Consider the following 56,335-nt stretch of genomic DNA (forward strand, 5'->3'; position numbering starts at 1 on the left):
TTGATCTCGCTCGTTCCCACGCTTTGCGTGGGAACGCCGCTATGGACGCTCCGCGTCCACTGTGACGCGGAGCGTCACGGGATGCATTCCCACGCAGAGCGTGGGAACGAGCGAGCCGGGCAGTGGTTCAGACCGCCGCGCGATGCGGATTAACCCGCACCACACCTGCCCGTGCCTCGATCTGCTCTTTCAGCTCATGCCGCATCCCGAGCATGAACGCCAGTTCCGCCACCACAAACAGCGGCCCGACAATCAACCCGCTCAAGTCATCGACGAACGCCGGTTTGCGCCCTTCGTAGTGGTGCCCGACAAACTGGATAACCCAGCCAATCACGAACATCGCCAGACCGCTGCTGAGCCAGACCATGGTGCTCTGCTGCGCCAGGGCATGCCCGGCCCAGACCGACAGCCCCATCAACACGGTCATCAACACCCCGAGTTTCAGCTCCAGGCGCAGGTAAAACCACGCCGAAGCGAGGGCGGCGATCACCGCCGGGGAGATCCACAATCCGCCCACCGACCATTCCGGCCGCGACAACAGCACGGCCACCGCCACCACAATCAGCGGAATCCCGATAAAGTGGCTGGCGATATTGCGCGGGTCACGGTGGTAAGCGGCGTATTGACTCAAATGATCGACGAGGCTTTTCATTGTTGTTCCTCCTGTAGGGTGATCGAATCATGCCCCGGGTTCACGGCTCGCTCTGTCAGGCAGGCGACAATCTTTCGGAGAACGCATGGATAAGGTCTGGCGTGAGCGCCTGCTGACCGGGCAATGGTTCAGTCATCTGCCCTCGTCCTTTCAGGATAGTCTGCTGGCGGCGGCCCGGGAGCGGCGGCTGGCGGCGGGGCAGCGCTTGTTCAAGCGCGGTGATGCGCCGTGCGGGCTGTACGCGGTGCTCGATGGCGCGGTACGCATCGGCGCGGTCAGCGAGCAGGGCAAGGAGGCGTTGCTGAGTCTGGTGGAGGCGCCGCACTGGTTCGGCGAAATCTGCCTGTTCGACGGCCAGCCCCGCACCCACGATGCCTACGCGGTCGGGCCCTGCACGCTGCTGAACATTCCCCAGGCCACGCTGCTGAAACTGCTCGACGAGCAACCTGTTTATTGGCGGCATCTCGCTCTGTTGATGAGCCACAAGCTGCGCCTGACCTTCATCAACCTCGAACAGCTGAGCCTGCTGCCGGCCCCGGCACGTCTGGCTCATCGCTTGCTGATGATCGCCGAGGGCTATGGCGAACTGGACCCGCCGCGCCGCGTGCTGCAACTGCCTCAGGAGCAGTTGGCGTCGATGCTGTCGCTGTCGCGGCAGACCACCAACCAGATCCTCAAGGAGTTGCAGGGGCAGGGGATTATCGGCTTGAGTTATGGCGAGATCGAAATCCTCGACGCTGTGCGACTGCGCGCGCTGGCGACCCTCTGAAGAACACGGGTTTCCCTGTGGGAGCGGGCTTGCCCGCTCCCACATTGGATCGATGTTGTTTTTACGAACCGCGATAAGTGGAGAAGCCATAAGGGCTCAGCAGCAGCGGAATGTGGTAGTGCTGATCCGTCTGCTTCACTTTAAAGATCACCGGAATCTCCGGGAAAAACGTCTCGTGCTTGGTCTTCTCGAAGTACTCACCGGTCTTGAACACCACCCGATACTCACCGGCTTCGAACGGTTTGTTCGCCGGGAACAGTTCGGCGATCCGCCCCTGTTCATTGGTGGTGCCCTGCGCCAGCGGCTGCCAGTCCTGGCCCACGTGGCGTTCCAGCGTCACGTTGATGCCCGGCGACGGCAGGCCGTTTTCCAGATTGAGTACGTGTACGCTCAGCGGGTTGCCGGCGGCGAGTGCCAGACTCGAAAAAGCGCTCAGGCCAAGCGCGGTGAAAGTCATGCGCAGTGGGGTCATGGTGATGCTCCTGGGGTCAAGTACGGTTGATGGACAGGCCGACGATGTCGGCAGCCTTGATTGCGCAGTTTTCGTCCTGCTCGCCGCCGCCGGAACCGGCCACGCCCATGGCGCCGACCAGTTCTTTCCCGGCAAACAGAGGGATGCCACCGCCTAGCAACAGCAACTCATCGAGGGTGTTGAGGTTGGCGGTTTCCGGGTTGCTGCGGGCGCGCTCGGCGAACAACCGGGTCGGGGTTTTCGTCGACAGCGCGGTGTAGGCCTTGCGTTGGCTGGCGACGGTGTTGTGCGGGCCGATACCGTCGCCGCGCAAGGTCACCAACAGGTTGCCGCCACGGTCGAGCACCGACACCGTGCCGGTGCAGGTTTCCAGCGCTGTGTCGGCCAGCAGCCGTGCGGTTTTCAGATCGAGGTCGGCGTGATGGGGCAGCTCAGGCGCGGCGATTGCGGCAGTGCCGAAGCTGATTGCCAGGCTGGCGATCAAGTATTTAGCGGTCATGGGCAGGCTCCTGAAGCGAAGGCCACCACCTTATCCGCCGGTCCCCGTCGAAACCTCGTCAGTCGGATTACAAGTTTGTAATGGGCAACGTCGCCGAAGGGGCCTAGCCTGTGTCTCTGATCAATCGAGGTGTGCCATGCGTTTGCTGGTCGTAGAAGATGAAGCCAAAACCGCGAACTTCATCGCCAAAGGGCTGGGTGAGTCGGGTTTTGCCGTGGACGTGGCGCTGAATGGCCTCGACGGTCGCTACTTTATTGAGCAGCAGGAATATGACCTGATCATCCTCGACGTGATGCTGCCGGGCCTCAACGGCTGGCAACTGCTGCAGCTGATCCGCCAGCGCGGCGCCACGCCGGTGCTGTTCCTGACGGCGAAGGACGCCATCGAAGACCGCGTGCGCGGCCTCGAACTGGGGGCCGATGACTATTTGCTCAAGCCGTTCGCCTTCGCCGAATTGCTCGCGCGGGTGCGCACGTTGTTGCGGCGCGGGCCGATGCGCGAGGCCGAGTCGTACAGCATCGCCGACCTGGAAATCGACGTGCTGCGCCGCCGGGTCAGCCGGGGCGGCCAGCGCATCGCCCTGACCAACAAGGAATTCGCCCTGCTGCATCTGCTCGCCAGCCGTCAGGGTGAAGTGCTGTCGCGCACGCTGATCGCTTCGCAGGTGTGGAACCTGAATTTCGACAGCGATACCAACATGGTCGAAGTCGCGGTGCGTCGGCTGCGTTCGAAAGTCGATGATCCATACATGCCCAAACTGATCCACACCGTGCGCGGGGTCGGCTATCAACTCGAAGCGCCCGACGATGCGCGCTAGATCCATCGCCTGGCGCCTGGCCCTGGCGTTCGCTGCTGTCTGTGCGCTGGTACTCAGCGCGATTGGCGTGTTCCTGTATCGCTCGCTGGCCTCGGAAATCGCCTGGCGCGACGACATGGCGTTACTCGGTCGTCTGGAACAGGTGCGCGCGCTGCTCGCCGACAGCGACAGCCTCGACGCCCTGCAGGCGCGGCCACGGCTGTACCAGAACATGCTGGGCAACCTCGACAGTCTGCTGCTGGTGCAACGCGCGGACGGCTCGAATGTGATCACGATCAACCCTCGCCAGCGCGCACTGCCGCCCGTGCAGGCCATCCCCCGGGATCAGCCGCCGCAACGCCGTGATGTGCTGACCTGGCAGGCGGCGGACGGTGTCGAGCTGGCCCTGCTGTCAGGTCAGGCCCAAGGGCCGAACGGCGAAGCGCTGACCGTGATTGCCGGCAAGGTGCTGAGCGAGCGCGAACAGATGCTCGGCAGCTATCGCCTGCGCTTGTATCTGGCCGTCGGCCTTGGCGCCTTGCTTGCCTTCACCTTGGGTCTGGTGCTGTTGCGCCGAGGCTTGCGCCCTCTGCGCAAGCTGAGTGAAGCGCTGCGCGGCATCGACCTGCGCAGCCTCGACCAACGCGTTCCCACCGCCGGCACGCCGGCGGAATTGCTGGAGCCGGTGCACGCGCTGAATAGCATGCTGGTGCGGCTGGACGACGGCTTCCAGCGCCTCTCACAGTTTTCCGCCGACCTCGCCCACGAAATCCGCACGCCGTTGCACACCTTGCTCGCCAGCAACGGCCAGGCACTGAATTACCCGCGCAGCAGCACCGAGTATCAGGAAGTGCTGGCGTCGAACATGGAAGAGTTCGAACGGCTCAAACGCATGGCCGAAAACCTGATGTTTCTCGCCCGCGCCGAGCAAGCCGAGCGAGCGCTCGATCTGCGCACGCTGGAACTGCACGAAATCGGCGAAGAGTTGTGCGACTACTTCGAAGCCCTGGCGGATGACCGTGAAATCCGCCTGGAAAACACGCTCAGCGGAGAATTGCTGGCGGATCAGCAACTGCTGCAACGCGCCTTGGGCAACCTGTTGGCCAACGCCGTACGTCATGCCGACGCCGGCTCGGTCATCAGCCTGCGCCGGCGCGATGAGCCAGGCATGTGCTGGCTGCAGGTCCACAACCTCGGTCCGGTTATCGCGGATGAACATCTGGGCAAACTGTTCGACCGCTTCTACCGCGTCGACCCGTCCCGCGCGGAGCCGGGAGATTCCGGCGGCCTAGGACTGGCGATCGTGCAGTCGATCATGCAATTGCATGGTGGGCGGGTGCGGGTGAGTAGTGAAGTTGAGGGAACAGTTTTTGAGCTTGGTTTCCCTCTTGAGGTACCGAGGAGGGTGAATTCTCATGATTGATTTGATTCGGAGTTTGGAAATCACCGTCGCCGGTAGCTCCGTAGGGACACTCGTTCGTGGGCAGTCCGGCATGGAGAGCGTGTTCAGATACTGTGAGGGCGTGAACGCTGAGAATGCTGTTTCGCTAACGATGTCAGCTCGGATGGAAAACTACGGCTGGGAGCGAGGTGTTCATCCGATTTTCGAGATGAATTTGCCAGAAGGGGTATTGCGCGATGAATTGATTCGACGCTTCGGCGAAGCAGTTCGTGACTTCGATGCTTTTGCGTTGCTGGCAATAGTGGGTTCAAGTCAGCTAGGACGGCTGGCAGTAGCCTGCGAATCGGTCACAGATCATCAGCCCGAAACGTTATTGTCCGATCTTTTGATACATGACGGCGTTCATGGCTTGTTTGACAATCTGTTGCACAAACATGGCCAGTATTCCGGTGTTTCAGGCGTGCAGCCTAAGGTGTTGGTACGCGATGGTGTGACAGCCGCTCTTTACCCGATTCACCGAGGCTCCACACATCTGGTCAAAGCCTTCCGTCCCGAAGAGTTTCCTGAGCTGGCGACCAACGAATACTTCTGTATGCGCGCCGCAGCGCTTAGCGGACTTGAAGTGCCAAAGTTTGAATTGAGTGAGCAGGGCAAGTTTCTGGTGGTCGAGCGTTTTGACCTGACTGAGCATGGCTATCTGGGTTTCGAGGACTTTTGCGTACTCAATGGCTGGCCTTCCAGAGCCAAATACGATGGTTCTTACGAAGGCGCTGCCCGACAGATCAAAGCCTTTGTTTCTCCTGCGCTGTTGAGTCAGGCGCTGGAAGCTTTTTTCAAGATCGTGGCGCTGTCAGCGGGACTGAAAAACGGCGATGCGCATCTGAAGAACTTCGGTGTGCTGTATGACCATTGCGGCGCGCAGGCTTCGATCCGGCTAGCCCCGGCTTACGACATCATCACCACATCGGTTTACATCAGGAACGACAGCCTGGCCTTGCTGTTGGGCGGGTCGAAGGCATGGCCCAAGTACAAGGCGCTGATGCGCTTCGGCCGTACGGCGTGCAATCTCACTGAAGGCCGGTGCAATGAACTACTGCAGCAGGTTGTTCATGGCATGCAGACGGCGATGGCGGAAATGCTTGAGCATTGCCGAACCCATCAGGCGTTCGCCGAGGTAGGTACGGCAATGATCGAGCAGTGGGAATCCGGGATTGAGCGCAGTCTGACCAAGGGTTGAGCGACCCATTTGCGCTCAGCGCAACTGATCCCGAAACTGCCCCGGCGTCATCCCCGTCCAGCGTTTGAACGCGCGGCTGAAGCTGCTGGTGTCGGCAAATCCCAACAGGTAACTGACCTCGCTCAGCGAGCATTGCGGATCGCGCAGGTGCAGCAGCGCGAGGTTTTCGCGGCTTTCATTCAGCAGGGTGTCGAAGCGACAACCCTCGTCTGCCAGATGCCGTTGCAGGCTGCGCAGGCTCAGGTGCAGGGCTTGGGCGATGCGTTCGGCGCTGGGTTCGCCTTCGGGCAGTTGTTCTTCGATGGCGTCGCGCACCTTGCGCTCCCAGGTCAGCGGTTTGAGCTGGGCGAGGGTGCGTTTGAGCACCGCTTCGTTGTGCTCGGCCAGTTCCGGGTTGGCGTCGTCCAGGTGGCTGTCGAAGTCGGTGAGGGCGAATTCGATCCGGTCTTCTTCGGCGCAAAAGTGCACCGGCGAGCGGAACACCTTGTGCCATTGATGCGCATCGACCGGTTCCGGGCGACGCAGGTACACCGCCAGTGGCGCGTAGTCGCGGCCCAGGCGATTGCGGCAGGTGCGTACGTAGATGGCGGCAAAGGCGTCGATGGCTTCGAAGGCGGGCGCCGGATTGCCGGTCGGGATTTTCAGGCGAAAGCGGTAGCGGTCCTCGGTGCGGGTCAGCTCCAGTTCCAGCGCGTCGCTGACCACCTGGTGATAACGCACGATCCGCTCGAACACTTCCCGCAGGCTGCCGCTGGCCACTAACGCATAGCCCAGTGCGTGAAAGGTCGTGGGGCTGACGAACCGCGACACCCGCAAGCCGATTGCCGGATCGCCGCTGACCTGCACCGCGATTTCCCACAGGCGTGTGGTGGCGGACAACGGATAGCGGGCGTTCGGGTCGTCCATCAGTTGCGGATCGAGCCCGGCCTGCCGGCACAGGGCAGTGCTGTCCAGCCCCAGCGCGTCGAGTTGCTTGCGCAGGGCGCGGGTCCAGCTGGCGAGAGAAGTCGGTTCCTTCATGCTGATTGGCGCTTCCGGTCAACAGGTTGGCGTTCTCGGCTACCGCGTTTGGAGTCCGCGCGGGGCAGGATGCGAACATCAATAACCAGAGGATGGAAGCATGGACCGTACTTCTGCAAGTCCCCAGCGACACAATGCTGCCCAGCGATCAGCGCATATTCGCGAAGTGGTGCTGGCCAAAGGCGTCGAGCTGCGCGAGCGCTACCCGATTCTCAAGCATCAGGACGCCCTCGGCGCGGGGATTCTGGCGTTTGCCCTGGCCGGGATGATCGGTTCGGCGGCGCTCTATATCACCGGGCACATGGCGTGGTGGGCGTGCCTGTTGCTCAACGCGTTTTTCGCTTCGCTGACCCACGAACTTGAGCATGACCTGATTCACAGCATGTATTTCCGCAAACAGCGCGTGCCGCACAACCTGATGATGGGCCTGGTGTGGCTGGCGCGGCCGAGCACGATCAACCCGTGGATTCGCCGCCATCTGCACCTCAATCATCACAAGGTGTCCGGCACTGAAACCGACATGGAAGAACGGGCAATCACCAACGGCGAACCCTGGGGTTTTGCGCGGTTGCTGATGGTCGGGGACAACGTGATGTCAGCGTTCATCCGCATGCTGCGGGCCAAGACCTGGACGCACAAGTTCAGCATCATCAAGCGCACGCTGAAGGTGTACGCACCGTTGGCGCTAGTACATTGGGGCGCGTGGTATGTGTTTCTCGGGTTCCATGCCGCCAACGGGATCGCCTCGTTGATGGGCTCGCCGATTGAATGGTCGGCGACCACGCTTTCAGTGATGCAGGTGATCGATATCGCCGCCGTGGTGATCATTGGCCCGAACGTGTTGCGCACGTTTTGCCTGCACTTCATCAGCTCCAACATGCATTACTACGGGGATGTGGAACCGGGCAATGTGCTGCAGCAATGTCAGGTGCTGAACCCGTGGTGGCTGTGGCCGTTGCAGGCGTTCTGCTTCAACTTCGGCAGCAGTCACGGGATTCATCATTTTGTGGTGAAGGAGCCGTTTTACATTCGCCAGCTGACGGTGCCGGTGGCGCATAAGGTGATGCGGGAGATGGGGGTTCGGTTTAATGATTTCGGGACGTTTGGGCGGGCGAACAGGTTTGTTCGCAAGGAGAATGAAGGGTTGGCGGGTAAGGCGATCGAGGTGAACTGACTTTGTGTTTTCGGCTGGAGATCCAGCCCTCACCCTAACCCTCCCGAAACGTCGGACCGCCCGGAGGGAGAGGGGACTGATTGGGGGATATTGGGGAAGTACGCCGACGTGAACGAACTGTTCTGAATCCATAGTCGACTGGTTTTTTCAGGTCGATGTATAGCGAAAGACACCTCGGTCAGCTCCCTCTCCCTCCGGGCGGTCCGACGTTTCGGGAGGGCTGGGCGGGCGGCGTTCCGATGAGGGGGCTTTTGATCCTGCCCTCAATCCGGCTGAAACGGCGATTCACTCAAAATCACCCCGGTCTCCTCCACATACCGCTGCCAATGCTCGATCAGCGCTTCAAGCCTTTGCGGCTGACTCGACGCCAGGTCATGAATCTCCCCCGGATCACTGCCCAGATCGTAAAGCTGCCAGGTCGCCGGCCCCACCGGCCCGGGAATCCACACCGCCTTCCACTGACCCTGCCGAATCGCCCGGCGCCCGAACAATTCCCAGCCGGTAACGGTGTGTTCGTCATGCACCTGCGCTGTCTCGCCGGACAAAAAGCCCAGCCACGATTTCCCGCGCAACGGCGCCACCGGTTTGCCGTGCCATTGCTTGCCCGGATGGCGCACGCCGGCCAGATCGAGGATGGTCGGCGTGATGTCCATCACCGTGCCGAAACCATGGCTGATCTGTCCCTTCAGCGGCAGTTGCGGATAGTGCAGCAGCGCCGGAACGCGAATTCCGCCCTCGGTGGTGAACGCCTTGAACAGGCGTGACGGCGCGGTCGCCACCTGCGCCCAGTTCGGCCCGTACCAGACATAGGAATTGGCGCGGCCGATGTTGTCGAGGCTGTTGTCGTAATGCTGGCTCAGATACGTCATCAGCTCCGGACCGAATTTCGGAAAGGCTTCCAGCAGCGCACCTTCGGCACCGTTGTCGGACATGAACAGGATGAAGGTGTTGTCGAGCTGGCCCTGCTGGCGCAGGTAATCGACGACGCGGCCGATGTTCCAGTCCATGCGCTCGACCATCGCGGCGTAGACTTCCATCGCCCGGGCGGAAATGCGTTTTTGTTCATCGCTCAGCGCGTCCCATTGCGCGGTCAGCTGGATCAGCGGATGCGGTTCGACATCCGGCTCGATCAGCCCCAGCGACTTGAGTTTTTCCAGACGCTCGAGGCGCAAGACTTCGGGGCCCGCGTCGTAGCGGCCACGGTATTTTTCGACGATGTCGGCGGGCGCCTGCAACGGCCAGTGCGGCGCGGAGAACGGCAGGTACGCGAAGAACGGCCGGCTCTGATCGCGCTCCTTGAGGTACTGCAACAGCTTGTCGCCGAAGGCGTCGGAGGAATAGAAATCCTTGGGCAATTCGTCAATGAACGTGTCGTCTTCGATGTACAGCGCCGGGGTGGATTTCAGCAGGCCGGGCGTGTGTTCATCGTAGGTGGGTTCGAATCCGTAGTGGTTCGCCGCGCCGGGTAGCAGCGAGAACGAACGCTCGAAGCCTCGGGCGTGGGGCGCCAGTTCGGCGGTCAGGCCCAAGTGCCATTTGCCGCTCATCAAGGTCTGGTAACCGGCCTCGCGCAGCAACTCCGGCAGCGCGACGACACGGTCATTGAGATAGCCTTCGTAACCCGGTTTGCCGATCAAATCCGGAGTCAGCGCTTCGGCCATGGTGCCGATGCCGGCGATGTGGTGATCGGTGCCGGTGAGCAGCATCGAGCGGGTCGGCGAACAGGTCGGTGCGGTGTGAAAATCGGTCAGGCGCAGGCCATTGTTGGCCAGGGCATCGAGGTTCGGCGTGGCGATTTCGCCGCCGAACGCGCCGATGTCAGAGAAGCCGAGATCATCGGCCAGGATCACCAGAAAGTTGGGACGTTGCGGCATCAACAGGCTCCTGTTCAGCAGGCAATGAACGACAGCGGCAGATCGCGGATCTGTACCGGTGCGCTCGGTTGGTAATGATCGTCACTGGTCAGCTCGTGCAGCAGTTCTTCGCGCAGCTGATGGAAGTCGAAACTGCTGCGCTGGCGCGGATGGGGCAGGGCGATGTCCACCACCCGCTTGATCCGGCCGGGGCGCGGTTCCATCACCACCACGCGGTCGGCGAGGAAAATCGCTTCCTCGACATCGTGGGTGACCAGAATCGTGGTGATCTTTGCCCGCTCGCGAATCGCCAGCAATTCGTCCTGCATCTGCTGGCGGGTGAGCGCGTCGAGGGCGCCGAAGGGTTCGTCGAGCAGCAGGATCCGTGGGCTTGCCACCAGCCCGCGAGCAATCGCCACGCGCTGGGCCATGCCGCCGGAGAGCTGATGCGGGTAGGCGCGGGTGAAATCGCGCAGGCCTACCAGCTCGATGAAATCGTTGATGCGTTGCTGCTTCTCGGAGGCAGCCAGCGGCTCGTTGACCAGGCCCAGGCCGATGTTGTCGGCCACCGTCAGCCATGGGAACAAACGGTGCTCCTGAAACACGATGCCGCGCTCGCCGCCAATGCCATTGACGGCTTTGCCATCGACTGTGATCTGCCCGCGAAACTGCGTATCGAGGCCCACCAGCAAACGCAGCAAAGTGGATTTGCCACAGCCGCTGGAACCGACGATGGCGACGAATTCGCCCTCGGCGATGTCGAGGTTGAATTCGCGAATCGCCTCCAGTTCGAAACCGTCGACGTCAAAAGATTTGCCTACATGGTTGAAGCTGACAATCGGTGCGTTCATGCGTGTCTCCAGCGGGTGGCGCGGATTTCCAGGCGTTGGCCAATGAGGTTGAGCAGGGCGCCGGTGAGGCCGACCAGCAGCATCCCGGCCATGATCAGGTCCATGCGCAGCAGTTGTTGGGCGCCGATCATCTGGCTGCCGATGCCGCCGTTGGACGGCATGAAATATTCGGCGCCGATGGTGCCGAGCCAGGCGTAGATCAGGCTCAGGCGCAGGCCGGCGAAAATCCCCGGCGCGGCGCCCGGCAGGACCAGTCGGCGCAGGCGCTGAGTGAGGCTCAGGCGCAGCACTTGCGCGGCTTCGTTGAGTTGCGGTGAGAGGTTGGCGACGCTGCGTTGAGTTGCGACAAACAACGGAAAGAAAGCGGCGAGGGCGACGAACACCCATTTCGCCAGTTCACCCAGACCGAACCACGCGGTGAGCAGCGGCACCCAGGCGAAAATCGCGATCTGGCGCAGGGCGGCGAGGGTCGGGCCGAGCACGCGTTCGCTGGTGCGCGACAGACCCAGCAACAAACCCAGCACGAGGCCGAGGCCGCCGCCAATCAGCAAGCCGCCGAGGGTGCGGCCCAGGCTCAGGGCCATGCCGGAGATCAACGTGCCGTCGAGCAATCCGTTTTTCGTCGCCTCAAGCACCACCCACGGGCTGACCAGAATGTTGGCATCGATCCATTGCTGGTCGACCGCCAATTGCCACAACGCAAACAGCGCCAGTGGCAGCAGCCATGGCTGCACGCGCTGCCAGCCTTCGTAGCGTGGGCCGCGACGAATTTCCGCCGTGGCCGGGTGCGGCCAGTGCACCAGTTTTCTGTCCAGCAGACCGATGCCGCGATCCATCGCCACGCCGATCAGGCCGATCACCACGATGCACACGAAGACGATGTCGAGCATGAACAGCTGTCGCGCCCAGACCATCAGGTAACCGATGCCTTCGCTGGAGGCCAGCAGCTCGACGGCGAGCAACGAAGTCCAGCCAGCGGCCAGTGCCAGGCGTACGCCGGCCATGAACGCTGGCAGCGCGGCGGGCAGCACCAGTCGGCGGATCAACAGTCGTGGAGGCAAACGTAAAACAGCGGCGGCTTCGCGCAGCTTGGGTTGCGCATCGCGCACGCCGACCAGCGTATGCAAGGTCACCGGAACCACGATGGCCTTGACCAGCACCACCAGTTTCAGCGTTTCGCCGATGCCGAAAAACACCATGAACAACGGAATCCACGCCAGCGTCGGCACCTGGGCCAGGCCGGCGAATGTCGGGAAGATCAGGCGCTCGAGGCGGCGGCTGAAGCCCAGCGCCGCACCGAGCACTGCGCCGGCGCTAACACCCGCCAGCAGTCCCCAGAACAACCGTTGCAGGCTGATCCACAAATGACTCCACAACTCGCCCTGGGACAATTCGATCGCGCTGCTCCACACCAGTGACGGCGCGGGCAGGATCTGTTCGCTCATCCATTGATTGCGCGCCGCCAGCCACCACAGGGCGAACAGGGAGAGGGGCAGCAGCCACGGCAGCACACGCTGGCCAAGGCTTGGCCATGAGCGCAGTGCTTTCAGCGGTGGTGCGTGCAGCGGCAGGCTGAGCAGGGATTGTCGGGCCATGGTGACCTCCGTTGTCGGGTTGCAGGCAGGCCTGCCTTCATGGAAGTGCGGTATGCAAATTTGATATATAAAAATTCAATTCAATGCTATTGGGAGATAAGCCAGACCATTTAAGGCCTCCAGCCCATACGCATCCAATGCATTCGGAGAATATTTTCGATGCTCTGCATGCATATCGATCTACAGGCCCTGTGGACTCTGGCTTAGCGTTTAAAGCTATAAAAATGTGCTTTTTAAGTATTTAAACGTTGATACGGAATGTGCCTACTTTCGGCTCCTCAATGCCCGCCGTGATCAGGAGCCGCACCCATGAACCTTCCCTTCAAACGTGTCATCAGTATGTTTGCCGCGCCGGCGCTGGCGGGGCTGCTGGCGTTCTCTGCCCAGGCCGACGAGCTCAAGGAAATCAGGATTGCCGTGCCTGATCTGAGCGCCGGTACCCAGCACAGCGGCGGGGGCATCGTGGACGTGCTGCGCGATCAGCAAATCTTCGAAAAGGCCTTCGCCGATCAAGGCATCAAGATTCAGTGGAGCTTCTTCAAAGGCGCCGGGCCTGTGATCAACGAAGCGTTCGCCAACGGCCAGGTGGACCTGGCCTATCTCGGAGATCTGGCGGCTATCATCGGCAAGTCCAACGGTCTGGATACGCGTCTGCTCAGCGCCAGCGCCCGGGGCGTGAAGCAATACCTGGGCGTGGTGCCGGGTTCGGGGATCAAGACGCTGCAGGATCTCAAAGGCAAGCGCGTAGCGATCTTCCGCGGCACTGCGACCCAGTTGTCGTTCGATGCGGCGCTGGCCAGCGTGGGTTTGAGCGAGAAGGACGTGAAGGTGATCAACCTCGATTTCAACGCAGCGGTAGCGGCGCTGGCGGCGAAGCAGATCGATGCGTCATGGGGCAGCTCCGGGCTGACCGCGTTGCAGGCCAAAGGCCTGGCCGAGTTGCCTCTGAATACCAAGGATCTCGGTGGCGCCGGCAGTGTGCAGTCGGTGCTGGTGGGGACTGGCAAGTTTGTCGATGGGCATCCGGAAGCCGTGGCAAAACTGCTCAAGGCGCAGCAGCAGGCGGTGGATTGGTTGACGCAAGACAGCAACAAGGACGCCTATGTGCAACTCGTCTCGGGGCTGGCGAGCTATCCGCCGGTGATCCTGACCCAGGATCTGAAGGATCAGAACCTGAGCGAAGTGTTCCCTTCGACACTGGATCCGCTGTTCCTTCAGAACCTGCAGGGCAAGGTGGATCTGGCTGCGCAGCAGAAGCTGATCCGCAAGCCGTTCAAGGTGAACGAGTGGGTCGCGCCTGAGCTGGCGGCTGCGAAGCTCTGAGTCATGCGGTCATTCCCGCGCAAGGCGTGGGAATGACCCTCATACCGCGACGCTGATTTCCTGTTTATCCACCGCCACCAACGTCTCGATCATCGCCCGCGCTGCCGGTGACAGCCGGAATCCCGTGCGGCTGACGATCCCGCACCGCGCATTCATGCTCTCCAGGTTCTGCGGCAGATTGCGCCAGTGCAGCAGCGCCAGCGAGCCCTGGGCAATGTCCTCGACAAACGCCTCTTCAGTACCGACGCCGATCGCGTTGGATTGCAGCACCACTTTCACCAGCGCCGGAAAGTGCTCGGTCTCGATGGTCGGCGAAAAGTCGATCCGTCCGCTGAGATTCGCCAGCAGTTTGCGAATGCCTGGCGGGATCAGCGTGGTCGCCAGCGGGTAGTCGAACATGTCGTTGGTCGATAGGCTTTCCTTGGCCAGCAGCGGATGCCCCGGCCGGCAGAAAAACACCCCGCGCTTGGGCGTCAGCGGCTGGGTCTGGAAGTTCGGGTCGGACTCGAAATGGCGGATGTCGGCAATGAAGAATTCGATCTCTTCGCGGCTCAGGGCACGGCTGAGTTTTTCCCAGTTATCCACCTGAAAACAGGTGCGCACTTTCGGGTGCGCATTGATGAATTGCGCCACCGCGTCCGGCACCAGTTTCACCGCTGGCGCCGGGCCGCAACCGAAGTGCAGTTCGCCGGCGTCGAGCTTGGTCATCTGCGTCACCTCGGCGCTGAGCAACGCCGCGCCTTGCACCAGGGTCAGGGCGTGTTGCAGCACCACCTGGCCTTCGGGCGTGGGGCGCAGATCCTTGTTGCCGCGATCCACCAGCACGCAGCCGAACTCCTGCTCCAGCCCTTGAATGCTGCGGCTGAACGCCGGTTGAGTGATGCCCATGGCGTCGGCCGCGCGGACAAAACTGCGGTGTTCGTTGAGGGCGATGAAGTAGCGCAACTGGCGAAGATCCATATGCTTTTCCGGCATCCTAAAAATAGCTCGAAGGCATTTGCGACGAGGTTGCTTGAGGTTTTAAATGCAAGCTCTTATTCCGTCAACGAAGCATGTGAATATCTATTAGATGTAAATGGAATATAGATAGAGCGTTGTTTCGCTGCCGTCCAACCGCAAGCAGTCGATGAGGGTCTACCCATGAGCAATGCCGCACTCGCTGTAAAACCCGCTGTCCACACGCTGGACATCCATCCGGTGGCCGGCCGTATCGGCGCCGAAATCCGTGGCGTGCAGCTGTCCGGTGAGCTGGATGCCGCGACGGTTGAAGCCATTCAACAGGCGCTGATCCAGTACAAGGTGGTGTTCTTTCGCGAGCAGACCCAGCTCGACGATCAACGTCAGGAAGCCTTTGCGCATTTGCTCGGCGAGCCGGTGGCGCACCCGACTGTGCCGTCCCGCGAGGGCACCCGTTACCTGCTGGAGCTGGACGGCGCCGAAGGGCAGCGCGCCAACTCGTGGCACACCGACGTGACCTTCGTCGATGCCTACCCGAAAGCCTCGATTCTGCGCTCGGTGGTGGCCCCGGCGTTCGGCGGCGACACGCTGTGGGCGAACACCGCGACCGCGTACAACGAATTGCCGACCGAGTTGCGCGAGCTGGCGGACAAACTGGTGGCCGTGCACAGCAACGAATACGACTACGCCGCCGTGAAGCCGGACGTGTCGGCGGAGAAGCTCGAGCGCTATCGCAAGATCTTCACCTCGACCGTTTATGAGACTGAACATCCGGTGGTTCGTGTACACCCGATCAGCGGCGAAAAGAGCTTGCTGCTGGGGCATTTCGTCAAACGCATCAAGGGCTATTCCCAGGCCGATTCGGCGCACCTGTTCGGCTTGCTGCAGAGCCATGTGATCCGCCAGGAGAACGTCGTGCGCTGGCGCTGGAAGGCCGGTGATGTGGCGATCTGGGATAACCGCTCGACGCAGCATTATGCGATTGATGATTACGGCACTCAGGATCGGGTGGTGCGTCGGGTGACGCTCAAAGGGGAAGTGCCGGTCGGGGCGAATGGGCAGCGTAGCCAGACCATCAAAGGGCGCGAGTAAGAGCAGAAGATGATCGTTCCCACGCTCTGCGTGGGAATGCAGCCCGGGACGCTCCGCGTCCCAAAGCGGACGCAGAGCGTCCATTGAGGCATTCCCACGCGGAGCGTGGGAACGATCAGTGCCTCGGCGGGGGGAGCGATCACTGTCACCAAACGCCGATCTGCACCATCTTCTCGGTCTCCGGCTCCCCATAACGAAACCGCTGCCCACGCAAATCAATCTCCTGATGACTGATCGTCGTGCGCCGCTTCAACCCGCGCACCCACTCGAACAGATACCCCGCATGCTCCTCGCGCACCGCCGCATACGCCGGGTCCGCGCCCAGATCCTGCAGCTCCTGCGGGTCATTCAACAGATCGAAAAGCTGCGGCCGGAAGCCGTCATACGCCAGGTATTTCCAGCGCTCGCTGCGCACCATGGTCATGCGGCAACGGTCGATCGGCTGGCCCAGCCGCTCCCGTGCCGGGGCCTGGAAGGCGTAGTCGTATTCGCTGATCGCATAGCGGCGCCAGTCAGGGTTTTCACCATGCAGCAGTGGAATCAACGAGCGACCTTCCAGGCGATGCTCCGCCCCCGTCACGCCCAGCGCTTCGAGAAAGGTCGGCACGCCGTCGATGGTTTCCGCCAGGCGTTCGTCCACCGTGCCCCGTGTGATGTCCGCCGCCGCACGCGGGTCGCGCACGATCAATGGAACGCCCACCGCCTGCTCCAGCAAAAACTCCTTCTCACCCAGCCAGTGATCGCCCAGGAAGTCGCCGTGATCGCTGGTGAACACGATCAGCGTGTCCTCCCAGCGGCCGTTGCTTTGCAGGAAATCGAACAGCCGCCCCAACTGATCATCGACCTGTTTGACCAGGCCCATGTACGTCGGGACCACGTTCAGTCGTACCGGATCTTTGGAGAAATTCAGGCTTTCCTCATGCTGGCGAAAGGCCTGATAGACCGGGTGGTCGCTTGGAGAGGCATTACGTACCGGTTCGAGAATCGATTTCGTACTGTACAAAGTGTGGTACGGCGCCGGTACGATGTAGGGCCAGTGGGGTTTGATATAGGACAGGTGTAAAAACCACGGTTTTTCACCTTGCTCACCGATGAAGTCGATGGCTCGATTTGTAGTGTAGACAGTCTCTGAATGTTGCTCGGGAATTCGCGCCGGCAAATGGGCATTGCGCATTTTCCAGCCGCTGAGGATTTCGCCGTTGTCGCCTTCGGCCGCGTTGGCCCAGTCGTGCCAGGGGTTACGCCCTTCGAAACCCTGCTCGCGCAGGTAATGGGTGTAGGGCGCGGATTCGCGCTTGTCATCGAACAGCGGGTCGTCGGGGAAGATGCCGTCGTGACGAAAGTACGGCTCGAAGCCGACCTCGTTCAGCACTTCGGCCTGGGCGCTTTCAGGGTTGATCGCCAACCGCTGCAAGGCATCCACGTTGGCCGTGGCGTGGGTCTTGCCGACCAGCGCAGTACGAATGCCGTGGGGTCTCAGGTAATCGCCGATGGTCAGTTCTTCCAGCGGCAGCGGCACGGCGTTCCACGCCACCTGATGGCTGCTGACATAGCGCCCGGTGTAGGCCGACATCCGCGACGGTCCGCAAATCGTGCCTTGGGTGTAGGCACGGCTAAAGCGCACGCCGGCCGCAGCCAGGCGATCGATGTTTGGCGTGTGCAGGTGCGGGTGGCCGTAGCAGGACAGGTAATCGCGGCGCAGTTGATCGCACATGATGTACAGCACGTTGCGCACGGGGTTTTGCGGGTTGGACATGGGGTTCACCAGTCAGGAAGACAGGCGAGGTTTTTCGCTTTCGGCGAGGGTGTTCGGCAAGTGCATTCGGGGAATGCTTGCCATGCATGAAACGCATGGGCTCAGACGGCGAGGTTCGCCAGTGAACACACTTCTTCATCCACCGCATCAATCGCCTTGATCTGCTCGATCATCGCCTCGGCCAACGGTGACAACCGATATCCGGCGCGGCTGACGATTCCATAACGGGTGTAAAGCTCCTCCAGATCATCCGCCAACCCTTCGACCTTCAAGCACACCAGCTCACCCCGGGCTTGATGCAGTGCATCCGAATAGGCACCGACGATGCCGATCGCATCGGAGCGCAGCACCACGCCGAGCAGGCTGGCGCTGTTCTCGCACTCTACGTTCGGGACGAAATCCGGGCGGCCACTGAGGTCGACGATGACCTTGCGCAGGTTTGGCGGACGAATGCTGACGGCCAGTGGATAACTCATCAATTGCTCGGCCGTGACCCGATCCGATGCGGCCAGCGGATGCCCGGCGCGGCAGCAGAAATGCCATTTGCGCGGTCGCAACCGGTGGGTCAGATAATCCGGATCTGCCTCGAAGTGCCGAGTATCGGCAACGAAGAATTCGAACTCCTCGCTCAGCAGTCTTTTGCTCAGGCTCTGCCAGTCATCGACCTGGTAATGCACCCGCGCTTTCGGGTAGCGGCCGATGAAGCTGCCGATCGCTCGCGGGATTAATCCCGCCGCCGGCGCCGGGCCGCAACCGAAGCGTAACTCTCCGGCCTCCAGCCCGTTGAACTGGCTGATCTCGTTGGCCATCTGCTGCGCACCGCTGACCAGCCGCCGCGCATGTTCAAGCAGCACCTGGCCCTGTTTGGTCGGCGGTAATTCCTTGCGTCCGCGATCCACCAACTGGCAACCGACGCTGTGCTCCAGCGCCTGAATGCTGCGGCTGAACGCCGACTGCGACAGGTTCACCGCCTGCGCGCCGGCGACGAAGCTGCGTTGTTCGGCAAGGGCGATGAAGTGTCTGAGCTGGCGCAAGTCGATATGCATTTTTCACATAAAAAATATCCGGGAAATGCATTGGATATGCATTAGGTCGACTCCTTATAAAGGCAATCTCTTATGCAGTAAATCTTTGTAAAAACATAAATAAATAACTTAAAAGAATATGCGGCACGGAAGATGTCTGCGTGTTTTTTGACCAGGAGCAGTCCCATGAGTCCGTTGAACCTCGCTTCACCGCCGCCGCCACGACGGCTCAAACGCCTGCCTCTGGCCCTGTTGCTGGCGGGGAGTGCCAGTTGGACCCACGGCTACGCCGCTGAGACAGAAACTCCCGCGCCGGCACCGACTGGCAAGACCGCGACCGCCACTTCGCAACTGGAAACCGTGACCGTTACCACCCGCCGTCGCGAAGAAAGTTCTCAGGACGTGCCGACGCCCATGAGCGTGGTCAGCGGCCAGACTCTGGAGACGCAGCGGGTCTACCGGATTCAGGATCTGCAGCAACTGGTGCCCAGCGTCAACGTCGCCTACATGCATGCGCGCCAGTCCAGCGTGTCGATCCGGGGCCTGGGCAACAACCCGGCCAGCGATGGTCTGGAAGGCAGCGTCGGGCTGTACATCGACAACGTTTATCTGGGTCGCCCGGGGATGGCGGTGTTCGATCTGATGGACATCGAGCAGCTGGAAGTCCTGCGCGGGCCGCAGGGGACGTTGTTCGGCAAGAACACCACCGCCGGCGTGATCAACATCAGCACCCGCGCGCCGAGTTTCACCCCGGAGCGCAGCATCGAAACGTCGGTCGGCGAGGACGGTTATTTCCAGACCAAGGGCACGCTTTCCGGGCCGCTCAACGATCAGTTGGCCGGACGCATCTCTGCCTATCGCACCCGCAGCGACGGTGACATCAAGAACGAATTCAACGGCCATGATCTGAACGGCGGCTCCCGCGACGGCTTCCGGGCGCAACTGCTGTTCAAGCCCAACGAGAATTTCAACCTGCGCTGGATCGGTGACTACAACGAAGAGGATTCCAGCGCCGGCACCCGCGTGCTGTACAACACCGGGCCGACCATCAATGGCGTCAATCTCTACTCGGCCCGCGCCGCCGCTGCCGGCGCGACGCTGGTCAACGGCTCGCACCGCAAGGTCAATCTGGACAACGACCAGCACGTCACCGTGCATCAGGGCGGCACATCGGTGGAGGCCAACTGGACCCTGCCGAGCGACTTCACCCTGACCTCGGTCAGCTCCTACCGCTTCTGGAATTTCACCCCGCGCAACGACGATGGCCTCAATGTGCCGGCCACCTACAACGCCGGGGTGTCGGTGGAGGACAAACAGTATTCCCAGGAATTTCGTCTGGCGTCGCCCAAGGGCGAGTTCTTCGATTACGTCCTCGGTGCTTATTACTTCGGCTCGGATCTGGACAACAAATCCTTCGCCTATTACGGCCCGCAGGCAGACATCTGGAACGGCACGCCACGGGGTGCGCTGGCCAACGTCAACAGCGTCGGTCGTGGCCACATCAAGACCGACAGCTTCGCGCTGTTCGCCCAAGGCACCTGGCACCTGACACCGCGACTGGATTTCACCGCCGGGGTGCGTGGCACCTATGAAGAGAAGAACGCCTGGGTCAATCGTGACGCGCCGGTCGGTGGCGCCGCTGTCACGGGTGCCGCAGCCACTGCGCGACGCGGCCGCACCGGTGCCTACGATTCCGGCGACCTGAATCAGTACAGCTCCAGCCCGTCCGGATTGCTCAACCTCAGCTATCGCTTCACCGATGACCTGCTCGGCTACGCCACTTTGTCTCACGGCGAAAAATCCGGTGGGGTCAACCTCGTGGTCGGCTCGGCCCCGACCGCTGGCGCCGACTCGCTGCTGATCGGCACCGAGCGCGCCAACAACGCTGAACTCGGCTTCAAGAGCACGCTGTGGGATCGCCGTTTGCAGCTCAACGCCAACGTGTTCTGGACTCAGGTCAACGCTTACCAGACCAACGCCTACGACGACGTCAACCGTGTGCAATACCTGACCAACGCCGGCTCGGTGCGCTCGCGCGGGGTGGAATTCGAAAGCACCTTGATCCCGCTGCGCGGCCTGACGCTGAACTTCAACGGCTCGTACAACGACGTCAGCTATCTCTCCTACAAGGACGCGCCGTGCCCGCCTGAAGTCAGCCAGGCACCGGGTGCTCCGGCCTCGTGCGACCTCAGCGGCCATCAGGTGGTCGGCGCCTCGAAATGGATCGGCAACGCCAACGGCAAGTACGAATGGAATCTGGATAACGGTCTGCAACCTTACGTCACCGGCAGCTACGCGTTCCGCTCCAAAGCGGTGGGCACGGTCGAAGATTCCGACTACGGCCAGATCCCGAGTTACGCGGTGGTCAATCTCTCCACCGGCCTGCGCGGCGATTTCAATCAGGGTCAGTGGGACGTCTCGCTGTGGCTGAAAAACGCCTTCGACAAAACCTACTACACAACCCTGTGGACCGGCGGCAACGGAGGCTATGAAGGCCTGCTCGGTACGCCGCGCACCCTCGGCGTCACCGGTCGCTACGACTTCTGATCGATCCTTCAAGGAGCTGCATCATGTTGCGCATCAAAACCGCTTTACCGGTGTTGTTGTCCGGCGCAGTGCTCAGTGCCGGGGCGCTCGCCGCGCCGAGCGTTTATCCCACCGGCGTCACCCGATACGACCCGGCCAAGGCCTTCAATCAGTATGTGATCTTCAGCGGTGCCGACAAGCAGACGCACCTGATCGACATGAACGGCAACGAGGTGAAGAGCTGGCCGCAGTCGGGTTTCCCGTCGGCGATCATCGACCCGCAACTGGTCGGTGGCGAGCGTGGCCATGTGTTGTTGCAACTGAGCGAAAAGGATCCGGGCAAGCTCGGTTCCGCTGGCAATGGCCTCGGCAATCAGAGCGTCGGCGAGCTGGACTGGAATGGCAAAGTCGTCTGGCAGTGGGGCGACAAGGCCCCCGGTGGGGCGGCGCAACAGCATCACGATCAGCGTCGCCTGAGCAACGGCAACACCGTGGTGCTGGCGAACAAGGTGCACAAGGTCAAAGGCTTCAAGGTGCCCGAGGTGATCGACGATGTGATCTATGAAGTCAGCCCCGCCGGCGAGGTGAAATGGCAGTGGCTGGCGTCGGATCACTTGAACGAATTCGGCTTCACCGCCGAGCAGTTGAAGCTGGTTCGCGCCAGTGAAAATCCGGATTACCTGCACATCAACAACCTCAGCCTGGTCGGGCCGAACAAGTGGTTCGATGCCGGCGACAAGCGCTTCAATCCGGACAACCTGCTGATCGATTCGCGCAACGCGAACTTCATCGCGATCATCGACAAACACAGCGGCAAGGTGGTCTGGCGCCTGGGGCCGAATCTGCCGTTGGCCAATCCGAAAACCGCGCAGAAAATTCCGCGCCCGGTAGACCAGTTCGTCGGTCAGCATGACGCGCACATCATCCCCGCCGGACTGCCCGGCGCGGGCAATCTGCTGGTGTTCGACAACCAGGGTTCGGCGGGTTACCCGAACGTCACGCTGGGGCTGATTTCCGGTTCGCGGGTGCTGGAGATCGACCCGGTGAAAAATGAAATCGTCTGGCAGTACAGCGCCGCCAATTCAAAGCAGCCGGGGTGGGCGTTTTACAGCTCGTTCATCAGCAGCGCGCGGCGCTTGCCCAACGGCAATACGCTGATCGATGAAGGCATGAACGGGCGGTTTTTCCAGGTGACGGCCAGTGGTGAAAACGTCTGGGAATACGTCAGCCCTTATTTGGGCAAGGCACCGGGCAGCGACGCGATCAGCAACTGGGTCTATCGGGCCCTTCCTGTGAGTTATGACTGGGTGCCGGCAGAAACGCCGCGCTCGGAAACGGCAGTGATTGCGCCGGCCATTGGTGTGCAACAAACCAATGCCAGTCGTTAGTTATTAAGAGTCTTCCGAATCGAAATAAGTTATGAGCGACATGAATAGTGCATATAGCAATTTCGTTGAAAAGTCGCGTGGACAATAAATGAATGTCCAACCATCCTGAGTGTCGTGAGTTTCCAGGAGGAAACTTGCTCTCATCGGAAGACACTTATCCAACGATAAAGGAAATCTCGTTATGTCGAGCATTAATGGCACTTATGTAAATGCCAACTCTGGCGCCAAGCTGGTTATCACCGACGGTAATGATTCCAATGGTAGCTTCAGCGGCACCCTCAGCCAGGGTGGCGTGAATTACGACATCCGTTACGGGAACTACCACTTCCAGAACAGCACCGGCAACCCGACTACAATCGCGGTACTGGCTCAGAACGGAAATAGTGGGTATCAGACCTGGACGCTGTTTTCGCCTGATCACAACTACGCAAAACTCCGGGCTACCGGCTCCCGCGTGAACTTCGATGGTGAAGTTGTGAACTTGGGTGGTGAGTTTCTGAAGCAATAAGAAATTCCGCAAATCGAAGGCCGATGCATTAAACATGCATCGGCCTTTTTGTTTGTCCTTTAAAAAGTTTGTCAACTATCACCTTGGAATTAGTTGTCACTGAATCCCGGGTCACCGATAACCCGATGCCTTGGATGAATACTTTTTATGCCGGGAAAGCATGTCGATTTTGGCGAATCGCTGGAAGCCTTGCAGGCCGTGGCTTTGGCGGAAATGACCGTTTCATATATTCCATAAACGTCTATTCATAACATGAAAGATTACTTTCGGAGATAAGCGTCTAGCCCAATGATTGACCCATCGATCACGCCGTGGGGGATTCAACAAGCGGCGAATCGGCTACGCGAAAAAACGCAAAGAGACCGCAGGGAGTAAATCAATGGGCAATGTCCAGACCGCCGCCAGCGCACAGGAGGTGCTGTGGCGCCAGGCGCCGAGCGGCGAGTTGGTCGATCTCGGCCGGCCCCATCGCGTGCCGTTGGGGCAGCTGCGTTTGCAGCGCGCGCCCAAGGGCATTCTGAGCCGCCGCGAAACGATTCTGCTCGGCGTTCTGGCGCTGGTGGTGCACGGCGCGGTGATCTACTGGATCAACCAGCATCCGACGCCGGCGCTGCCGATCGTGCCGCCGGAAATTCCGCCGATGACCATCGAGTTTTCGCGCCCGGCGCCACCGGCACCACCTGTAGTTGTGCCGCCGCCACCGGCACCGGTGGTCGAGCCTCCGCCGCCGGTGGAAGACGAATTGGCAACCAAGCCGCCACCGAAGCCGAAGCCGATTGCCAAACCGAAACCGGTCGCCAAACCCGTACCGAAACCAGCGCCAAAAGCCGTCGAGCAACCACCGGCGCCGCCACAACCGGCCGCCCCGGCCGCCCCGGTCGCCGCGCCCGCGCCACCTGCACCACCAGCGCCTGCTCCGGTGACGCCGGCCTCGGCCAACGCCGCGTACCTGAAGAACCCGGCGCCGGAATATCCGTCGCTGGCCCAGCGTCGCGGTTGGGAAGGCACGGTGTTGCTGCGGGTACACGTGTTGGCCAGCGGCAAACCGGGCGAGATCCAGATTCAGAAAAGCAGTGGCCGGCAACAACTCGACGACGCGGCGCTGGACGCCGTGAAGCGCTGGAGCTTCGTGCCGGCCAAGCAGGGTGATGTCGCCCAGGACGGCTGGGTCAGCGTACCCATCGATTTCAAGATTCATTAAACCGAAACCAATTTCGCGCTAAACGTTTACACGAGGGAACACATCATGACGTTACTGGCATCTCCACTGGAATCCATCGAAAGCGCGGTGATCTGGCTGCTGGTGGTCTTCTCTGTCGCCACTTGGGGCCTGGCATTGCTCAAGGCTGTGCAGTTCGGCCGGTTGAAGGCGCAGGACCGCAAATTTCACAAGCGCTTCTGGGCGGCGTCGAGTCTGGACTCCGCCGCCGAGTTGAGCGAAACCCAGCCCGGCGCGGCAGCGCGGGTGGCACAGGCCGGTTATGCGGCGATACAAGTGGGCGAGGCGCCGCAGGCCAATGACCTGAGCCAGGCGATCAACCATCAAGATCGCCTCGAACGTGCCTTGCGCCAGCAGATCGTCCGCGAGCGTCGTTCGCTGGAGACCGGTCTGGCAGTGGTCGCGAGTATTGGCAGCACCTCGCCGTTCATTGGTCTGTTCGGTACGGTGTGGGGAATCATGGAAGCGTTGAAAGGCATCAGCGCGGCGGGTTCGGCGAGCCTGGAAACGGTCGCCGGTCCCATCGGTGCAGCTCTGGTCGCCACCGGTGTGGGGATCGCGGTCGCGGTGCCGGCGGTGCTGGTTTACAACTACTTTTTGCGTCGTCTGAAACTGACGGCGGCGGACCTGGACGACTTTGCCCACGACTTCTACAGCCTGGCGCAAAAAAGCTCGTTCCGCGTGCTGATCCACCCGACCGCGCACAAGGCTGCGGCCCAGGGCAACGCAACAAAAGTGAAGGAGGCGTCCTGATATGGCCTTCTCCACGCAAGACAGCGACGAGGTGCTGAGCGAGATCAATGTGACGCCGCTGGTGGACGTGATGCTGGTGCTGCTGGTGGTGTTCATCGTCACCGCGCCGCTTTTGACCAACGCAATACCGATCAACCTGCCGAAGACCGAAGCAGTGGCGCCGGTCGAGCAGAAAGACCCGTTGGTGGTGAGCATCGACGGTGCGGGAAAACTGTTTATCAACAAGGACGAAATCCAGCCGGATCTGCTGGAATTCAACCTCAAATCGGCCAAGGCCAAGGACCCGGAAGTGCGCGTGCAATTGCAGGCGGACGACGGGGTGAATTACGGCGAAGTGGCGCGAGCCATGGCTTCGATTGAGCGGGCGGGCATCACCAAGCTGTCGGTGATCACTGCACGATAAGGGTTTCACGTTTTTCCGGGGCCGTCTCCTTGGCAGGGTGCGGCCCCTTTTTTTGCCCAATGCTTGATATTCTTTTCAGATATTAATAAATAGCTTCTTATTCCTTAACGAATATAAATCCCGTCCCTATACTCGTTCAGGAACAGACACGACGCAGGAGAGCTCCCCCATGCGCAACGAATCAATCCGTTATCTGATTGTGCCGGGCTGGCAAGGATCGCCAGAAGATCATTGGCAAACCCACTGGCAGAACAGCCTGCCCAACAGCGCGCGGGTGGAGCAGGCCGACTGGCTGACGCCGCGTCGTGAAGACTGGGTCGCGGCGCTGGCCGAGGCGATTGCCGCCGACAGCTCGCCGGTGATTCTGATCGCGCACAGCCTGGGCTGCATCACCGTGGCGCACTGGGCGGCCACCGCGCCGCTGCATCATTTGCGTCAGGTGCGCGGGGCGCTGCTGGTTGCGCCGGCGGATGTCGAGCGTCCGGCCTGCGTGCCGGCGCTGCGCAATTTCGCGCCGATCCCGACCGATCTGCTGCCCTTCCCGAGCCAGGTCGTCAGCTCCGACAACGACGCCGCCGTCAGTGCGCCGCGTGCGCTGGAACTGGCGCGCAACTGGGGCGCCGAGGCGGGGATTCTCGCGGGCGCCGGCCATATCAACGTGAAGTCCGGGCATCAACGCTGGGAGCAGGGATTCGCTTATCTGTATCGCCTGCAAAACCGCATGGAACACCACGCCCGGCGCCGTGCCTGACCACTTTTTTTTTCAACGCCCCCGTCTCCCGGCGATTTGGGGCGGGAGTCTGCCATGAGTTTTGAAACCTTCGGCCAGCCGTTGCTGACCTTTCCCGATGCGGAAAAAAGTCCCCTGAGCATCCGCGCCAAGGCGCTGGTGTTTGTCGATCCACGCTCGCGCCAGTTGCGCGAGGAAATGGCCCAGCTCGCACCGCGCTCGATCTCGGTGTTGATTCGCGGCGAGACCGGCACCGGCAAGGAATTGCTCGCCCGCCACATTCACCGCGCCAGTGATCGCAGCGGGCTGTTTGTCTCGGTCAATTGCGGGGCGATCAGCCCGACCTACGCCGATGCGGAGTTGTTCGGCTACGCCGCCGGCAGCTACAGCGGATCGGCCAGCAGTCGCGCCGGCTGGTTCGGCTCGGCCAACGGCGGCACCTTGTACCTGGACGAGATCGGCGACCTGCCGCTGCCGATCCAGATCAAATTGCTTTCCGCTCTGGAAAACCACGAAGTCACCCGCGTCGGTGCGCATCAACCAAGCCCGGTGGACGTGCGCCTGGTGGCGGCGACCAGCATCGATCTGGCCCAAGCGGTGGCGGCGGGGAAATTCCACGAGCGTCTTTATCACTATCTCAGCGAAGGGCATCTGGAACTGCCGGCATTGCGTGCGCGGGTCGGCGATATTCTGTCGTTGGCCGAGTACTTCCTCGGCATCTACAGCCAGCGCCTGGATCTGCCGGTGCCTTTGATCAGCGAAGCGGCGCAACAGGTGCTCGAGCAACACAGCTGGCCGGGCAACACTCGGGAGCTGGAAAACGTCATTCATTTTGCGTTGCTGGTGAGCACCGGCGACGAAATCCTGCCGGAGCACCTGAACCTGCCCGAGGTGTCTGGGCCGCAGGTTCAGATCGAGCGTCAGGTGGCGAGCGTGAGCCTCAACGGCACCGTCGACGAACGTAAGGCATTGAAAGAATTGCTGTTGAGCCTGAGCGAGGCGTTGTAACCATTTTGTTCAACATGAACAAAATGGAATATGAAGCTGAATAAACGTTATTGTCCGGGAATAAAAAATCCCGGTATTGTCCGCTTCACGCCAGCAGTAGCACATCGCTGGCACACGTATTAATGCCGTCGTCGATGACGACCGATTTTCGATAAGGACACTGCATGAAAAAGGTTCTGTTGTTTACCGCATTGGCGGCTGCTCTGACTGCTTCCCTGGCCCAGGCCGGCGAGAAACTGGTGGTGGCCGCGACGCCGGTGCCGCACGCCGAGATCCTCGAGCTGATCAAGCCGACCCTCGCCAAAGAAGGCGTGGATCTGGAAATCAAGGTCTTCACCGACTACGTACAGCCGAACGTACAGGTTGGCGAGAAGCGTCTGGACGCCAACTACTTCCAGACCAAGCCTTACCTGGACAGCTTCAACGCCGGCAAATACAAGGACGACAAGGCCAAGTACCTGGTGACCGTGCAAGGCGTGCACGTTGAACCGTTCGGTGGCTACTCGAGCAAGTACAAGACCCTGGCTGAACTGCCGGACGGCGCTACCATCGCCATTCCGAACGAAGGCAGCAACAGCGGTCGCGCTCTGATCCTGCTGCAGAAGGCTGGCCTGATCGAACTGAAAGATCCGAAGAACGCCCTGGCCACGCCGAAAGACATCGCCAAGAACCCGCACAACTTCAAGTTCAAGGAACTGGAGTCGGCCCTGCTGCCGCGTGTTCTGAAAGAAGTCGACCTGGACATGATCAACACCAACTACGCGCTGGAAGCCAAGTTGAACCCGACCAAGGACGCCCTGGTGATCGAAGGCGCGGATTCGCCTTACGTGAACTTCCTGGTCGCCCGTGAAGACAACAAGAACAGCGACGCCATCAAGAAACTGGCCGCTGCCCTGACCAGCCCTGAAGTCAAAGCGTTCATCGAGAAGAAGTACAACGGCGCGGTACTGCCGGCGTTCTGATCCGACGCAACAGCAACCCCCTTCAAGGTTGAAAAAAACGCCGATGACCAGCGATGGTCATCGGCGTTTTTGTGTGTGCGTTTGCGATGATCGTTCCCACGCTCTGCGTGGGAATGCCTCATCGGACGCTCTGCGTTCGGCTCTTGATGGGACGCGGAGCGTCCCGGGCTGCATTCCCACGCGGACGGTTCGACGCCTCGACGTGGGAACGATCGAAGTGGGGGCTACGCAGCGCTGGTTTTCAGCGCCCTGCGCAAAGCCACCAGCCATTTCACGAAATCCTGCGGGTCCGGTCGCTGCGGCACTTTTACGTCCATGTTCTCTTCCTTGTTATGGGTTTGGCCGGGGGAGTCTGGCCAAAAGCTGTTCGTCCTTGGAGGGCTTTCATGAAAAAAAGATCCGTCCTACAGCGAAAGGAAAAATAGCCTTCTTATTCTGTCGGGGCAAACCCGCAGGATAGTTTTTTGCGTGATATCAATATGCTTTAACGGTATTTAAATTCTTCTTCTTATACCTTTAAAGTCGGTGCCTGCCGGACAGTTACCCGCTGTCCATGGACTGCACCACCGTCGCTTACCGAGCGGCGTCAGGATGTTTCATGACCTTCGATTACGCATTTATCCTCAGCACCCTGCCGGCGTTTCTCAAAGCGGTGGGCGTGACGCTGCAGGTCGGTTTGATCGCCATTGGCACCTCACTGCTGGTGGCGTTGCTCAATGCGACGATTCTGGTATTCCGCACGCCTTACCTGCAAAAGCTGGTCGGCCTGTATGTGGAGCTGGCGCGCAACACACCGCTGCTGATCCAGCTGTTCTTCGTCTACTTCGCGCTGCCGGCCCTGGGGATCAAGGTTTCCGGATTCAGCGCCGCGATCATCACCATGACGTTTCTCGGCGGCGCCTACCTCACCGAAGTGCTGCGCGCCGGTGTCGATGCGGTGCCTCAGGCGCAGCTTGAATCGGGCCGCTCCATCGGTTTGTCCCACGGCCAGTTGCTGCGCTACGTGATCCTGCCGCAGGCGGGAATCCTCAGCCTGCCGTCGCTGTTCGCCAATTTCATTTTCCTGCTCAAGGAGACCACCGTGGTCTCGGCCGTGGCGGTGCCGGAAATTCTCTACACCACCAAGAGCTACATCGCGCTCTACTACAAAACCTACGAAATGCTCGCCGTGCTGACGCTGATCTGCGTGCTGCTGTTCCTGCCGCTGTCGCTGCTGTTGAGCCGTCTGGAAAGGAGGCTCCAGCATGGCCAGTTCGGGTCTTGAACTGCTCTGGGTGTCGTTGCCGCAACTGGCCAAAGGCGCCGGGCAAACCCTGTCGATCTCGTTCCTCAGTATCGCCATCAGCACCGTCGGCGGCGTGCTCTACGGCGTGCTGCGCACGCTCAACGTGACGTGGCTGAACGCGCTGCTGCGGATCTATCTGGAACTGTTCCGGGCGATCCCGGTGCTGGTCTGGTTGTACCTGCTGTTTTTCGGCCTGCCGATTTTCTTCGGCCTGAGCCTGCCGAGCTTCTGGTGTGCGGTGCTGGTGCTGTCGCTGTGGGGCGCCAGCGAGGTCGGCGAAGTGGCGCGCGGTGCGCTGCATTCGTTGCCGCGCGGGCAGCGTGAAGCGGGGCTGTCGATCGGGCTGAACGCGGCGCAGCTCTACGGCTATGTGCTGCTGCCCCAGGCGCTGAAACGCATGACACCTCCGACCATCAACGTCTACACGCGGATCATCAAGACCAGTTCGCTGGCGGTGCTGATTGGCGTGGTGGATGTGATCAAGGTCGGTCAGCAGATCATCGAACGCACCTACGAATCGGTGCTGATCTACGGCGCGCTGTTTCTGTTTTTCTTTTTTATCTGCTACCCGCTGTCGGCCGCTTCGCGCGTGCTGGAGCGGCGCTGGACGCAAGCATGAGCGCATTGATCGAGTTTCAGGGTTTCAACAAATTCTTCGGCGAACAGCAGGTGCTCAAGGGCATCGACCTGCAAGTGAAATCCGGCGAAGTCATCGTCATCCTCGGCCCCAGCGGCTGCGGCAAAAGCACCTTGCTGCGCTGCCTCAACGGTCTGGAAAGCGCCCACAGCGGTCACCTGAAGTTCGCCGGCCGTGAATTGCTGGACAAGGCCACCGACTGGCGCGAAGTGCGTCAGCAGATCGGCATGGTGTTCCAGAGTTATCACCTGTTTCCGCACATGAGCGTGCTCGACAACCTGCTGCTCGGCCCGCTGAAAGTGCAGAAACGCCAACGCCGCGAAGCACAGCAACAAGCCGAAGCGTTGCTCGAACGCGTGGGCCTGGCGGACAAGCGCGACGCCTTCCCGCGCCAGCTCTCCGGCGGCCAGCAGCAACGCATCGCCATCGTCCGCTCGTTGTGCATGAACCCGCGGGTCATGCTCTTCGACGAAGTCACCGCCGCCCTTGATCCGGAGATGGTCAAGGAAGTGCTGGAAGTGATTCAGGGCCTGGCCCGCGAAGGCATGACCCTGTTGATCGTCACCCACGAAATGGCCTTCGCCCGCGCGGTGGCCGATCGCATCGTGTTCATGGATGGCGGGCGCATCCTTGAGCAGAACCCGCCCGAGCTTTTCTTTACGAACCCGCAAACCGCACGCGCGCAGCAGTTCCTGGAGAAGTTCTCCTACGTCGAAGCGCTGACTTCAACGACTTCGCTCACAACGTCTCAAACCAAGGAACTGGAACTGCCATGACAACTGCCAAAGCCTTATTCGCACTACCGCTGATCAGCCTCGCGCTGCTGGCCGGCTGCAACAAGACCGAAGAACCGGCCAAGCCGAAAGTCGCCAGCGAAAGCACCGCGCCGGCCGGTTACCTGGACAAGATCAAGGCCCGCGACAAACTGATCGTCGGCGTGTTCACCGACAAGCCGCCGTTCGGTTTCGTCAACGAAGCGGGGCGTTACGTCGGCTTCGATACCGATATCGGCCGTCAATTCGCCAAGGATCTGCTGGGCGATGAAAACAAGGTCGAGTTCGTGGCCGTGGAGCCGGCGAGCCGAATTCCGTTCCTGCAAAGTGACAAGGTCGACCTGATCCTCGCCAACATGACCGTGACCCCGGAGCGCAAGGAAGCGGTGGAATTCACCAACCCGAACCTGAAGGTCGCGGTGCAGGCGCTGGTGCCCCAGGGCAGCGAGGTGAAAAAACTGGATGACCTGGCGACCCGCACCACCATCGTGACCACCGGCACTACCGCCGATATCTGGCTGACCAAAAACCACCCGGACTGGAAACTGCTGAAGTTCGAGAAAAACTCCGAGTCCCTGCAAGCCCTGGCCAACGGCCGTGGCGATGCCTACGCGCAGGACAATCTGGTGCTGTTCAGCTGGGCCAAGCAGAACCCGGGCTACCGAGTGCTGGATGAAAAACTCGGTGCCGAAGCGCCGATTGCGCCGGCGGTTAAGAAGGGCAACATCGAATTGCGCGATTGGGTGAACGCGGAGTTGGCCAAGCTGGGGGAAGAGAAATACCTGCTCAAGCTGTATGACCAATATGTGCGTAAAGAACTGAGTGATGACACCAAGCCTGAGAGCGTGATTGTTGAAGGCGGGAAGTGGCAGGGCTGATTGCCTGTTAGATGATCGTTGATCGTTCCCACGCTCCGCGTGGGAATGCAGCCCGTGACGCTCCGCGTCACTGGACGCGGAGCGTCCCCAGAGGCATTCCCACGCAGAGCTTGGGAACGATCAGGTACGGTGTGGGAGCGAGAGTGTGAGGCTAATCAGGCCAATTCCACGCAGGCTCATCCAGAACCCTCTGCCCGACGATCCCGGTCTGGCCGAGGGTCTTTTCCAGCACGATGCAATTGCATTCCGGGTCTTCCTGCAGCGCCGAAATCAATCGCCGGGCATGGGACACCACCCACACCTGACACTGCTCCGACACCCGGATGATCAGGCGCGCCAGCGCCGGCAGCAGATCCGGATGCAGGCTGGTTTCCGGTTCGTTCAGCACCATCAGCGACGGCGGGCGTGGCGTCAGCAGCGCGGCGACCAGCAGCAGATAACGCAACGTGCCATCCGACAGTTCCGCTGCCGACAACGGCCGCAACAACCCTTCCTGAAAGAACTCGATGGAGAAGCGCCCGCCCGCCAGCGGCGCGATGTTCAGCCGTGCACCGGGAAAGGCGTCGCTGATCGCCGCCTGCAACGCCTCGGGATCGCCGATCTCGCGGATGGTCTGCAACGCAGCTGCCAGATCGCGGCCATCGTGATGCAGCACCGGCGTGCGCGTGCCCAGTTGCGGCTGGCGCACCGGGGCGTCGGCGTCGCTGCGAAAGTGATCGTAGAAGCGCCAGCGGCGGATGAACTCGCGCATCTGGAACACTTCCGGCGAGGTGCGCAGGCTGCCGACCTGATCGAACAGGCTGTCGAAGTTCGGCGTGTGCTGGGCCAGCACGTCCCAGCTGCGACCCTCACGGGTGCGGATCATCGGCCCGTCGCGATCCACCAGCAGGCTGGCCGGACGATAGAGCGGTCCGGCCCAGATGCATTCCTTTTTGATTTCCGGGTCGAGGGAAAAGAACGAAAGGCTCGGCTCCGGCAAGCCCAGGGCGATCGAATAGCTGAAATCTTCCCCGGCAAAGCCCAGGCGCAGGCGTTTGACGCCCTGGCGCACGGTGGACTGGATCGGCACCTCGCCGTTGCGCATGCGCCGGCTGATGGTTTCCGGCCCGGCCCAGAACGTCGAGTCGAGCCCGCCCTCACGGGCCAGCGCATTGACCACGCCGCCCTGAGCGGTTTCCGCGAGCAACCGCAGCGCCCGGTACAGGTTGGATTTGCCGCTGCCGTTGGGGCCGGTGATCAGGTTCAGACGGCCCAGCGGAATCACCAATTTATTGATCGAGCGGTAATTGGCCACCGCGAGGGTCTTGAGCATGAAAATCCTTCTTGAGTGCCCCGAAATCCGGGTCAGGATACTCGCTGCACAGAAATGCATATATCGCCCGGACGAAGGTTGAACCCTGTTCTAAGCTCACAGTCGTATCGTCACTTGCACGTTCGTACACAGGAAGGAGTCTGCATGGCGAGTCCCGGATTGAAAACAGCGGTCATGCTGAGTCTGCTCGCTTTATTGAGCGCATGCGGCGAGAAAAAGGCCCCCGCCGAATACCTGCCCCGGGTCTTCGTGCAGGAGGTCAACCCCGCCAATTACGCCGCCGCCGTGACTCTCACCGGCGACGTCCAGGCCCGCGTGCAGACAGAACTGTCGTTCCGGGTCGGCGGCAAGATCATCCAGCGCATGGTCGATGTCGGTGACCGCGTCTCGGCCAAACAAGTGCTGGCCAAGCTCGATCCGAAGGATTTGCAGACCAACGTCGATTCCGCACAGGCTCAGGTAGTGGCCGAGCAGGCTCGGGTCAAACAGAGCGCCGCCGCGTTCGTCCGCCAGCAGAAACTGTTGCCCAAGGGCTACACCAGCCAGAGCGAATACGATTCCGCGCAGGCTGCATTGCGCAGCAGCCAGAGTGCCTTGAGCGCAGCGCAGGCGCAGTTGGCCAACGCCAAGGATCAATTGAGCTACACCGCGCTGATCGCCGATGCGCCGGGCGTCATCACTGAGCGTCAGGCCGAAGTCGGTCAGGTGGTTCAGGCCACGGCGCCGATATTCAGCCTGGCCCGTGACGGCGACCGCGACGCCGTGTTCAACGTTTATGAATCCCTGCTGGCCGAACGGCCGGCGGAGCGTTCGATTGTCGTCAGCCTTCTCGACAACCCCGCCATCAAGACCACCGGCACCGTGCGCGAAATCACCCCGGCGGTGTCCGCGCAGTCCGGCACGGTGCAGGTCAAAGTCAGCCTCGACAGCCTGCCGCAAGGGATGCAACTGGGCTCGGTGGTGAGCGCCACGGCCAAGGGCACCGGCAAGTCGGCCGTTGAATTGCCATGGTCGGCGCTGACCAAGAACGTCAGCGATCCGGCCGTGTGGATGGTCGACGACAAAGGCGAAGCGCAGTTGCACAACGTCACCGTCAGCCGCTACCTGATCGGCAAGGTCATCATCAGCGAGGGCCTCAAGGGCGGGGAAAAAGTCATCGTCGCGGGTGGGCAGTTGCTGCATCCGGGCATGAAGGTCGAAATTGCCGAAAATACCTACAAGGATCTGCAACCGGGAGCACAGCCATGAAGCGTCTGGGGCTGTTATCCATTGGCGTGTTGCTGGCCGCCTGTTCGAAAAGCGAGCCACCGCCGGAACCAGTACGGCCGGTGTTGTCGGTCAAGGTCGAAGCGATGAGCGAGGAAAACCTCGGGCGTTTCGCCGGCAGCATTCAGGCGCGCTATGAAAGCAACACCGGTTTTCGTGTCGGCGGGCGCATTGCCAGCCGTAACGTCGATGTCGGCACCGAAGTGCAGAAGGGCACGCTGCTTGCCACCCTCGATCCGACCGATCAGCAGAACCAGTTGCGTTCGGCCCAGGGCGACCTGGCCAGGGTTCAGGCACAACTGATCAATGCCCAGGCCAACGCCCGCCGTCAACAAGCGCTGTTCGACCGTGGTGTCGGCGCGCAGGCACAACTGGACATTGCCATGACGGATCTGAAGACCACTCAGGCCTCGCTGGATCAGGCGCGGGCGGCGGTCAACCAGAGCAAGGATCAACTCGATTACACCCAGCTACGCTCCGACCACAAGGCGGTGGTCACCGCGTGGAACGCCGAGGCCGGACAAGTGGTGACGGCGGGCCAGCAGGTGGTGACCCTGGCACAACCGGACATCAAGGAAGCGGTGATCGATCTGCCGGACACCCTGGTCGATGAGATCCCGTCCGACGTGGTGTTTCTGGTGGCCGGGCAGCTCGACCCGAGCATCAACACCACGGCCACCCTGCGCGAGATCGAACCCCAGGCCCAGAGTGCCACGCGCACCCGCCGCGCACGGTTGACCCTGGCCAATACGCCCGACGGCTTCCGCCTCGGCACGGCGATCAGCGTCACCCTCAGCTCGGCGATCAAGCCGCGTATCGAATTGCCTGCCACAGCATTGCAGGAGGTCGACGGCAAACCGCGAATCTGGGTCATCGACACCCAAAGCAAAACCGTCAACCCGCGCGACGTCAGCGTGATCAGCCGCACCGACAGCAGCGTGGTGCTCGCGGGGGGCGTGAAGAACGGCGAGCGCGTGGTCAGCGCCGGCGTCAACAGTCTCAAACCCGGACAATCCGTAAAACTTGACGAGGACAGTCAATGAAAGGCTCTTTCAATCTCTCCGAATGGGCCCTCAAGCATCAGTCTTTCGTCTGGTATCTGATGTTCGTCGCATTGCTCATGGGGGTGTTCTCCTACTTCAATCTGGGGCGCGAGGAAGACCCGTCGTTCACCATCAAGACCATGGTGATCCAGACCAAATGGCCGGGCGCGACCCAGGAAGAAACCCTCAAGCAGGTCACCGACCGCATCGAGAAAAAACTCGAAGAACTCGATTCCCTCGACTACGTGAAAAGCTACACGCGCCCCGGCGAATCGACGGTGTACGTGTACCTGCGCGACACCACCAGCGCCAAGGACATTCCGGAAATCTGGTACCAGGTGCGCAAGAAGATCGACGATATCCGCGGGCAGTTTCCTCAAGGGATTCAGGGGCCGGGATTCAACGACGAGTTCGGTGACGTGTTCGGCTCGGTGTACGCCTTCACCGCCGACGGCCTGACCATGCGCCAGTTGCGCGATTACGTGGAACAGGCGCGGGCCGAGATCCGCAATGTCCCGGGGCTGGGCAAGATCGAAATGATCGGCCAGCAGGACGAAGTGATTTACCTGAACTTCTCCACCCGCAAACTGGCGGCGCTGGGCATCGATCAGCGTCAGGTGGTGCAGAGCCTGCAGTCGCAGAACGCCGTGACTCCGGCCGGTGTGATCGAGGCGGGTCCGGAGCGGATTTCCGTGCGGACTTCGGGCCAGTTCGCTTCGGAGAAAGACCTGGCCGAGGTCAATCTCAAGCTCAACGACCGCTTCTATCGCCTGGCAGACGTCGCCGACATCACTCGCGGTTACACCGACCCGGCCACGCCGGAATTCCGCTTCGACGGCAAACCGGCGATCGGGCTGGCGATTGCCATGCAGAAGGGCGGCAACGTTCAGGAATTCGGCAAGGCCCTGCACAAGCGCATCGATGAACTGACCGCGGATCTGCCGGTTGGCGTGGGTGTGCACACGGTGTCCGATCAGGCCGTGGTGGTGGAGGAAGCCGTCGGCGGCTTCACCAGTGCCTTGTTCGAAGCGGTGGTGATCGTGCTGGTGGTCAGCTTCATCAGCCTCGGCGTGCGCGCCGGGCTGGTGGTGGCGTGCTCGATCCCGCTGGTGCTGGCGATGGTATTTGTGTTCATGGAATACAGCGGCATCACCATGCAGAGGATTTCCCTCGGCGCTCTGATCATTGCCCTCGGCCTGTTGGTGGACGATGCGATGATCACCGTGGAAATGATGGTCACGCGCCTGGAAATGGGCGAGAGCAAGGAGGAGGCTGCGACGTTCGCCTACACCTCGACCGCGTTCCCGATGCTCACCGGTACGCTGGTGACGGTCGCCGGTTTCGTCCCCATCGGCCTCAACGCCAGTTCTGCCGGCGAGTACACCTACACGCTGTTCGCGGTGATTGCCGTGGCGATGATCGTGTCCTGGATCGTGGCGGTGTTCTTCGCCCCGGTGATCGGCGTGCACATTCTCAGCACCAACGTGAAACCCCATGAAGCCGAACCGGGGCGCGTTGGTCGGGCGTTCAATGGCGGTTTGCTGTGGTGCATGCGCAATCGCTGGTGGGCCATCGGCATCACCGTGCTGTTGTTTGTGCTGGCGGTGTTCTGCATGCGATTTGTGCAGAATCAGTTCTTCCCGTCCTCGGATCGACCGGAAATTCTGGTCGACCTCAACCTGCCGCAAAACGCCTCGATCGACGAGACCCGCAAGGCCGTCGACAAGCTCGAGGCCACGCTCAAGGGCGACGCGGACATCGTGCGCTGGAGCACCTACATCGGTCAGGGCGCGATCCGTTTCTACCTGCCACTCGACCAGCAATTGCAGAACCCGTACTACGCGCAACTGGTGATCGTCAGCAAAGACTTCGAAGCCCGCGAGGCCCTGAGCCAGCGCCTGCGCGAACGGCTGCACAAGGACTTCGTCGGCATCGGCAGTTACGTGCAGGCGCTGGAAATGGGCCCACCGGTAGGGCGTCCGATCCAGTACCGGATCAGCGGCAAGGACATCGACCAAGTGCGCAAGCATGCCATCGACCTGGCGACTGAACTGGACAAGAACGAGCACATCGGCGAGATCATTTACGACTGGAACGAGCCGGGCAAGGTCCTGCGAATCGATATCGCCCAGGACAAGGCGCGCCAGCTCGGGCTGTCGTCCGAAGACGTGGCGAACCTGATGAACAGCATCGTCAGTGGCGCGCCGCTGACCCAGGTCAACGACGACATCTACCTGATCAACGTGGTCGGTCGGGCGGTGAACTCGGAACGCGGTACGCCGGAAACCCTGCAGAACCTGCAGATCGTCACGCCCAACGGCACGTCGATCCCCTTGCTGGCCTTCGCCACCGTTCGTTATGAGCTGGAGCAGCCGCTGGTGTGGCGCCGTGACCGCTTGCCGACCATCACCATCAAGGCGTCGGTGCGTGACGAGATTCAGCCGACCGATCTGGTGAAACTGTTGAAGCCGTCCATCGACGCGTTCGCCGAAAAACTGCCCGTTGGCTACAAGGTCGCCACCGGCGGTACGGTCGAGGAGAGTGGCAAGGCCCAAGGGCCGATTGCGAAAGTGCTGCCGTTGATGCTGTTTTTGATGGCGACGTTCCTGATGATCCAGCTGCACAGCGTGCAGAAGCTGTTCCTTGTGGCCAGTGTCGCGCCGCTGGGATTGATCGGCGTGGTGCTGGCGCTGGTGCCGACCGGTACGCCGATGGGCTTCGTGGCGATCCTCGGGATTCTGGCGCTGATCGGCATCATCATCCGCAACTCGGTGATCCTTGTGACCCAGATCGACGAGTTCGAGCGCAAAGGCTACGCGCCATGGGATGCGGTGGTGGAAGCCACCGAACACCGACGGCGCCCGATCCTGCTCACCGCCGCGGCGGCGAGCATGGGCATGATCCCGATCGCCCGGGAAGTGTTCTGGGGGCCGATGGCGTACGCGATGATCGGTGGGATCGTGATTGCGACCCTGCTGACGCTGCTGTTCCTGCCGGCGCTGTACGTGGCCTGGTACAAGATTCGCGAGCCGAAGAAGGACGCTGCGTCATCGGCACAGTGAGTACGCCTGTTACATATTTGCGAAGGGTCTGACTTACAGCATCGGAGTATTCGGTTACCGTCCCTTCTCCTCCAGGAGAAGGGATGTCTGATGCTTACCGTTACCTTCTGGCTGCGCGTGTTATTGCTGATTGCCGGTTTGAGCCTGCCGTCCCCGTCACAGGCCGATACGGTATTGGAGAACCCGCTTTGGCGCGTGCAACTCGATCCGGCAACGCTGGCTGTTCGTATCACGCCTGCAAACGGTGCGACGGTGCAGGCCTCGGCGGGCGTTGCCGCGCATAAGGTCAGCCACTTGAGCAGACGGGGTGATCGTATCGATTGGCAATGGGATGACGGAGCCTGGACCCTCAGTGTCGCGCTCGATCAACGTGATCTGTCCTTCTCGATCACGGCGCGCGAGCCCGCGGAACTGGAATTTCTGCGTCAGCCCGCCAGCGCGATGGGCAAGGGACTGATCTGGCCCCTGGCCGAGGGGCACTATGTGCCGCGAGGCGATCCGGTGTGGCAGGCATTCCTTTTGAGTCAGGGCGAATTCAATACCACTCAGGATCTGAGTCTGCCGCTCTGGGGTGTTGAACAGGATGGCTTCAGCCTGCATTGGCTGATGACCAATCCCTTCAACAATCGGCTGTTGTTCAGTGCCCAGGGCAAGGCTTTGGCACTGTCCGCGCGGCATCGCTTCACTTCGCTCGATCCGTCCGCGCCATTGACGTTCACGCTGTTTCTCGGGGCGGCGGACCCGCTGGCTGGCGCCAAACGCTACCGGCAATGGCTGATCGATAACGGTCGCTATGAAACTCTGAGCAGCAAAATCGAGAAAACGCCTCAGGCGAAGCGGCTGCCGGGCGCCAGTCATCTGTATCTTTGGGGCAACGATCTGCTGGGGGCCAAGGATGTGCGCAGCTGGCCCGTGCTGCTCGACACGTTGCGCGGCAGCGGCTCACTGGCCCGTGAGCTGAAAACGGGGATGGACCGTGAGGCGTTGCAGATACTTGCCACTGGCGGGGAGTTGAACGGCTATCAGAAAAAAGTGCTTTTACGCAGTCTCAACAACGTCCTGAATACCCTTGCACGCAAGACCTGGCAGGCCCGAGCGGTGCCGGACATGCAAGCTCTCGTCAAAGGTTACGCTGAAGTACGCGCGAAAGTGGCAGCCGATCTCGGTGACGCATTGATTCCCGAGCCGGAGCGATGGGGCAGCACTCTGTCACTGGATACGATCAAGCAATTACAAAGCGCCGGGCTGTCCCGTTTGTGGTTGGGACTCGGTGAAGGCTGGGAGGGGGGGCTCTGGCACCCCGAGACGATCAAGGCGGGCGTGGCGGCGGGCTATCTGATCGCGCCTTACGATTCCTATGAGACGGCGCTGAGCCGCAGTGAAAATCCTGACTGGACCACCGCACACCTGGGGGACAAGGCGAATCTTGAATGCGCAATCGTGAAGAGCGATGGAACGCTGAAAAGCGGCTTCCAGCAATCGGGGCATTACACCGATCCCCGGTGCGTGCGCCCACTGCTTGAGCGACGTGTGACGGCCATTCGGGATGCCGCCGGTTTCAATAGCTGGTTTCTCGATGCCTATGGCACCGGGATGCTGTTCGACAGCTACCGTCCCGGGGCAACGATGACCCAGGCACAGAATGCCGAGGGCAACATCGGAGCATCACGCTGGATCAATGAAGTGCTTAAGCTGCCTGCCGGTTCGGAGGATGGCAACGCAACGACCGCGCAAGGCGTGCTGTTCGCCCATGGGATGCAGACCCCGGTGATCGGTTGGGGCGACGTCGAAATGAGCAAGAACACCAAGTCCAGGTATTTTGCAGGCAAGTGGTATCCGCCTGAGCAGCCAGAGGTTTTCTTCAAACCTGTGCCGATCAAGGAATCTTTGCGGCGTATTCACTTTGATCCGGCCAGTCGTTTGCCGTTGTATCAGGCGGTGTTCCATGGCTCGGTCATCACGTCCCACCATTGGCTGTTCGATAGCCTGAAACTGACCAATGTACGGGCAGATAACGAACTCGCTCAGTTGCTCTACAACGTCGCGCCGCTGTATCACCTCAGCGCCGACACTCTGGCGCAACGCATACCGCTGATTGCCCGTCAGGATGCTTTTTTCCGTCCTTTGCATGAACGTCTGGCGCCCCAGGCGCTCACCGGTTTCGAATGGTTGAGCGAAGATCGGCTGGTGCAGCAGACAGCCTTTGAAGACGGCACGCAATTGCTGGCCAATTTTGATGTGCAGGGGCGCGAAGTACAGGGCCAGACATTGCCCGCACGGAGCATCACTGTGCGCTCGCCCGAGCAAGCGCCAGCTTACTTTCAGGTTGAGACAGGGCCCTGAGTCTCAGGTCTTGCGCCAGACACTCGCCAGCCAGGGCTGCTGCTCACGCGGCAGCCCCGCTGGCCGGTAGTAATGCTCCAGCTCGACAAACCCGGCAGCGGTCAACAACCCGCGCCATGCTTGCAGATCGTGATACGAGCCATAACGCGGCCCGTTCCAGCCCTCACGGTTATCCCCGCGCGGGTTGGAGCTGAACAGCACGCCGCCCGGCTTCAATGTCCCGTGCAGTTGCTTCAAGACCCGGGGCAACTCCTGCAACGGCACATGAAACAGCACCGCATTGGCGAAGATCCCGTCGAAGCGTTCTGCTGGCAGATCCAGCTTCAGAAAGTCCTGACACCATACTTCACAGCCACTGTCATCCCGCGCCATCTGCGCGAATTTCTCCGCGCCGTCGAGGCCGACGGCGACATGGCCCATCCGGGTGAATGTCTGCAAATCCCGCCCCGGCCCGCAGCCGAAATCGAGGATGGAAAACGGCGCGTCACCCTGGATGTGCCGCAACAGGGCGTCGATGTTCTGGCTGACATCGTGATCGCGGGTGCCTTCACGAAAATCCTCGGCCACCGAATTGTAGTGGCCGAGGGTGGTGGAGGTGATCTGCTCAAGGTCGAGAGGATTCTGTTTCATGGTCGGGCTGCGGTGGCAATCGGTTTATCGGAATATACGCCATGCGTGCGAGGCCTGTGAGACCAGGGATCCGCAATGAGGTCGGTGTCGATGTCATAACTATTTACCGCACGGCGTGTTCGGGCGACTGCTGAAATAGCGCCCGTGCGATAGATGGCTGTCGCGTTGTCTGCCCTTTTCAATCAGGAGGGACTCACTTGGAAAAACAGGATTTCCCATGATCACGGGTCGCAAAACCACCGTTACCTCACCGCCCCCTCGTTCTGCGACGGACACGACCTTCAACCGCTTGCGGCCTGGCAGGACGCATTCGATCGACGAGCCTGCGGTGAAGGTGTCACGAGTTGCACAACCAGTCGCCGACAGTCAGCCCGGGCTCCCGATATTTTCCGATCACATCACGACCAGTCCGCTGCCGCTTGTTGAAAGTGCTTCCATTCAATCGGTGCTGCCATCGCTGAACAACTACCGATTGTCACTTCCAGCTCAATTGCCAGCGGCCGACGCCAAGGGCATCAGGCACTTCAAGGGGCGCCAGTTCGTCGACATCGCACCGGGCGAAGTCGTGCAGATTCGGCAGGACGCGACAACAGGCGAGTATCGCGCCACTTTATCGTCCGAAGGGGTTGCATCAGGACCTGCGCTGGTACTCGATCGTCGGACGATGATCTGGAAGCCGGTGCACGCTTCGATTCTGTCCGACATCAGTAACGTCATGAACACCCGGACAGACGCGCCGGGAAAATTCTACGAGGGCCGCGATGACCGGTTCGAGCAACGGGTTTCCGAGTCCGTAACCATTGTCGCGCGCGGTCTGGGACAGTTTTCCCCCCAGCATTCAGCCATTTTGCGTTCGGAGCTTGGAAGGGCGCAGGGAATGTTCTCCGATGCAAAGGACTGCATCGGGGCGAACTATGTCGAGACCACAGAAGTATTGCAGGGGTACTTCGGTCAGCATTATGAACTCGTCAGGGAGCGACTCGCCGATTGCCTGTCGCGGGGCGAGGCGCTGTCCAGGGAGTATCAGGGACCGTGGGGGCAGGACAAGTTCGTGGGCGTGGAGTTTGACCCGGATCGCAGGGCCAGGATGTTCACACTCGACTTCCATGGCCGGTTCTTCATCAGCCAGAATCTCATCGAGCCAGGGGGATTTGCGGCTGTTTTGGGCCACGAAATGATGCACACCAACCGGATCAATCGATTCAAGAGCGTAGGGCCCGGTGCAGTGGATTTCTTTTACCTGGATGTCCTGATGGGAAAAGCACTGGATCGTCCCGTCCCTGCCTACGACATTGCCGAGCGCGGTGTGTCCGAGGCCATCATGCAGGGTGGATTGACGGTGGCGTATCTGAACGGCTTCACGAGTGACCATGACAGCTTCATCGCTGGAGTCGCGCAGGCTTTGGGGGTTTCGGATGCGCTGGATGTTCAGAGTGCCGTTGAGCTGTTCAACGCCCATCCGACGGTGCGGACACAGATGGCTTCGAACAATGCCGACAGCATTGTTTATGCTGCGAAAAGCCTGCAGCAATTGCATCTGGCGAGAACGGCCGACAGCCGCTTGATGAGCAGTTTGTTGGTGAGCTGAACCCTTGGCCCGGCAAGGCACGAAAGCGGACATTTCCGCTTTCGTGCGAGAGCTCAGCGCTTGTTCAAACCCCGCGCCAGGCGATCGCCACCCAGCTGAATCAGCGCCACCAGCGCCACCAGCAGCACGATCACGGTCAGCATGATCTGGCTGTCGAAGCGCTGATAGCCGTAGCGATAGGCGATGTCGCCCAGGCCGCCGGCACCGATCGCCCCGGCCATGGCCGAGGAGTTGATCATCGTCACCAGGGTGATGGTGAAACCGCCGACAATCCCCGGCAGCGCCTCGGGCAACAGCACATGCCAGACGATGTGCCAGCGCCGGCAGCCCATGGCTTGCGCGGCTTCTATCAGGCCGTAGTCGACTTCACGCAGGCTCACTTCGGCGATCCGTGCAAAGAACGGCGTGGCCGCGATGGTCAACGGCACGACTGCCGCCCACACACCGTAGGTGGTGCCGACGATCAGCCGGGTGAACGGAATCAGCGCGACCATCAGGATCAGAAACGGGATCGAGCGAAACAGGTTCACGAACGCACCCAGCGCGCGATTGAGCACTGGCGCTTCGTAAATGCCGCCCTTGTCGCTGGTGACCAGAATCACTGCCATCGGAATCCCGACGAGCAACGCGATCAGCGACGACACGCCAACCATCAGAAACGTGTCGATAAAACCCTGCAGCAAGCGATCAAACCACATAACCCAGCACCTCCGTGCGTTGTGCCCATTGCCCGGCGCGCTCACGCAATTGCTCGGCATTCAGCTGCGAACCCGCGACCGCCAGCAGCAGTTGCCCGAGCGCATGGCCCTGAATCCGTTCCACGCCGCCCTGGAGCAATTTCACCCGGCCACCGAGCGCGGCGAACAGCGCGGCCAGATCCGGTTCGTCCTGTTGGCTGCCAGTGAACTGCAAGCGCAGCACCACGGCCGCATCGGGCGACGACGGTTGCGCCTGCAAACGGCTTTGCAATTCTTCGGGCAAGGCGTGTTGCAGCGGCGCGAGCAAGGTCTGGCTGACCTCGTGCTGTGGGTTGCCGAACACCTCCCAGACCGGGCCCTGCTCGACGATGCGGCCGTGTTCGAGCACGACGACGCGATCGCAGATCTCCCGGATTACTGCCATCTCGTGAGTGATCAGCACGATGGTCAGGCCCAGGCGTTTGTTGATCTCGCGCAGCAGGCCGAGGATCGACTGGGTGGTTTCCGGATCGAGGGCCGAGGTGGCTTCGTCACACAACAGAATATCCGGGTCATGCACCAGCGCACGGGCGATGCCGACGCGCTGTTTCTGCCCGCCGGACAGCTGCGCCGGATAAGCCTTGTGCTTGGCTTGCAGGCCCACCAGTTCCAGCAGTTCGCGCACCTTGTTCTCCCGCTGTTCCTTCGGGACGCCGGCGACTTTCAGCGGCAGTTCGACGTTCTGCCACACCGTTTTCGCCGACATCAGGTTGAAGTGCTGGAAGATCATGCCGATCCGCCGGCGCAGGGCGACGAGGCGATCCTCGTCGTATTCGCCGATGTCCGCCTGATCAATCAGCACCCGGCCCGAGGTCGGTTGTTCGAGGCGGTTGATGGTGCGGATCAGCGACGACTTGCCGGCGCCGCTGCGGCCGATGATGCCGAACACTTCACCGCGCTGGATCGCCAGGTCGATGCCTTGCAGGGCGGCGACCGGGCCTTGTTTGCCGTCGTAGGTCTTGCCGAGCCCGACGAAGCGCACGTGAGCGCGGTTCAGTTCGGGATGCAGTTCGGTGCGCTGTGCCAGCGCGGGTGGCTCTGGAAGATCCAGTCGCCGTTGGATGGCCGCGGTCATCCTCAGCTTTCCCAACCGGCCTGGTACAGCTTGCCGTGGGCCTTATCCAGTGCGGCGCGCACGGCCGGCGAATGCTGGTAGATGTCGACGAACTTGATCAGGCGCGGGTCGGTCTTGCTCTTCGGCTGGATCACGAACTGAATCACGTATTCCTTGTGGTCGAGGCCGTCGAACAGCAGCGCGGAGCCGGCGTCGAAAGTCTTCGCCAGACGGATGTAGGCCGGGTAGCCCTGGACCAGATCGGCGTCATCGTAGGCGCGCACCAGTTGCACGGCTTCGACTTGCAGGATCTTGATCTTCTTCGGGTTGGCGACGATATCGTCTTCAGTGGCCTTGTAGCCAACACCCGGTTTGAGGGTGATCAGACCGGCCTTGGCCAGCAATTGCAGCCCGCGTCCGCTGTTGATCGGGTCGTTGGCGATGGCGACGCTGGCGCCTTCCGGCAGCTCGTCGAAGCTTTTGTATTTCTTCGAGTACAGGCCGACGTTGTTGATGATCCCTGGCGCGAACGGCACCAGGTCGAAACCGGAGGCGGCCTTGGCGTTTTCCAGGAACGGGATGTGCTGGAAGTAGTTCACGTCAATGTCACCGGCGGCGAGGCTGACGTTCGGTGCGATCCAGTCGGTGAACTCCACCAGCTCGACTTTCAGGCCCTGTTTGGAGGCCTCTTCGACGGCGGCTTCCAGCGGAATCGCGAAGGCTGCGGTAGTGCCGATTTTCAACGGGGCATCTGCGGCGAACACCGCCGAGCTGAACAGGCCGAAGGCCAGGGCCAGTGCTTTGACTGGGTGGGACAGGAGCTTCTTGGTCATGGTGGTTTTCCAGTCAGTGAATTTAGCCTGATCGTTCCCACGCTCCGCGTGGGAGCGCGCCTCAATGGACGCAGAGCGTCCCAAGGCTGCATTCCCACGCAGAGCGTGGGAACGATCAGTGCCGGGGTTAGTGTCGGTAGTGGGCGCCGGTGTGTTGCTGCGGCAAATGCGCTTCGCCGTGAAACAGTTTTTCCCGCAGGCTGCCGGTGTCGTACGCGGTCTTGTACGAGCCGCGCCGTTGCAGCTCCGGAATCACCAGATCGATGAAATCCACATAGCTTTCCGGGGTGACGATGCGGGTCAGGTTGAAGCCGTCGAGGCCGGTTTCGGCGATCCACGATTCCAGTTCATCCGCCACTTGCTGCGGTGAGCCGACCACGGTGATGTAGCGCCCGCCCAGAGCGTGCTGGTCGAGCAATTTGCGGCGGGTCCAGTCGTTGTTCTGCAGGTTCTTGGTGGCGGACTGGATCGCGTTGCTCTTCACGTACTGGATCGGTTCGTCGATTTCGTACTGGGAAAAGTCGATGCCAGTGGACGCCGAAAAATGCGCCACGCCCGCTTCGGCGCTGGCGTAGCTCAAGTATTCGGCATGCTTGGCCCAGGCCGCTTCCTCGGTCTCGCCGACGATCACATTGAGGCCCATGAACACCTTGATGTCCTCGGGATTGCGACCCGCTTCGACGGCGCTGGCGCGGACCTTGTCCACCTGCACTTTGGTCGACTGCTTGTTCTGGCCGCTGATGAACACGCACTCGGCATGACGCCCGGCGAACAGCAGACCGCGATCCGAACTGCCGGCCTGGAACAGCACCGGCGTGCGCTGCGGTGACGGTTCGCACAGGTGATAACCCTCGACCTGATAGAACTCGCCCTTGTGTTCGACCTTGTGCACCTTGTCCGGCTGCGCGTAGATCCGCTGCTGCGGATCGTTGAGCACCGCGCCGTTTTCCCAGCTGCCTTCCCAGAGTTTGTAGAGCACTTCGAGGTACTCGTCGGCCTGGTCGTAACGCCGATCATGTTCGACCTGTTCACTGAGGCCCATGGCCTTGGCGGCGCTGTCCAGATAACCGGTGACGATGTTCCAGCCCACCCGTCCACGGCTCAGATGATCGAGGGTCGACATGCGACGGGCGAACAGATACGGCGGCTCGTAGGTGAGGTTGGCGGTCAGGCCGAAACCGAGGTTTTTGGTCACCGCGGACATCGCCGACACCAACAGCAGCGGATCGTTGACCGGCAGCTGGATCGACTCTTTCAAGGTCACGTCCACCGAGTTCTGATAGACGTCGTACACGCCGACGATGTCGGCGATGAACAACCCGTCGAACAGCCCGCGCTCCAGCAACTGCGCCAGTTCGGTCCAGTATTCGATGGTCTTGTACCGGGTCGAGGTGTCGCGCGGATGCGTCCACAACCCGTGGTTGATGTGGCCGATGCAATTCATGTTGAACGCATTGAGCAGGATCTTTTTCTTGCTCATCAGATGGTCCCTCGCAGCGGAGGGTTTTCATCGTTGAGGTAGTAATTGCCGACCGCGTGATATTTCCAGCGCACCGGGTCGTGCAGGGTGTGAACCCGGGCGTTGCGCCAGTGGCGGTCTAGGCCGTGTTCGATCAGGGTGGCCTGGCTGCCGGCCAGTTCGAACAGGGTGCTGCCGGCGGCCAAGGAGATTTCGGTGCTGATCGCCCGTGCTTCGGCGACGGCAATCGAGGCCGCTGCAACCGTCTCGGCATTGGTCTCAGCCTGGGCCGCATCGAGGAATTCGCCGGCGCGTTCGAGCAGGGCTTCGGTGGCGTGCAGGCGGATGCTCAGGTGGCCGAAGCTCTTGAGGGTCAGCGGGTCTTCGGTGGCTTTGTCGTTACCTGAATCGATCCATGGCCGGGTCTTGCTGCGCACGAAGTGCAGCGCATCTTCGTAAGCGGCGCGGGCGATGCCGGTGTCGATGGCGGCGTGAAGGATCTGCGCCAGCGGGCCGACCGGGGTCGGGCGCTCGAAAGCGCTCTGGAACGGGATGACATCTTCGGCGGCGACATACACGTCTTCGAACACCACTGAACCGCTGCCGGTGGTGCGCTGGCCGAAGCCGCTCCAGTCGTCGATCACGGTCAGGCCTTTGCTGTCGCGCGGGACGAAGGCCAGTTGCTGCACGCCGTTTTCATCGACCACGGACGTTGGAATGCGTTGGGCGTAAATCGCACCGGTCGCATAGAACTTGCGACCGTTGATGCGATAACCGCTGCCGTCGCGTTCGAGGCGGGTGACCCGGTCGTGGGCGGTCCTGGTGCCCAGTTCTGCCAGGGCATTGCCGAAGCGCTGGCCGGCGAGGACTTCGGCGTACAAGCGTTGTTTCTGCTCGTGGCTGCCGTTCACCCGAAGCACTTCGAGGGCATAGAAATGGTTCTGTGGAATCTGCCCCAGCGAGCCGTCAGCCCGGGCGATCAGGGCGATGACTTTGGCCAGGGTCACGTTGGATACGCCGGCGCCGCCGTATTCCTTGGGCACGCTGATGCCCCACAGGCCGGAGCGGGAAAACACGTCGAGTTCCGGCAGCGGCAGCCGGCGTTCGCGGTCGCGCAGGTTGCTGTCGCGCTGGAAATCTTCGGCCAGGTCGCTGGCGACGATCAGGGCTTGCTCGTCGCTGGTGATGAGTGCGACGGGATGGGAAAGAGTCATGTGTTTCTCCAGAGATCTGGTCAAAAGTGTTCGGGTCGTCAGATCCAGGAATGGCGAGCCGGCAACTTGCCGTTGAGGCGATAGGCGCCGACCGCGTGATACTTCCAGCGCACCGGGTCGTGCAGGGTGTGCACCCGGGCGTTGCGCCAGTGACGGTCGAGGTTGAATTCGGCGAGGGTGGCGCGGCTGCCGGCCAGTTCGAAGAGTTTTTCGCTGGCCAGCAGCGAGATCTCGGTGGTCAGCACTTTGGCTTCGGCTACGGCAATCGATGCGCGGGCGGCGGATTCGGCGGTCAGTGGCGCGGCGTGCACCTGATCCAGCACCTGCCCGGCCTTGCGCAACAGCGCTTCGGCAGCGTGCAGTTCGATTTTCAGTTTGCCGATGTCGGCGATCACGTAGAGGTCATCGCTGGCCCGTTCGACGTTGGCGTCGATCCACGGCCGGGCGCGGGTCTTGACGAATTCGATGGCATCATCGATGGCGCCACGGGCGATCCCGGCGTCGATCGCTGCCTGAATCAGCTGCGACACCGCGCCCTGGGTGTTGGGCTTTTCGTTGATCTTCCAGTTGTCCACCACGAGGCCGGCATCGACCCGCACGTTGTTCAACAGGATCGTGCCGCTGGCGGTGGTGCGCTGGCCGAAACCCGACCAGTCATCGACGATGCGCAATCCCGGCGTGCCGCGACGGACGAAGGCCAGGACTTGCTTGCCGTCATCGTTGAGCGCCTTGACCGCCACCCAGTGGGCGAACAGGGCGCCGGTGGAATAGAACTTCTGGCCGTTGATCACGTAGTCATCGCCGTCGGCGGTGATGCGCGCCTTCAGTTCCAGGGTGTCCTTGGTGCCGCGTTCAGGTCCGGCGTTACCGATGCGCCAGCCTTCGAGCACGCTCTGCAGCAGATGCTTTTTCTGCTGCTCGGTGGCGCTGCCGAGGATCAGGTTGATGATGCCGAACTGGTTCTGCGGGATTTGTCCCAGCGCCGGGTCGGCCGCGGAAATGATCGCGAACACCTCGGCCAGGGTGACGAAGGAAACCTGCGGGCCGCCGTACTCGCGTGGAATCGCGATGCTGCCGAGGCCACTGCGGGTGAACTGTTCGATTTCCGACCACGGCAGCTTGCGCTGGCGATCACGTTTGGCGGCCTGCACACGGGCGACCTGCGCCAGCTCATGGGCGGCCTTGATGGCTTGAGCGTCGTTGCGCAGCACTTGTGCGGGCAACAACAGCGGGGCGATGTCCAGGTCACTCTGGACGTTTGCGTCTGCCAGACTGGACATCAGTGCCGCTCCTTGGCTGCACGCAATGCCCTGGCGATCTGCACTGGGGTGATTGTGTTCCGGACCATGTTACCTACCTCACATCTCATGAAAAACGCCGCAAAGGTGCGGCGAACGAAAGAATGTCCGGTGGTCCGGTTCATATACCCTAAGCGCGTATAAAATTTAAATAAACTAACTTTTAGGAATATGTATAGAAGGGGGCGTGGTCTGGCTGGTTAAGCGTGCGCCGGCGAGGGGAATCGTCTCTCGCCGGTTGTCATGCATCGTTATTTTTGCGGCTCTGCCGCCTTCAGCGATTTTTTCAGCGGCACCTTGAGATAGGGATTCACACAGCCAATCTTCAGCGTCCGCGGCGGCGCCCAGCGTGAGTTGTTGCCGACCCGGTCGAGGATGCAGTAAGTGACGTCCAGCCGCAGGTCCTCGCCGGCCTCGGTGATGATCGCCGGCGGCACCCAGACCTGAATCGGCTTGCCGACATCGGCAGGGGTGATGTGCGCCAGGTCCATCCGTACATCGCCCCAGCGCAAGGTGATGGCGTCGCCCTCGGCCATGTTCAGATACGGCTCGATGGTCAGCGGCACGCCGCGCTTGATCTGGTTCGCGTTGACGCCCTGGCGGCGAATGGTGTCGGGCAGGGTCACGGGGGCCAGTTGCTGGTTTTCGTCACCGCACACCGCCGGTGGTTGCCCGCCGGGGCAGTCGAGCTTGGCTGTGACCCGCGCGGCTGCCGACAACGATGGGCCGTGACCTACCCGCATGACCCGATAGTGGATGCATGACGAGCCGCTGGCGATAAAACTCTCCGGCACTCGCAGGCTGACCGGGGTCGCGACGTCCTGCGCTGTCAGCATGTGAGAAGCGACGTAGCAGTTGTTCCAGAACAGTTCGATCAGGTCGCCCGTATCCATGTCCGGGTAGGGCGGCACATTGACCAGCAGCTGAGCCGCTGCCGCGAGGTTGATGCCGTTGTTCTGGGATGGCGCCAGGCTCGGCGCGGCCAGTTCGGGGATAGGCGAAGTGCGGGTCATGAAATCCTCTCCTTGAAGCCTTGCAGCGAAATCCGTTTCTGAAAGTTCAAATGGCCAGAATTGCCCGGTAATAAATACGGGGTCTTTCGGCCAATCGTTATTTGGTCTTTTTGATGTGGCGGGTTGCGATAAGTGACTAGATAAAAGTTCGCCGGAAGTTCTGTCAATGGACGGGGTTGGTTAATTGCAGAATTACGGATTTATCAGAATTCTCCTACAGTGGTAAAGCACTCTACCTATCTGGTATGGCGAATTGAACCACGGTATCTGCCGGGCTTTGCGTGCTCTGGCAGCTATTGGATCGTGCAGTGGGAAATTCGAGGGCGCGCACTTTAATCATGTCGAGTCTGTTGCAGGACGTATATATATTCTGCAATCGCTTGATCAAGTTTTGTCGGGAGGTGTAAGTAGAACTTCCATCCATGGAAGTTTGTATTCCGGAAAGTTTACAGGTCAGCCGTTATTTCTGAACTTGCTGAGGAACTGTCGAGTGCGTTCTTCTTTCGGATTGGCAAACAACGCTTTAGCTTCGCCTTGTTCGACGATCACGCCTTTATCGAAAAACACCACGCGGTTGGCTACGTCACGGGCGAATGCCATTTCGTGGGTGACGATCACCATGGTGCGTTTCTCCTCGGCGAGGCCGCGGATGGTCGCCAGCACTTCACCCACCAGTTCCGGATCGAGGGCCGAGGTCGGCTCGTCGAACAGGATCACTTCCGGCTCCATCGCCAGCGCCCGGGCAATCGCCACGCGCTGTTGCTGGCCACCGGACAGGCGCCGTGGGTAGGCGTCTTCCTTGCCCGCCAGGCCAACCTTGGCCAGCAGCTTCCTGCCCAGGGCAATGGCTGCATCGCGGGGCGTCTTCTTGACCACGATCGGGCCTTCGATGACGTTTTCCAGGGCGGTGCGGTGCGGGAACAGGTTGAAGTTCTGGAACACGAAGCCCACATGCTGGCGCAGGTTGCGCACCAGGCTCTGCTGCTGGTTCAACGGGCGGCTGGTATCGATCTCGATCTCGCCGACCTTGATCCGGCCGCTGGTGGGTTCCTCGAGGAAGTTCAGACAGCGCAGGAATGTGGTCTTGCCCGAGCCGCTGGGGCCGATGATTGCCACGACCTCGCCTTCCTTCACCTCCAGATCAATGCCGTTGAGCACGACTTGACCCTTGAACTGCTTTGTCAGTTTTTCCACGACAATCATGGGGTCAGGACTCCTGGTCGTGCCGATTGACCCGCTCTTCCAACTTGTTCTGGAAGTGCGACAGCACCGTGGCCAGAATCCAGTAGATCAGCGCGGCGGCAAGATACATGGTGAAGACTTCGAAAGTCCGGGCGGTAATCAGCTGCGCCTGACGGAACAGCTCCGGCACCTGAATGGTGGCGGCCAGCGCGGTGTCCTTGACCAGCGAAATGAAGCTGTTGCCCAGCGGCGGCAAGGCCGTGCGCATCGCCTGCGGCAGGATGGCCCGGCGCAGGGTCTGCGCGCGGGTCATGCCGATGCTCGCGGCGGCTTCCCACTGGCCGCGTTCGATCGAACCGATCGCGGACCGCAGGATTTCACAGGCGTAGGCGGCCATGTTCAGCGAGAAACCGATCAGCGCCGCCGGCAGCGGGTCGAGTTCCATGCCCAATTGCGGCAAGCCGTAATAGATCACGAACAGTTGCACCAGCAACGGCGTGCCGCGAAAGAACGACACGTAGATGCGGGCCAGCCAGCTGACCGACTTGAAACGCGACAGGCGCATCAACGCCAGGCCAAAGCCCAGCAGCAGGCCGAAAAACATGCCGCCGAGGCTGAGGATTACCGTGTAGTACGCGCCCTTCAACAGGAAGGGCGCGGAGTCCAGTGCGAGTTGGAAAGCTTCTTCCATTATTGGGTGACGTCAGCGTTGAAGTATTTCGTGGACAGCTTCTCAAGGGTGCCGTCGGCACGCAGTTCGTCGAGGGCCTTGTTCACGGCGGCCAGCAGTTCAGGCTCGCCTTTGCGCAGGGCAATACCGGCTTCCTGACGCGAGAAGGCTTCACCGGCGGCGACGGTTTTCGGCGCTTTCTTGGCGTATTCCAGTGCGGCCAGACGGTCGATCAGGATCGCGTCGGTACGGCCGTTGTTCAGGTCGGCGAACTTGGTCGGATCATCGTCGTAGGTGCGCACGTCGGCACCCGGCACGTTGGCGCGGACCCACTGTTCGTAGTTGGTGCCCAGGCCCACGCCGACTTTCTTGCCGGACAGGTCAGCGGCGGATTTGATGTTCAGCGCGGCGGCCTTGTCTTTCAGTACCAGCGCCTGAATCCCGGAAACGGTGTACGGCTCGGAGAAGTCATACTTCTTCTTGCGCTCGTCGGAAATGGTCACCTGATTGACCACGACGTCCAGACGCTTGGATTCCAGGGCCGCGAGGATGCCGTCCCATTTGGTCGGCTGAATCTTGGCCTTCACGCCCAGCTTCTTGGCCAGGGCTTCGGACAGTTCGACTTCGAAACCCGACAGCTTGCCGTCGGCATCGACGAAGCTGAACGGTGGGTAAGTGCCTTCCAGGCCGACGTTGATAACGCCTTTGTCCTTGATCTGTTGCAGTTGTTCACCGGCAACGGCGCTGCTGATCAGACCGGCGCTCAGTGCCAGGCCCAGCGAACCTACCAGCAGATTTCGACGTAGTGCGGAAAGAATCATGACAAGCCCCTGTGTTTTCTTATGGAAGACGCTTAAGGAAAGTTGGCGAATCCGGGAATTGGACGACAGCGCTATCCTGCCTTAAAGCAGCTTATGCGTCTCTCGCGAAATTCGCCTGCGGCGAGACTATATGACGGTTCTTTTAGAATGGAAAATAATGAATTTTCCGTTTGTTATTCATCTGTGGAATATCTGTTTTTCGTATTCCGGGATGCATTCCCACGCAGCGCGTGGGAACGAGCGCGTCAGAGAAAATCCTTGTACGCGAACAACGCCGGGGCGCCGCCGGTGTGCAGGAAGATGATCGGGCCGTCGTCGAAACGCCCGCGACCGATGCCGTCGAGCAACCCGGCCATGGCCTTGCCGGTGTAGACCGGATCGAGCAGCACGGCGTCCTGGCTGGCCAGCAGTTTCACTGCCGACAGCGTCCCGGCATTCGGCTCGCCGTAGCGCGGGCCGAAGTATTCGTCCCACAACTCGACCTTGAAGCTGTCCGGCAGCGCCACGCCCAGCAGGTCGGCAGTGCGTTCGGCCAGGCCCTGGACTTTCGGACGCTGATCTTCTTCGCTGCGCGAAACCGTCACGCCGATCACCGGCAGTTGTGGCAGGGCTTCGCTCAAGGCCAGTGCCAGACCGCTGTGGGTACCGGCGCTGCCCGAGGCCAGGACCACGGCGGAAAATTGCAGGCCGGTGTCCTTGATCTGCTCTGCCAGCTCCAGACCGGCGCGCACGTAACCCAGCGCGCCGAGGGCGTTGGAGCCGCCGATCGGCACCAGATACGGCTTCTTGTCGTTGCTGCGCAGGCGCACGGCGAGGGCGGCCAGTTGTTCGTCGGCGTTGTCGAGGTTGTCGACCAGCTCGACCTTGGTGTCGAACAGGTCCAGCAGCAGGCGATTGCCGTTGCCGGTGTAGTTGCTGTCGTCGGTGCCCAGTGGATTTTCCAGCAGCGCCACACAGCCCAGGCCCAGTTTCGCGGCCAGCGCGGCGGTCTGGCGAACGTGGTTCGATTGCAGTGCACCGGCGGTGATCAGGGTATCGGCGCCTTGGGCGAGGGCATCGGCGGCGAGGTATTCGAGCTTGCGCAACTTGTTGCCGCCCATGGCCAGCGGCGTCAGGTCGTCGCGTTTGATGTAGACATCGCGGCCGAGCCAAGTGGACAGACGCTCGAGCTTTTCCAGTGGGGTCGGTTGGCCGAGCAGGTCGAGGCGGTTGAAGCGTTGCAGCTGTTGTTTGATCGGTTGTGTGGACATGGTTCCGTACTGGCGGAGGAAGATCACCGGACTATAGGCACGCCGATTTACCGGGGCAACCGTCAATCGCTTATAGCCAAATGTGCTTAGTCCAGCACTATCGGTTCTTAATTCGCCCCGATGGGGTTGCCGTAAAGTAGTCGCCGTTGACGCGGCCAGACAGTCCGGCCGCCCGTGAGGAGTCTTTACCGTGAGCGAGCGTTCCAGCCATTGGCAATTGCAGACCATCGTCAGCCAGCTGCGTACCGCGCGGGATCAGTGGCGGGCACAAAATGGCCGTGCTTCCGGCGAGCAGGGCGGGCGCGAATTGCCGTCCCGCGATGCGATGGCGCAGATCCTTGAAGCCCTGTGCGGTGCGTTGTTCCCGATGCGGCTGGGGCCGGTTGATCTGCGTGAGGAGAGCGAGGATTTCTACGTCGGCCACACCCTCGATGTCGCCTTGAATGCACTGCTGGCCCAGGCACGACTCGAACTGCGTTACGTCGCCCGTCACAGTGCCCAGGCCGACACTGAGGTCGAGGCGCAGGCGATCAGGATCATCCAGGATTTCGCCCTCGCATTGCCGGGCCTGCGCAGCTTGCTCGACACCGATGTGCTGGCCGCCTACCACGGCGACCCGGCGGCGCGCAGCGTCGATGAAGTGCTGCTGTGCTATCCGGGGATTCTGGCGGTGATTCACCATCGTCTGGCCCACCATTTGTACCGCGCAGGCCTGCCGCTGCTGGCGCGGATCAGCTCGGAAATCGCCCACTCGGCGACCGGCATCGATATTCATCCGGGCGCGCAGATCGGCCGCAGTTTCTTCATCGACCACGGGACGGGTGTGGTGATCGGGGAGACCGCGATCATCGGCGAGCGCGTCAGGATTTATCAGGCGGTGACCCTCGGCGCCAAGCGCTTCCCGGCGGACGAGGACGGCCAGTTGCAGAAAGGCCATCCACGCCACCCGATCGTCGAGGACGACGTGGTGATATACGCCGGGGCGACGATTCTCGGGCGGATCACCATCGGCAAGGGTTCGACCATCGGCGGCAACGTGTGGCTGACCCGCAGCGTGCCGGCCGGGTGCAACCTGACCCAAGCCAATCTGCAGCATGACGACGGGACGCAGAAGTAACGATTACACCTGATCGTTCCCACGCTCTGCGTGGGAACGCCTCCAGGGTCGCTCCGCGTTCCGGACGTCCCCCGAATTACAGAGTGGCCTGCAATATGACGCGGAGCGTCAAGGGCGGCATTCCCACGCAGAGCGTGGGAACGATCACTTGGGAACGATCGTCCTCGCCACAGCGTCATACCCCCTCTTGAGCTAGCGTACGAAAGGTACCGCTGAGCCCTGCGATTAGTCCTTGGCGCGCTATCCATGTTTAACTTGAACGTTCATTCAAGTTAAACCGGCGGTTCGCCGCCCGCTCACAACAGGAGGCTTGCCTTTGCTGAGTCCGATCATTTCAGCCATTTTCCAACCCCTTGAGGTGCACCGTTCATGAGTGCATCGTCTACCCCCGCCAGCGGTCTGGTACGCATGAATCCGCCGGTGTTCTGGTTCGCCGCGACGGTGATCCTGCTGTTCGGCCTGACCGTCATCGCCATGCCGGAACAGGCCGGCACCTGGCTTCTCGAAGCGCAAAACTGGGCGGCCAACACGGTCGGCTGGTACTACATGCTCGCCATGACCCTGTATCTGATCTTCGTGGTGGTTACCGCGTTGTCGGGCTACGGCAAGATCAAACTCGGTGCCGACCACGACGAACCCGAATTCAGTTACCTGTCCTGGGCCGGCATGCTGTTCGCCGCCGGGATCAGCATCACGCTGTTTTTCTTCTGCGTGTCCGAACCGCTGACCCACATGCTTCAGCCGCCGCAAGGCGAGGCCGGCACGGCGGACGCGGCGCGTCAGGCGATGCAGATTCTGTTTCTACACTGGGGCCTGCACGGCTGGGGCGTGTTCGCTTTCGTCGGCATGGCGCTGGCGTATTTCGCTTATCGGCACAACCTGCCACTGGCCCTGCGTTCG

The 56,335-nt window shown here is 61.2% G+C and carries 51 protein-coding genes (2 of these 51 only partly in view); 28 read left to right on the forward strand and 23 right to left on the reverse strand.

Going from position 1 to position 56,335, the window contains the following annotated elements; all coding sequences use genetic code 11:
- Positions 1-4, forward strand: the 3' portion of a protein-coding gene (locus BMZ46_RS12310; RefSeq protein ID WP_074689378.1) for a sulfate/molybdate ABC transporter ATP-binding protein. 986 nt of this gene lie to the left of the window's left edge; only the last 4 of its 990 coding nucleotides appear in the window; its start codon lies beyond the left edge, outside the window; its stop codon occupies positions 2-4.
- Positions 5-127: 123 nt separating this feature from the next.
- On the opposite strand, the gene BMZ46_RS12315 is transcribed toward BMZ46_RS12310, so the two are convergent.
- Complete coding sequence (locus BMZ46_RS12315; protein ID WP_074689379.1) at positions 128-652, reverse strand: Mpo1 family 2-hydroxy fatty acid dioxygenase; 525 nt, start codon at positions 650-652, stop codon at positions 128-130.
- An 85-nt stretch (positions 653-737) separates the two neighbouring features.
- On the opposite strand from BMZ46_RS12315, the gene BMZ46_RS12320 reads away from it, so the two are divergent.
- Complete coding sequence (locus BMZ46_RS12320; RefSeq protein ID WP_074689381.1) at positions 738-1,421, forward strand: Crp/Fnr family transcriptional regulator; 684 nt, start codon at positions 738-740, stop codon at positions 1,419-1,421.
- Positions 1,422-1,482: 61 nt separating this feature from the next.
- Here the strand turns inward: BMZ46_RS12320 and uraH are convergent, their stop codons facing one another.
- Complete coding sequence (uraH, locus tag BMZ46_RS12325; protein ID WP_074689383.1) at positions 1,483-1,893, reverse strand: hydroxyisourate hydrolase; 411 nt, start codon at positions 1,891-1,893, stop codon at positions 1,483-1,485.
- Between the two features lie 16 nt (positions 1,894-1,909).
- Positions 1,910-2,392 (reverse strand): GlcG/HbpS family heme-binding protein, encoded by a 483-nt coding sequence (locus BMZ46_RS12330; RefSeq protein WP_074689385.1) that lies wholly within the window; start codon positions 2,390-2,392, stop codon positions 1,910-1,912.
- A gap of 136 nt (positions 2,393-2,528) precedes the next feature.
- On the opposite strand from BMZ46_RS12330, the gene BMZ46_RS12335 reads away from it, so the two are divergent.
- Genes BMZ46_RS12335 through BMZ46_RS12345 form a run of 3 tightly spaced genes read left to right on the forward strand, consistent with a single transcriptional unit; the run spans position 2,529 to position 5,827 of the window.
- Positions 2,529-3,209 (forward strand): heavy metal response regulator transcription factor, encoded by a 681-nt coding sequence (locus BMZ46_RS12335; RefSeq protein WP_039772967.1) that lies wholly within the window; start codon positions 2,529-2,531, stop codon positions 3,207-3,209.
- Complete coding sequence (locus BMZ46_RS12340) at positions 3,199-4,611, forward strand: heavy metal sensor histidine kinase (RefSeq protein WP_074689387.1); 1,413 nt, start codon at positions 3,199-3,201, stop codon at positions 4,609-4,611. The genes BMZ46_RS12335 and BMZ46_RS12340 overlap by 11 nt, the downstream gene beginning before the upstream one ends.
- Entirely contained in the window at positions 4,604-5,827 is a 1,224-nt protein-coding gene (locus BMZ46_RS12345; protein WP_074689389.1) for a type II toxin-antitoxin system HipA family toxin, read from the forward strand. Before BMZ46_RS12340 ends, BMZ46_RS12345 begins: the two co-directional genes overlap by 8 nt.
- Positions 5,828-5,842: 15 nt before the next feature.
- Here BMZ46_RS12345 and BMZ46_RS12350 read toward each other — a convergent pair whose 3' ends face one another.
- The gene (locus BMZ46_RS12350) at positions 5,843-6,847 is read right to left on the reverse strand and encodes an AraC family transcriptional regulator (RefSeq protein ID WP_074689391.1); all 1,005 of its coding nucleotides are present in this window, start codon (positions 6,845-6,847) and stop codon (positions 5,843-5,845) included.
- A gap of 100 nt (positions 6,848-6,947) precedes the next feature.
- Here BMZ46_RS12350 and BMZ46_RS12355 point away from each other — a divergent pair, with 100 nt between their 5' ends.
- The gene (locus BMZ46_RS12355; protein WP_074689393.1) at positions 6,948-8,021 is read left to right on the forward strand and encodes a fatty acid desaturase; all 1,074 of its coding nucleotides are present in this window, start codon (positions 6,948-6,950) and stop codon (positions 8,019-8,021) included.
- Positions 8,022-8,284: 263 nt separating this feature from the next.
- Here BMZ46_RS12355 and BMZ46_RS12360 read toward each other — a convergent pair whose 3' ends face one another.
- The 3 genes from BMZ46_RS12360 to BMZ46_RS12370 are packed head-to-tail and all read right to left on the reverse strand — an operon-like array spanning position 8,285 to position 12,320.
- The gene (locus tag BMZ46_RS12360; protein WP_074689395.1) at positions 8,285-9,895 is read right to left on the reverse strand and encodes an arylsulfatase; all 1,611 of its coding nucleotides are present in this window, start codon (positions 9,893-9,895) and stop codon (positions 8,285-8,287) included.
- A 14-nt stretch (positions 9,896-9,909) separates the two neighbouring features.
- A complete protein-coding gene (locus tag BMZ46_RS12365) occupies positions 9,910-10,725 on the reverse strand; it encodes an ABC transporter ATP-binding protein (RefSeq protein ID WP_074689397.1) in 816 nt (271 codons plus the stop codon).
- Positions 10,722-12,320, reverse strand: coding sequence for an ABC transporter permease (locus BMZ46_RS12370; protein ID WP_074689399.1), 1,599 nt, complete (start codon positions 12,318-12,320; stop codon positions 10,722-10,724). Before BMZ46_RS12370 ends, BMZ46_RS12365 begins: the two co-directional genes overlap by 4 nt.
- A 309-nt stretch (positions 12,321-12,629) precedes the next feature.
- On the opposite strand from BMZ46_RS12370, the gene BMZ46_RS12375 reads away from it, so the two are divergent.
- Positions 12,630-13,643 carry an ABC transporter substrate-binding protein gene (locus tag BMZ46_RS12375; protein WP_074689400.1) on the forward strand — a complete coding sequence of 338 codons (1,014 nt, stop codon included), beginning with the start codon at positions 12,630-12,632 and terminating at the stop codon, positions 13,641-13,643.
- A 39-nt stretch (positions 13,644-13,682) separates the two neighbouring features.
- Here BMZ46_RS12375 and BMZ46_RS12380 read toward each other — a convergent pair whose 3' ends face one another.
- Entirely contained in the window at positions 13,683-14,603 is a 921-nt protein-coding gene (locus BMZ46_RS12380) for a LysR family transcriptional regulator (RefSeq protein ID WP_039764497.1), read from the reverse strand.
- Between the two features lie 180 nt (positions 14,604-14,783).
- Between BMZ46_RS12380 and BMZ46_RS12385 the strand changes: the two genes are divergently transcribed.
- Positions 14,784-15,692, forward strand: a complete 909-nt coding sequence (locus BMZ46_RS12385; RefSeq protein ID WP_074689402.1) for a TauD/TfdA dioxygenase family protein — start codon at positions 14,784-14,786, stop codon at positions 15,690-15,692.
- A gap of 145 nt (positions 15,693-15,837) precedes the next feature.
- Here BMZ46_RS12385 and BMZ46_RS12390 read toward each other — a convergent pair whose 3' ends face one another.
- Together BMZ46_RS12390 and BMZ46_RS12395 are read right to left on the reverse strand one after the other, a co-directional pair.
- A complete protein-coding gene (locus tag BMZ46_RS12390; RefSeq protein ID WP_074689404.1) occupies positions 15,838-17,448 on the reverse strand; it encodes an alkaline phosphatase family protein in 1,611 nt (536 codons plus the stop codon).
- Positions 17,449-17,549: 101 nt separating this feature from the next.
- Positions 17,550-18,494 (reverse strand): LysR family transcriptional regulator, encoded by a 945-nt coding sequence (locus BMZ46_RS12395; RefSeq protein ID WP_039764502.1) that lies wholly within the window; start codon positions 18,492-18,494, stop codon positions 17,550-17,552.
- A gap of 165 nt (positions 18,495-18,659) precedes the next feature.
- Between BMZ46_RS12395 and BMZ46_RS12400 the strand changes: the two genes are divergently transcribed.
- From BMZ46_RS12400 to BMZ46_RS12460, 13 genes are all read left to right on the forward strand, one after another.
- A complete protein-coding gene (locus BMZ46_RS12400; RefSeq protein ID WP_074689406.1) occupies positions 18,660-21,020 on the forward strand; it encodes a TonB-dependent receptor in 2,361 nt (786 codons plus the stop codon).
- Between the two features lie 23 nt (positions 21,021-21,043).
- Positions 21,044-22,387, forward strand: a complete 1,344-nt coding sequence (locus BMZ46_RS12405; protein WP_074689408.1) for an aryl-sulfate sulfotransferase — start codon at positions 21,044-21,046, stop codon at positions 22,385-22,387.
- 181 nt (positions 22,388-22,568) lie between these two features.
- On the forward strand, positions 22,569-22,895 hold the full coding sequence (locus tag BMZ46_RS12410; RefSeq protein ID WP_039764506.1) for a hypothetical protein: 327 nt from the start codon (positions 22,569-22,571) through the stop codon (positions 22,893-22,895).
- Positions 22,896-23,274: 379 nt separating this feature from the next.
- The gene (locus BMZ46_RS12415) at positions 23,275-24,096 is read left to right on the forward strand and encodes an energy transducer TonB (protein WP_039764508.1); all 822 of its coding nucleotides are present in this window, start codon (positions 23,275-23,277) and stop codon (positions 24,094-24,096) included.
- 45 nt (positions 24,097-24,141) lie between these two features.
- Positions 24,142-24,867, forward strand: coding sequence for a MotA/TolQ/ExbB proton channel family protein (locus BMZ46_RS12420; protein WP_011331927.1), 726 nt, complete (start codon positions 24,142-24,144; stop codon positions 24,865-24,867).
- A 1-nt stretch (position 24,868) separates the two neighbouring features.
- Positions 24,869-25,270: an ExbD/TolR family protein gene (locus BMZ46_RS12425; RefSeq protein ID WP_003220570.1), complete on the forward strand. Its 402-nt coding sequence runs from the start codon at positions 24,869-24,871 to the stop codon at positions 25,268-25,270.
- Between the two features lie 169 nt (positions 25,271-25,439).
- Entirely contained in the window at positions 25,440-26,021 is a 582-nt protein-coding gene (locus BMZ46_RS12430; protein WP_007952774.1) for an alpha/beta hydrolase, read from the forward strand.
- Positions 26,022-26,075: 54 nt separating this feature from the next.
- The gene (locus tag BMZ46_RS12435; RefSeq protein WP_039764514.1) at positions 26,076-27,008 is read left to right on the forward strand and encodes a sigma 54-interacting transcriptional regulator; all 933 of its coding nucleotides are present in this window, start codon (positions 26,076-26,078) and stop codon (positions 27,006-27,008) included.
- Positions 27,009-27,172: 164 nt separating this feature from the next.
- On the forward strand, positions 27,173-27,970 hold the full coding sequence (locus BMZ46_RS12440; RefSeq protein ID WP_011331930.1) for a MetQ/NlpA family ABC transporter substrate-binding protein: 798 nt from the start codon (positions 27,173-27,175) through the stop codon (positions 27,968-27,970).
- A gap of 598 nt (positions 27,971-28,568) precedes the next feature.
- On the forward strand, positions 28,569-29,234 hold the full coding sequence (locus tag BMZ46_RS12445) for an amino acid ABC transporter permease (RefSeq protein ID WP_074689410.1): 666 nt from the start codon (positions 28,569-28,571) through the stop codon (positions 29,232-29,234).
- Complete coding sequence (locus tag BMZ46_RS12450; protein ID WP_007952770.1) at positions 29,215-29,874, forward strand: amino acid ABC transporter permease; 660 nt, start codon at positions 29,215-29,217, stop codon at positions 29,872-29,874. Before BMZ46_RS12445 ends, BMZ46_RS12450 begins: the two co-directional genes overlap by 20 nt.
- Complete coding sequence (locus BMZ46_RS12455; protein ID WP_074689412.1) at positions 29,871-30,668, forward strand: amino acid ABC transporter ATP-binding protein; 798 nt, start codon at positions 29,871-29,873, stop codon at positions 30,666-30,668. The genes BMZ46_RS12450 and BMZ46_RS12455 overlap by 4 nt, the downstream gene beginning before the upstream one ends.
- Entirely contained in the window at positions 30,665-31,543 is an 879-nt protein-coding gene (locus BMZ46_RS12460; protein WP_074689414.1) for a transporter substrate-binding domain-containing protein, read from the forward strand. Before BMZ46_RS12455 ends, BMZ46_RS12460 begins: the two co-directional genes overlap by 4 nt.
- 151 nt (positions 31,544-31,694) lie before the next feature.
- Here the strand turns inward: BMZ46_RS12460 and BMZ46_RS12465 are convergent, their stop codons facing one another.
- On the reverse strand, positions 31,695-32,855 hold the full coding sequence (locus BMZ46_RS12465) for an AAA family ATPase (RefSeq protein WP_039764523.1): 1,161 nt from the start codon (positions 32,853-32,855) through the stop codon (positions 31,695-31,697).
- Between the two features lie 144 nt (positions 32,856-32,999).
- Between BMZ46_RS12465 and BMZ46_RS12470 the strand changes: the two genes are divergently transcribed.
- The 4 genes from BMZ46_RS12470 to BMZ46_RS12485 all read left to right on the forward strand — a co-directional run bounded on the left by BMZ46_RS12470 (position 33,000) and on the right by BMZ46_RS12485 (position 40,569).
- Positions 33,000-34,103 (forward strand): efflux RND transporter periplasmic adaptor subunit, encoded by a 1,104-nt coding sequence (locus tag BMZ46_RS12470; RefSeq protein ID WP_039764525.1) that lies wholly within the window; start codon positions 33,000-33,002, stop codon positions 34,101-34,103.
- Positions 34,100-35,164 (forward strand): efflux RND transporter periplasmic adaptor subunit, encoded by a 1,065-nt coding sequence (locus BMZ46_RS12475; RefSeq protein ID WP_074689416.1) that lies wholly within the window; start codon positions 34,100-34,102, stop codon positions 35,162-35,164. The genes BMZ46_RS12470 and BMZ46_RS12475 overlap by 4 nt, the downstream gene beginning before the upstream one ends.
- Positions 35,161-38,226, forward strand: coding sequence for an efflux RND transporter permease subunit (locus BMZ46_RS12480; RefSeq protein WP_074689418.1), 3,066 nt, complete (start codon positions 35,161-35,163; stop codon positions 38,224-38,226). Before BMZ46_RS12475 ends, BMZ46_RS12480 begins: the two co-directional genes overlap by 4 nt.
- A gap of 90 nt (positions 38,227-38,316) precedes the next feature.
- Complete coding sequence (locus BMZ46_RS12485; RefSeq protein WP_074689420.1) at positions 38,317-40,569, forward strand: glycoside hydrolase; 2,253 nt, start codon at positions 38,317-38,319, stop codon at positions 40,567-40,569.
- Positions 40,570-40,572: 3 nt separating this feature from the next.
- On the opposite strand, the gene BMZ46_RS12490 is transcribed toward BMZ46_RS12485, so the two are convergent.
- Positions 40,573-41,199, reverse strand: coding sequence for a class I SAM-dependent methyltransferase (locus BMZ46_RS12490; protein WP_039764532.1), 627 nt, complete (start codon positions 41,197-41,199; stop codon positions 40,573-40,575).
- Between the two features lie 217 nt (positions 41,200-41,416).
- Here BMZ46_RS12490 and BMZ46_RS12495 point away from each other — a divergent pair, with 217 nt between their 5' ends.
- Positions 41,417-42,787, forward strand: coding sequence for a hypothetical protein (locus BMZ46_RS12495; protein ID WP_081353108.1), 1,371 nt, complete (start codon positions 41,417-41,419; stop codon positions 42,785-42,787).
- A gap of 53 nt (positions 42,788-42,840) precedes the next feature.
- Here BMZ46_RS12495 and BMZ46_RS12500 read toward each other — a convergent pair whose 3' ends face one another.
- The 11 genes from BMZ46_RS12500 to BMZ46_RS12550 form a co-directional block, all read right to left on the reverse strand.
- On the reverse strand, positions 42,841-43,485 hold the full coding sequence (locus BMZ46_RS12500; RefSeq protein ID WP_074689422.1) for a methionine ABC transporter permease: 645 nt from the start codon (positions 43,483-43,485) through the stop codon (positions 42,841-42,843).
- Positions 43,475-44,599 carry a methionine ABC transporter ATP-binding protein gene (locus BMZ46_RS12505; RefSeq protein WP_074689424.1) on the reverse strand — a complete coding sequence of 375 codons (1,125 nt, stop codon included), beginning with the start codon at positions 44,597-44,599 and terminating at the stop codon, positions 43,475-43,477. Before BMZ46_RS12505 ends, BMZ46_RS12500 begins: the two co-directional genes overlap by 11 nt.
- Positions 44,600-44,601: 2 nt before the next feature.
- On the reverse strand, positions 44,602-45,411 hold the full coding sequence (locus tag BMZ46_RS12510; RefSeq protein ID WP_007952748.1) for a MetQ/NlpA family ABC transporter substrate-binding protein: 810 nt from the start codon (positions 45,409-45,411) through the stop codon (positions 44,602-44,604).
- Positions 45,412-45,538: 127 nt separating this feature from the next.
- Complete coding sequence (locus BMZ46_RS12515; protein ID WP_074689426.1) at positions 45,539-46,891, reverse strand: LLM class flavin-dependent oxidoreductase; 1,353 nt, start codon at positions 46,889-46,891, stop codon at positions 45,539-45,541.
- Positions 46,891-48,084, reverse strand: coding sequence for an SfnB family sulfur acquisition oxidoreductase (locus BMZ46_RS12520; RefSeq protein WP_074689428.1), 1,194 nt, complete (start codon positions 48,082-48,084; stop codon positions 46,891-46,893). The genes BMZ46_RS12515 and BMZ46_RS12520 overlap by 1 nt, the downstream gene beginning before the upstream one ends.
- A 38-nt stretch (positions 48,085-48,122) precedes the next feature.
- Entirely contained in the window at positions 48,123-49,364 is a 1,242-nt protein-coding gene (locus BMZ46_RS12525; protein WP_039764545.1) for an SfnB family sulfur acquisition oxidoreductase, read from the reverse strand.
- Between the two features lie 269 nt (positions 49,365-49,633).
- Positions 49,634-50,395, reverse strand: a complete 762-nt coding sequence (locus BMZ46_RS12530; protein WP_074689430.1) for a hypothetical protein — start codon at positions 50,393-50,395, stop codon at positions 49,634-49,636.
- Positions 50,396-50,848: 453 nt separating this feature from the next.
- Positions 50,849-51,598 carry an L-cystine ABC transporter ATP-binding protein TcyN gene (tcyN, locus tag BMZ46_RS12535; RefSeq protein WP_039764549.1) on the reverse strand — a complete coding sequence of 250 codons (750 nt, stop codon included), beginning with the start codon at positions 51,596-51,598 and terminating at the stop codon, positions 50,849-50,851.
- Positions 51,599-51,602: 4 nt separating this feature from the next.
- Positions 51,603-52,268 (reverse strand): cystine ABC transporter permease, encoded by a 666-nt coding sequence (gene tcyL / locus BMZ46_RS12540; RefSeq protein WP_007952735.1) that lies wholly within the window; start codon positions 52,266-52,268, stop codon positions 51,603-51,605.
- Positions 52,268-53,068 carry a cystine ABC transporter substrate-binding protein gene (tcyJ, locus tag BMZ46_RS12545; RefSeq protein WP_064592710.1) on the reverse strand — a complete coding sequence of 267 codons (801 nt, stop codon included), beginning with the start codon at positions 53,066-53,068 and terminating at the stop codon, positions 52,268-52,270. Before tcyJ ends, tcyL begins: the two co-directional genes overlap by 1 nt.
- A gap of 245 nt (positions 53,069-53,313) precedes the next feature.
- Positions 53,314-54,318: a D-cysteine desulfhydrase gene (locus BMZ46_RS12550; RefSeq protein ID WP_074689432.1), complete on the reverse strand. Its 1,005-nt coding sequence runs from the start codon at positions 54,316-54,318 to the stop codon at positions 53,314-53,316.
- Between the two features lie 190 nt (positions 54,319-54,508).
- Between BMZ46_RS12550 and epsC the strand changes: the two genes are divergently transcribed.
- A complete protein-coding gene (epsC, locus tag BMZ46_RS12555) occupies positions 54,509-55,435 on the forward strand; it encodes a serine O-acetyltransferase EpsC (protein WP_007952730.1) in 927 nt (308 codons plus the stop codon).
- Between the two features lie 408 nt (positions 55,436-55,843).
- Positions 55,844-56,335, forward strand: the beginning of a protein-coding gene (gene betT / locus BMZ46_RS12560) for a choline transporter BetT (protein WP_170844916.1). It continues 1,470 nt past the right edge of the window; 492 of the gene's 1,962 nt are visible here — the first part of the coding sequence; the start codon lies at positions 55,844-55,846; its stop codon lies beyond the right edge, outside the window.

The sequence above is a fragment of the Pseudomonas sp. NFIX49 genome (assembly GCF_900115915.1).
Classification (GTDB): domain Bacteria; phylum Pseudomonadota; class Gammaproteobacteria; order Pseudomonadales; family Pseudomonadaceae; genus Aquipseudomonas; species Aquipseudomonas pharyngis.

What these genes read in the sequence shown, in the direction of transcription:
- tcyN (WP_039764549.1), bottom strand. Translation starts at nt 51,598, where the DNA reads ATGATTGTCGTGGAAAAACTGACAAAGCAGTTCAAGGGTCAAGTCGTG.
- BMZ46_RS12345 (WP_074689389.1), top strand. Translation starts at nt 4,604, where the DNA reads ATGATTGATTTGATTCGGAGTTTGGAAATCACCGTCGCCGGTAGCTCC.
- BMZ46_RS12525 (WP_039764545.1), bottom strand. Translation starts at nt 49,364, where the DNA reads ATGTCCAGTCTGGCAGACGCAAACGTCCAGAGTGACCTGGACATCGCC.
- BMZ46_RS12460 (WP_074689414.1), top strand. Translation starts at nt 30,665, where the DNA reads ATGACAACTGCCAAAGCCTTATTCGCACTACCGCTGATCAGCCTCGCG.
- BMZ46_RS12445 (WP_074689410.1), top strand. Translation starts at nt 28,569, where the DNA reads ATGACCTTCGATTACGCATTTATCCTCAGCACCCTGCCGGCGTTTCTC.
- BMZ46_RS12425 (WP_003220570.1), top strand. Translation starts at nt 24,869, where the DNA reads ATGGCCTTCTCCACGCAAGACAGCGACGAGGTGCTGAGCGAGATCAAT.
- BMZ46_RS12380 (WP_039764497.1), bottom strand. Translation starts at nt 14,603, where the DNA reads ATGGATCTTCGCCAGTTGCGCTACTTCATCGCCCTCAACGAACACCGC.
- BMZ46_RS12415 (WP_039764508.1), top strand. Translation starts at nt 23,275, where the DNA reads ATGGGCAATGTCCAGACCGCCGCCAGCGCACAGGAGGTGCTGTGGCGC.
- BMZ46_RS12340 (WP_074689387.1), top strand. Translation starts at nt 3,199, where the DNA reads ATGCGCGCTAGATCCATCGCCTGGCGCCTGGCCCTGGCGTTCGCTGCT.
- uraH (WP_074689383.1), bottom strand. Translation starts at nt 1,893, where the DNA reads ATGACCCCACTGCGCATGACTTTCACCGCGCTTGGCCTGAGCGCTTTT.
- BMZ46_RS12430 (WP_007952774.1), top strand. Translation starts at nt 25,440, where the DNA reads ATGCGCAACGAATCAATCCGTTATCTGATTGTGCCGGGCTGGCAAGGA.
- BMZ46_RS12365 (WP_074689397.1), bottom strand. Translation starts at nt 10,725, where the DNA reads ATGAACGCACCGATTGTCAGCTTCAACCATGTAGGCAAATCTTTTGAC.
- BMZ46_RS12320 (WP_074689381.1), top strand. Translation starts at nt 738, where the DNA reads ATGGATAAGGTCTGGCGTGAGCGCCTGCTGACCGGGCAATGGTTCAGT.
- BMZ46_RS12355 (WP_074689393.1), top strand. Translation starts at nt 6,948, where the DNA reads ATGGACCGTACTTCTGCAAGTCCCCAGCGACACAATGCTGCCCAGCGA.
- BMZ46_RS12335 (WP_039772967.1), top strand. Translation starts at nt 2,529, where the DNA reads ATGCGTTTGCTGGTCGTAGAAGATGAAGCCAAAACCGCGAACTTCATC.
- tcyJ (WP_064592710.1), bottom strand. Translation starts at nt 53,068, where the DNA reads ATGATTCTTTCCGCACTACGTCGAAATCTGCTGGTAGGTTCGCTGGGC.
- BMZ46_RS12405 (WP_074689408.1), top strand. Translation starts at nt 21,044, where the DNA reads ATGTTGCGCATCAAAACCGCTTTACCGGTGTTGTTGTCCGGCGCAGTG.
- BMZ46_RS12440 (WP_011331930.1), top strand. Translation starts at nt 27,173, where the DNA reads ATGAAAAAGGTTCTGTTGTTTACCGCATTGGCGGCTGCTCTGACTGCT.
- BMZ46_RS12435 (WP_039764514.1), top strand. Translation starts at nt 26,076, where the DNA reads ATGAGTTTTGAAACCTTCGGCCAGCCGTTGCTGACCTTTCCCGATGCG.
- BMZ46_RS12550 (WP_074689432.1), bottom strand. Translation starts at nt 54,318, where the DNA reads ATGTCCACACAACCGATCAAACAACAGCTGCAACGCTTCAACCGCCTC.
- BMZ46_RS12505 (WP_074689424.1), bottom strand. Translation starts at nt 44,599, where the DNA reads ATGACCGCGGCCATCCAACGGCGACTGGATCTTCCAGAGCCACCCGCG.
- BMZ46_RS12455 (WP_074689412.1), top strand. Translation starts at nt 29,871, where the DNA reads ATGAGCGCATTGATCGAGTTTCAGGGTTTCAACAAATTCTTCGGCGAA.
- BMZ46_RS12480 (WP_074689418.1), top strand. Translation starts at nt 35,161, where the DNA reads ATGAAAGGCTCTTTCAATCTCTCCGAATGGGCCCTCAAGCATCAGTCT.
- BMZ46_RS12485 (WP_074689420.1), top strand. Translation starts at nt 38,317, where the DNA reads ATGCTTACCGTTACCTTCTGGCTGCGCGTGTTATTGCTGATTGCCGGT.
- BMZ46_RS12470 (WP_039764525.1), top strand. Translation starts at nt 33,000, where the DNA reads ATGGCGAGTCCCGGATTGAAAACAGCGGTCATGCTGAGTCTGCTCGCT.
- BMZ46_RS12500 (WP_074689422.1), bottom strand. Translation starts at nt 43,485, where the DNA reads ATGTGGTTTGATCGCTTGCTGCAGGGTTTTATCGACACGTTTCTGATG.
- BMZ46_RS12390 (WP_074689404.1), bottom strand. Translation starts at nt 17,448, where the DNA reads ATGTCCAACCCGCAAAACCCCGTGCGCAACGTGCTGTACATCATGTGC.
- BMZ46_RS12360 (WP_074689395.1), bottom strand. Translation starts at nt 9,895, where the DNA reads ATGCCGCAACGTCCCAACTTTCTGGTGATCCTGGCCGATGATCTCGGC.
- BMZ46_RS12420 (WP_011331927.1), top strand. Translation starts at nt 24,142, where the DNA reads ATGACGTTACTGGCATCTCCACTGGAATCCATCGAAAGCGCGGTGATC.
- BMZ46_RS12395 (WP_039764502.1), bottom strand. Translation starts at nt 18,494, where the DNA reads ATGCATATCGACTTGCGCCAGCTCAGACACTTCATCGCCCTTGCCGAA.
- BMZ46_RS12475 (WP_074689416.1), top strand. Translation starts at nt 34,100, where the DNA reads ATGAAGCGTCTGGGGCTGTTATCCATTGGCGTGTTGCTGGCCGCCTGT.
- BMZ46_RS12410 (WP_039764506.1), top strand. Translation starts at nt 22,569, where the DNA reads ATGTCGAGCATTAATGGCACTTATGTAAATGCCAACTCTGGCGCCAAG.
- BMZ46_RS12315 (WP_074689379.1), bottom strand. Translation starts at nt 652, where the DNA reads ATGAAAAGCCTCGTCGATCATTTGAGTCAATACGCCGCTTACCACCGT.
- BMZ46_RS12490 (WP_039764532.1), bottom strand. Translation starts at nt 41,199, where the DNA reads ATGAAACAGAATCCTCTCGACCTTGAGCAGATCACCTCCACCACCCTC.
- BMZ46_RS12510 (WP_007952748.1), bottom strand. Translation starts at nt 45,411, where the DNA reads ATGACCAAGAAGCTCCTGTCCCACCCAGTCAAAGCACTGGCCCTGGCC.
- BMZ46_RS12370 (WP_074689399.1), bottom strand. Translation starts at nt 12,320, where the DNA reads ATGGCCCGACAATCCCTGCTCAGCCTGCCGCTGCACGCACCACCGCTG.
- BMZ46_RS12375 (WP_074689400.1), top strand. Translation starts at nt 12,630, where the DNA reads ATGAACCTTCCCTTCAAACGTGTCATCAGTATGTTTGCCGCGCCGGCG.
- BMZ46_RS12385 (WP_074689402.1), top strand. Translation starts at nt 14,784, where the DNA reads ATGAGCAATGCCGCACTCGCTGTAAAACCCGCTGTCCACACGCTGGAC.
- BMZ46_RS12520 (WP_074689428.1), bottom strand. Translation starts at nt 48,084, where the DNA reads ATGACTCTTTCCCATCCCGTCGCACTCATCACCAGCGACGAGCAAGCC.
- BMZ46_RS12350 (WP_074689391.1), bottom strand. Translation starts at nt 6,847, where the DNA reads ATGAAGGAACCGACTTCTCTCGCCAGCTGGACCCGCGCCCTGCGCAAG.
- BMZ46_RS12450 (WP_007952770.1), top strand. Translation starts at nt 29,215, where the DNA reads ATGGCCAGTTCGGGTCTTGAACTGCTCTGGGTGTCGTTGCCGCAACTG.
- BMZ46_RS12515 (WP_074689426.1), bottom strand. Translation starts at nt 46,891, where the DNA reads ATGAGCAAGAAAAAGATCCTGCTCAATGCGTTCAACATGAATTGCATC.
- BMZ46_RS12330 (WP_074689385.1), bottom strand. Translation starts at nt 2,392, where the DNA reads ATGACCGCTAAATACTTGATCGCCAGCCTGGCAATCAGCTTCGGCACT.
- tcyL (WP_007952735.1), bottom strand. Translation starts at nt 52,268, where the DNA reads ATGGAAGAAGCTTTCCAACTCGCACTGGACTCCGCGCCCTTCCTGTTG.
- BMZ46_RS12530 (WP_074689430.1), bottom strand. Translation starts at nt 50,395, where the DNA reads ATGACCCGCACTTCGCCTATCCCCGAACTGGCCGCGCCGAGCCTGGCG.
- BMZ46_RS12465 (WP_039764523.1), bottom strand. Translation starts at nt 32,855, where the DNA reads ATGCTCAAGACCCTCGCGGTGGCCAATTACCGCTCGATCAATAAATTG.
- BMZ46_RS12400 (WP_074689406.1), top strand. Translation starts at nt 18,660, where the DNA reads ATGAGTCCGTTGAACCTCGCTTCACCGCCGCCGCCACGACGGCTCAAA.
- BMZ46_RS12495 (WP_081353108.1), top strand. Translation starts at nt 41,417, where the DNA reads ATGATCACGGGTCGCAAAACCACCGTTACCTCACCGCCCCCTCGTTCT.